Raw genomic sequence first — 57,671 nt, forward strand, 5'->3', positions numbered from 1 at the left:
CCGACGCCGGGCCAGGCCCCGCCGGTCGCGGCACCCCGCCCGGCGCAGGCTCCCGCCCAGCAGTCCCCGGTCCGACAGCCCCCGACGCCGCAGCCCCCGACGCCGCAGTCCCCGACGCCGCAGCCCCCGACGCCGCAGCCCCCGACGCCGCAGCCCCCGGTCCGGCAGACGCCGACCCCTCAGTCCCCGAGCCCGCAGTCCCCGACCCCGCAGTCCCCGACCCCGCAGTCCCCGACCCCGCAGCCGGGGCCCGCGGGCCCGGACGGCGACGGCACGGTGCCCGACCGCGACGTCGAGCGGGTCGCCGCCCGCCAGGGGTGGCCGACCTGGCGTCGGCTGCTGCGCCGCGGCGTCGCGCTGGTCGCCGCCGACGACACCCCCACGCGGCTGGCCGAGGCGGCCCGCGTCGTCCAGACCCCGGTGTCGACCGGACGCCGGGTGCTCGTGCTCGGCTCCGTGGGCGGCTCCGGGGCGACCACGACCGCCGTCGTCCTGGCCCGGGTGCTGGCGCACGCCCGCAGCGACGGTGCCGCCGTGGTCGCGGCGCCGGGTGACCGCGACGCCCTGTCCCTGGCGCTCGGGGCCCGAGGGTCGTGCACCACCTCCTCGGCGCTCACGGCGCTCGCCGCGAACGTCGACCGGGTCGAGGACGTCCTCGCGACCACCGACGTCCCCCACCTGCGCGCCGTCACCCGGGCCGGGGTCGACCCCCGGGCCGTGGCCGCCCTGGCCGACCGGCTGGGCCGTCGCCACGCGTTCACGGTGGTGGACGGCGGGATGGCGCTGTACCACCCCGCCGCCCGGCTGGCGCACGCCGTCGTGCTCACCGTGGTCCCGTCGGTGGCCGGCGTCCACGCCGCCTCCGCCGTCCTCGACGACCTGGTCAAGGCCGGCGTGAGCACGCACCGGTTGCTGCCGGTCGTGGTCGACACCGGCCGGGACACCGGTCTCGACGCCTCCCGGGCGGCGTTCCTGCTCGCCGGCCGGGCGCAGGCGCCGGTCACCGTGGCGGCGGACCGTCACCTCGCCGGCGGCGCCCGTCTCGACCTGGAGGCGCTCGCCGACCCCGCGAGCGTGTCGGCCTGGGAGCTCGCCGCCCGGGTGGTGGAGCTGGCGGTGGCGGCGCGATGACCGTCCGCCTGGTGCACCGGCCGGCCCGCACCACGCCGAGCGCGCCGAGCCTGGACCAGCAGTCCATCGAGCGCCCCCCGACCCTGGCGGACGGCGACTCGGGCATGCGCAGCCTGCTCATGCTCGTGCCGCTCCTCGGCGCCGGCGCGTCGATGACGCTGATGATGGTCTTCCGCGGCTCGAGCCTCGCGGCGATCGGGGCCCTGATGATGGTCGCGACCATCATCGCGAGCGCCGTCATGGCGATCAGCCAGCGCGGCCGGGCCGCCCGGCAGCGGATGCAGCAGCGCAACCGCTACCTCGCCTACCTCGAGCGACGCCGGGCCGAGCTGCACACCGTCGCGGCGCAACGGGCCGCCGCGGCCAGCGCGGCCGACCCCGAGGCGGCGGCCCTGCTCTCCCTGGCCCGGATGCCCCAGCGGCTGTGGGAGCGCCGCCGCGACCACGAGGACTTCCTCCGCCTGCGGCTCGGGCTGGGTGCGGACCCCGCCCACGAGTTCCGCCGCGAGGGCGACGAGGACCCGCTGCGAGGCGCGGACGACTTCATGCTCGCCGAGATGGAGGCGGTGGAGCGCCGCTTCGGGACGGCCCACGACGTCCCGGTGAGGCTCCGCCTGGACGCCGTCGGCAACGTCAGCGTCGTCGGCGACCGCGACTTCGTGGAGGCGGTGGCCCGGGTGCTGGTGGCGCAGGCCGCCACCACGAGCGCCCCGGAGGACCTCCACCTCGCCGTGATGGCCCCCCGCGAGCGGGCGGACGCGTGGCGCTGGCTGCTGTGGCTGCCGCACCTCGCCGACCAGGACCAGACCTCCACCACCGGTCCCGTACGACGGGTCGCGGCGACCGTCACCGAGCTCGGCCGGGTCCTGCGCGCCGACCTGCAGCGCCGCCTCACCGCCGCTGCGGAGCAGCGCCGCAACGTCGGCCGCGGCGACGGCTCCCGGCGCTTCGCCCGGCTCCTGGTCGTCATGGACTCCTGGGGCGACAGCGCGGCGCCGCTGCCCGTCGGGGACCGGGAGATCCGCCTGCCGTGGCTCGGCGCGACCGTCCTGCACCTGGTGGCCGACCGGCTCCACGAGCCCGACGACGTCGCCGTCCGGATCACCCAGCGACCCGGCCGGCCCGCGCTGGTCGAGGAGTACGAGCGGCGCGACGCCGAGCCCCGCACCCGGGAGGCCGCACCCGACGTCCTGGGCCCGGGCGCCGCGGAGACCCTCGCGCGTGCGCTCGCCGGCCTGCGGCTGTCCCCCGACTCCCTCGAGAACGACGCCGGCCAGCAGTCGATGGCGACCACCGAGCTGCTCGGCCTCGGCCGCGACCTGGCCTCGATCGACCTCGACGCCGCCTGGGCGCCGCGCCCGCGCACGTCGTTCCTGCGCGTCCCGATCGGTACCGACGACGTCGGGCAGCCGGTGATGCTGGACCTCAAGGAGTCCGCCCAGTTCGGGATGGGCCCCCACGGTCTCTGCGTCGGGGCGACCGGCTCCGGCAAGTCCGAGCTGCTGCGCACCCTCGTCCTCGGGCTGCTCGCCTCCCACGGCCCGGACGACGTCAGCATGGTGCTCGTCGACTACAAGGGCGGTGCCACGTTCGCGCCGTTCGCCGACGCCCCGCAGGTCTCGGGCGTCATCACGAACCTCAACGACGACGCGAACCTCGTCGAGCGCGTCTACACCAGCCTCGCCGGGGAGGTGCAGCGTCGCCAGCAGGTGCTGAAGGACGCCGGCAACCTCGCCGACGTCACGACGTACCGGCGCGAGCGCGCCGAGGCCGCACGCCGCGGCCAGACCATGGAGCCCCTGCCCCACCTGCTGGTCATCATCGACGAGTTCGGCGAGCTCATCACCGCCAAGCCCGAGTTCATCGAGCTCTTCCTGTCCATCGGTCGCATCGGCCGCTCGATCGGCGTCCACCTGCTGCTGTCGAGCCAGCGGATCGAGGGCGGCAAGCTCCGCGGCCTGGACACCTACCTGTCGTACCGCCTCGGTCTGCGCACCCTGTCGGAGGCGGAGAGCCGCACGGTGCTCGACACCACGGACGCGTTCTCGCTGCCGCCGCTGCCGGGCTACGGGTTCCTCAAGGTCGACACCACGACGTACACCCGCTTCCGCGCCGGGTACGTCTCCGGCCCGCTGCCCGACCCCGAGGAGGAGGTCCGCAGCACCGCCGACGAGGCCGCCGAGATCCTGCCGCTGCCGCGCTACGCCTCCGACCACCACGCGACAGGCGACGCGGACCCGGGCGGGTCGACGCCCACCACCCACGACGACGGGACCGACGCGGACGACGCGGACGACGAGGCGTCGGGCCCGACGGTGCTCGGGGTCGTCACCGCCCAGATGGCGACGCGGCCCCGGCCCGCCCGGTCGATCTGGCTGCCGCCGCTGCCGGACGTCGTCACCCTCGACCAGGCCGTCGAGCCTCCCCAGGCGCTGGGCGACGGCCTGAGGATCCGCCGCTCCGGCCCGCTGCGGGTGCCGATGGGGCTGCTGGACGACCCCGCGAGGCAGTGGCAGGGCGTGTGGGAGCTGGACCTCGACAAGGCGGGCGGCAACGTCCTGGTCATCGGTGGGCCCCGCTCGGGTCGCACCACCGCGCTGCGGACGCTGGCGGCCTCGCTGGCCCTCACCCACTCCCCCGAGGAGGTCGTCGTCTACGCGCTCGACCTCCTGGGGTCGAACCTGCTCTCGCTGGACGGGCTGCCCCATGTCGGCGGCGTCGCGGTGCGCATGGACCGCGAGGTGGTGCGCCGCACCGTCGAGGAGGTGACGGCCTTCCTCACCGAGCGGGAGGCGATGCTGCAGCGCCACGGTCTCGACTCGATGGAGGCGGCCCGCCGACTCGCCCGCAGCGGTCGCGCGCCGGACCTGGCGCAGGCGCAGCTGGCGGACGTCGTCCTGCTCGTCGACGGCTGGGGCCAGGTGGGTGAGGAGTTCGAGGAGCTGGAGCAGCTGCTCGGCGGGCTCGTCCGACGCGGGGGTGGCTACGGCCTGCACGTCGTGGCGACCTCCTCGCGCTGGAACGAGGTCCGCCTGAACATGCAGACCTTCTTCGGCACCAAGATCGAGCTGCGCCTCGGGGACCCCGCGGAGTCAGCGGTCGGCAAGAAGCTGTCCGCGACCCTGACCGCCGACCGGCCGGGACGCTGCCTGCTCGCCGACGAGCGGTTCGCGCAGCTGGCGCTGCCCCGGATCGACGGGCGCGCCGACCGTGGCGACGTCGCGTCGGGTCTCACCGACCTCGCCGAGCGGGTCTCGGCGGCCACCCGCTCCCGGGCACCACGCGTGCGCCTGCTGCCGGCCGTGGTCACCCCCGAGGCGGCCGACGCCCCCCGCCGTCCCGGGCAGGTCGCGGTCGGCCTGGAGGAGACCGACCTGCAGCCGCTGCTGCTCGACCTCGACGGCGCCGACGCCAACCTGGTCGTCATCGGTGACTCCGGCACGGGGCGGACGTCGCTGCTGCGACACCTCGCCGCGTCCCTCGTCGAGCAGTACACGCCGGAGGAGCTGGTAATCGCGGTGGTCGACCCACGCCGAACGATGCACGGCTGGGTCCCCGACGACTACCTCGGCGGCTACGCCGGCAGCACGGCGATCGCGGAGCGTCTGGTCGCCGCGATCGTCCCGGAGCTGCAGAAGCGCGTGCCGCAGGACGTCAGCGCGCAGGCGAGCACCGCGCGGCCGATGCCGCGGATCGTCGTCCTCGTGGACGACTACGACGCCCTGACCGCCGGCGGCACCAACCCGCTGGACGCCCTGCGGCCCTTCGTGGCGATGAGCCGGGAGCTCACCCTGCACGTCGTCCTCGCCCGCCGTACGGCGGGGGCGTCGCGCGGGGTCTACGAGCCGTTCTTCATGGCGGTCAAGGAGTCGGGCGCGACCGGCCTGATGTTCTCGGGCGACCGGTCGGAGGGCCAGCTCCTGGGCTCGCTGCGCCCCCGGCCCCTGCCGGTCGGCCGGGCGCTGGTGGTGCGGACCGGGGAGCCGGTCCGGACGGTGCAGACGGTGCTGCGCGAGGCCCCCTCCGACGAGGTCGAGGGTCGCGGCTTCGCCTGAGCGGCGGGTGCCCGTCAGGTGGGCGCCGTCAGGCGGCGCGCATCCACTCGGGGGTCTTGTCGAGGTCGCGCGGGAACTGCTGCAGGTGGTCGCGGACGTCCTCGGGCCCCATGGCCGGGCCCCCGGTCTCGGGGTCGCGCGGCTGCTCGTCGTAGTTGAAGCGGGCGTCGCCCTTGCCGTCGGCGGTCACGGTGAACATGCCGGTGATCCAGGTGCCCGTGCCGGGGGCGAACATCGTGCGCTGCAGGGCGATGACGACCTCGGCCACCTCCGGCGGCAGCAGGCCGGCGGCGCCGCCCACCCCCCGCGCCGACCGTTCCTGGAGGACGAAGGGCACGTCCTCGCGCGCCGGGCGCACCTGGACCGCGCGATCGGTCCACTCCTCGGCCGACTCCAGCGAGCCGACCCAGCGCAGGATCTGCACGATGAGCTGCTGCTGGACTTCCATCGGGCTCTGCTCGGTCACGGTGCCGTCCCCGTCCGTCGCGGTGGTGGGTGCGGCCCGATCATCCCAGCCGCCGACGCCGGGCCGGACTCAGCCCCAGTCGTCGCGGACGCGGACCATCTCCGGCGGGAAGACGCCCGTGCGGCGCTCCTCCTGCTCGGCGAACGCGATGGCCAGCCGGTTCGTCGCCTCGAGGTCGTCAGCGGGCAGCGGCTGCGGGACCGCGTGCTCCGCACCCGCCGGCCGGTCCACCCCGACCGACTCCGGCGTCTGCGGCTCGCCGGTCGGGACGTGGTCCTGGTCCCAGCGCGGCTCGTCCGCCACCAGATCCCAGGCACCCACCTGTGCGAGCTCCACCTTCATCCAGCCCTGCACGGCCGACGACGGACGTGGGAAGCGCTCCAGCTCCGACAGGTAGGCCCCTGCCAGGCGGAAACGGACCTTCCACGGCGGTGGCGGTCGGTCGTAGTCGAGGTCCACCGAGACGTCACCCCCCTCCACCGTGAGCGTCGCGACGTACCACCGACGACCGTCGTCGCGACCCAGTGCCCGGTGGGCTCGGAGCGCGTCGCGCAGCTCGCCAGCAGCCCCGCGGCGGGGTGACCTGACGTCCTCTCCGTCCCGCGTGGTGGTCACGCCCGCCGTCCGCCCGATCTCGACGTACCGGATCCCCACCCGGGCGCCACCCACCACCCCGGCGACCTCCAGGGCGGCGGCCCGGGCGGCGCTGATGTGCTCCTCCCCCCGGGACGGGTCAGGCATCAGGGCTGACGAGCACGACGTCCAGCAGAACTACCGGCCGGGCGGAGCCCCCGGCCCGCGGCGTGGCCATGTCAGGCCCAGGCCTCGCGGAAGGTGGTCATCTCCGGGGGAAAGATGCCTGTCCGGTGCTGCTCCTCCTCGGCGAAGGCGATCGCGAGGCGGTTCATCGCCTCCAGGTCGTCGTGTGGCACGGGTTGGGCGATCGCGTGCTCGGCGCCCGGCGGCGACGGGACGCCGGCCGAATCCGGCGTCTGCGGTGTCCCGACGGGCTCGAAGTCCTGGGTGTAGGTCGGTCGGTCCGCCGCCAGGTCCCACGCTCCCACCTGGGCGAGCTCGACCTTCATCCAGCCAGGCACCACCGAGGGTGGCCGCGGAAAGCGTTCCAGCTCCGACATGTAGGCACCGACGGTGCGCAGAGTGAGGAACCACGGAGGTGGTGGGCGGTCGTAGTCGAAGACCACGCTGGCCTCGCCCGAGTCGACCCGGACAGTGGCCATGCACCATCGGCGTCCGTCCGCCGAGCCCAGTGACCTGTGCTGCTCGAGGGCGTCGATCAGGTCGTCACCGGCGTCGCTGTCCAGAGGTCCCGCCTCCTCGCCGTCGATGACGAGCGCATCGGTCCCCGTCCGTCCGACCTCCAGGAACTGATAGACGACCCGAGCGCCCTCGACGTCATCACCCACGGCGAGTGCCGCGGCGATCACGTCAGCCTCGCAGCGATCGAGGTCGGTACCCTCATGCATTCGGGATCCTGATCCGCGGAAGGGCCTTGCCGTCGATCGACGGCTGGTAGGTGAAGGACTTCGGGACGCTGAGGGCCCTTCGCTCCGCGGCGCTCATGCCCGAGAAGTCGGCCGGCTCGTCCACGTACCTGACGCGGACGTCCCACGTCACCGTCGAGTCGCCCTTCATCGCGGCGGTCAGCTGCCTCTCCAGCTTCGACACCGTCCACTGACCCGCCGCGTGCCGCTTCGCCGAGCCCTGGTTGATCTCCCTCAGCATCTGCACCAGGTTGATCTCCTCGGGGCGGCCGCCTGCCATCCGCGGCCACAGGTGCCCTGCGTCGAAGATCGACCCACCGCCCGTGACGTTCCGGTTCGCGGGCGCGGAGTGTCGGCGGTCCGACTCCGGGACCCAGCGCAGGTCGTCCACGTGCACGTGGGTGGTGCGACCCGCGGCGTCGGTCTGGAAGAACCCGTTGTTGTCGACGAGGTACGTCGTGTTCGGCAGCGGGTCACGCAGCTCGGGGATGAGCTGCGACTTCTGCAGAGGCGTCTTCCCGTCGCGTCCCACGGTGCGTTCCATGGGCTCCACGAAACGGACCATCCCGTTCTCGTCGGTGTAGAACACACCCCGGCCACGGACGACGATCTCGGTGTTCGGGGGCAGGTCGCCTGGGCCGAGCCCGTCGCCGAACCTCTCACGCGGACCCGGCATGAGCGGGTCACCGCGGTCGACGTGCAGCGGCGGCCCCTGGGTCTCGGGCGGGCGGCCCAGCATGCCGCTGCGGCGATCGCCCTCATAGTCGGGTCGCGTCGGCGGGGCCACGTCGTCACCGGGAGCCCGGCCGGGCGGCCAGGCCTCGCCCTCGGGCGCACGGTCCGCCGGGGCCTCCGCGTCCGGGGTCCGGTCCGGGGTCTCCGCCTCCGGGGTCCGGTCCGGGGTCCGGTCCGGGGTCACCGCGTCCGGGGTCCGGTCCGGGGTCACCGCGTCCGGGGTCCGGTCCGGGGTCACCGCGTCCGGGGTCCGGTCCGGGGTCTCGGCGTCCGGGGTCCGGTCCGGGGTCTCGGCGTCCGGCGTCCGGTCCGGGGTCTCGCCGTCCGGCGTCCGGACCGGGGCCTCGCCGTCCGGCGTCCGGACCGGGGCCTCGCCGTCCGGCGTCCGGACCGGGGCCTCGCCGTCCGGCGTCCGGACCGGGGCCTCGCCGTCCGGCGTGCGGACCGGGGCCTCGCCGTCCGGCGTGCGGACCGGGGCCTCGCCGTCCGGCGTGCGGACCGGGGCCTCGCCGTCCGGCGTGCGGACCGGGGCCTCGCCGTCCGGCGTCCGGACCGGGGCCTCGCCGTCCGGCGTCCGGACCGGGGCCTCGCCGTCCGGCATCCGGACCGGAGCCTCGCCGTCCGGCGTCCCGACCGGCGCCTCGCCGTCCGGCATCCGGACCGGAGCCTCGCCGTCCGGCGTCCCGACCGGCGCCTCGCCGTCCGGCGTCCGGACCGGAGCCTCGCCGTCCGGGGTCCGGACTGGCGCCTCGCCGTCCGGGGTCCGGACCGGCGCCTCCGCGTCCGGGGTGCGGACCGGCGCCTCCGGCGTGCTCGGCGTGGAGGATGACGGGGTGTCGACGTCGGGGGTGCCTCGACCGCCGGGCACGTCGACGTCGGGGACGGTCGCGTCGGGCAGGTCCGTGCCCGGCCCGTTGCCGTCCAGGGGGTTGCGGAACGACGTGCGCACGCTCTCGCCCAGGTTGCGCAGGCCGTTGATGGGGGTGTCGAGGGTCCTACGGACCGCGTTGCCGAGGTCGATGACCCGCGTGGCGGCGGAGGGCGCCGTCCGCGTCAGGATCGATCCCGCGGCGCTCTTCAGACCGCTCTTCACCGCGGTGGCGGAGCCGCCGCTGACCACGGCGGCGATGATGTCGGGGGCGAACCCGCCAGCGGTGTTCCAGCCGGAGGTCCCCCAGGTGCCGTAGCCGATGGTCGACTTGCCCATCTCGAGCAGGCGGTTGCCGGCGTTGCTGTACGCCTCGCGCCCGCCCTCGGTCGCGGCCACGGCCGGGATGAGCGGCAGCGGGACCGCGAGCACGGCGAGGTCCTTCGCCATCGCGCCCAGGCCGCTCCACGCCGCGGAGGTCTCGCCGTCCTCGGCACCGACGCCGATCAGGACACCACCGAACTCCACGAGGTCGGTGACGGAGCGGACGGCGCCCCGGCCGAACATGTAGGCCTTGGTGGTCCAGTCGCCCTCGGTCCACTCGTCGGGCGTGCCCCACGGGACCTCGCCGGACAGCTGGAGCTGGTCGTAGGACTCCGAGTTCAGGCCGTAGACGTACTCGTACCCGACGTCGGCCCGGTCGGCGGCCAGCCACTCGGGGCCGCCCCAGATCGCGTTCAGCGCGTTCGCGCAGGTGCGCTGGGCGGCGTCGACGGCCTCCGCGAAGGCGCTGATGCGGCCCGAGAGGTCCTCCTCCTTGCCCAGGAGGTCGCGGCTCTCGCCGAGCAGCCAGTCCTCGTGGCCGAGGAAGCCGCCGCCGTTCTCGTCCTTCTCCGCCTTCTCCGCCTGGAAGGACTCGATGTCGGCGATGAGCGTCGCTCGCTCGGTCTTCAGGCGGTCGAGCTCGTCGCCGTAGTCGGAGAGGGCGGTCTGCGCCTGGATGCCCTTGTCGAGGAGGTCGTCGGCCTGCGTGACCGGCTCGTCCATGGCCTGGAGCACCAGGCCCTGCTCCGGCGCCTGGTACGGCGCGGCGAGACCGGCCCAGTCGGCCTTGATGTCGCCCGCGCGCTCCGAGACGAGCTGCAGCTTGCCGACGAGGGTCGCGGCCCCGACCCGGACCTGCCAGCCCTCGTCGATCTCCGGGATGCCCCCGATGTCGAGCCCCATGCTCCTACTCCCCCTGTCCCGTGCCCGCAGGCGCGCGTCCGCCCGAGCCGCCCGGCATCTCCGCCGGGTACTGGACCGTCGCCGCGTTGCTCTGCGCCGTCGCCGCCATCTCGAGGTCACCGGCCACGTACGCGTTGATGGCGTCCGAGGTCCCCCGGACCGCGCTGTTCGTGTGGCCGAGGGCCGTCTCCACGTGGGGGGCGACGACCTCGGTGGCGTACTCCGAGAGCGCCTGGACCACCAGCTGGCTGTTCGGCAGCGCGGCGCCCAGGTCGCTCATGGCGGTCTCGACCGCCGTCAGGTCGGTCTCGTACCCCTCGGCCTCGGTTGCCGCCGTCCGGACGACGCCGAACGCGGCGTTGGGGTCGATGTCCCAGTTCGTCATCGTTCTCGTTCTCCTCGAGGGCGCGCCGCAGCACGCGACCAACGGGTCGCGACGCGGGCTCTCGCCCCGGCGTCAGCCGATGTTCTGGACGGAGGTCCGCGCGCGCGTCTGGGCGCCGATGGCGGTCTCGTCGTTCCTGCCGAGGGTCTCGCGGATCAGCGAGATGATCCCGCGGACCTCGGTCGAGGCGCTCTTCCAGCGCTGCTCGACGGCGTGGTACTCGTCCGAGACACCGTCGGCCTGGAAGTCGGACATCGCGGTGGCGACCTGCTGGTCGCGCTGGCCCATCAGCGACTCGAGCCGCCCGATGATCCCCTGGATGTCGCCCTGCACGCTCGCTGAGACGTCGGTGTCGAAGCCGATGCGTCCGTTCGTCATTGGTCCGTCCTCCCGAGATCAGGCGCGCGTGCTGCTGAAGCGCGCGCCGTCGAAGTTCGCCGAGCCCATGGCCTGGGTCGCGTTGTCGCCGGCCTCCATGTCGCCGGTGACGAAAGCGGTGTTCATGCCGTCCTGCCCGCCCACGATGCTGGCGAGGGCGCGGTTCAGGTCGTCCGCGATCTCGTCCGAGCGCATCTTGAACTCGTCGAAGCGGGCCTTGCCCGCGCCGCTGAACTTGCCCTCCAGGGGCGCCGCGGCGTCCACGAGCTGGCGCACCAGGGCGCCGAGGTCCTGCTGCGACCCGTCGGTCTGCTTGGTCAGTGTGGCGAGGGTGTCGCCACCCATGTCGAACTTCATCTGCGTCCCTTCCGGCGCGAGGCCCCGATGACCTCTCGCCTGCGTGACTCCTCGTGTCTCCTACGCGACCCTGCCCGCATCGGTTGCACTGAAACCCATCGAACCTGTCGACTTCCGCCGGGGTCAACCCGACGAGGACACGATTCGGCACCGAGCGCCGCAACCCGTGTGACGCCTGCGCACACCTGTGCACGTGCGATGCTCGGGTGGTGAGTGAGGACTGGCTCGTGCGCGGGCGCCGACCCCTCGAGCTGACGGACATCATCGCGGGCGTCGAGCGTGTCGCCCCCGAGATCACGCTGCGCGCGGACGCCGGCGGGCGCGCCGTCGTGCTCACCGACGACGACGACCGACCGGTGGCGTGGGTGTGCCAGTCGCGGGAGGTCCGGCTCCCCCTCGGCACCGACCGGGCGCTCCCCGACGGGGCCCGGGCCGGCGACCGGGCCGTGTGGACCGAGGTGGTCGGGCCGTCCGACCGCACCGCTCCGCCGTTCCGCAGCGCACCCGCCCTCCTGGGCGCGGTCGCCCGGTCGCTGGCCGAGGTCACGGAGGGGACGGCGGACCGCTGGTCGTCCGGTGCCCTGCCCCCGGACGGGACGGGTGGCGCGGCCGACGCCGGCCTCGACCGGACCGCGGCCGCTGCCCGGACCGCCGCCCGCGGGCCCCGCCCGGACCCGGCCGGCCGCGAGGAGCGCGACGTCCCCGTCGACGTGGTCACCGACCAGCTGGCCATCCTCGTGCAGTCCCGCCCGGTGCTGTCCGTGACGCCCTGGATCGCGCTCGCCCAGGAGTGGGCGGCCCAGCGGGACCTGCTGCTCGTCGTCCTCACGCCGACGACCACGGCCGTCACGCCCCAGCTGCAGCAGCACCTCGACGCCACCGGTGCGGTGTGGATCGTCGACGGGCCGCACGGCATGTACCTCGGGAGCACCGGTCAGCGCCTCTCGTGGAGCGCGGACGGGTTCGACGTCCTGCCGGAGGTCGACCCGGCCTCCGACCCCGTCGCCGAGGACCGGTGGACGCTGGTCCTGCAGGCGGAGACCACGCACCCCTTCGCCGCGAGCACGGTGGTCGGGGAGTTCACCCGGGCGGTCTGTGCGGCCGCCGGCCACGCCCCGCCGACCCGGATGGGGCTCTTCGAGCCGCCCGAGTCGGACTTCGACCCCGCGACGCTCACGGCGTACGCGAAGAAGGTCTCCCCCGGACCCGCTCGCCTGCTGCTCGAGGGGCCGACCCTCGACGGGGCCGTGGAGCTGGTGCCGCAGCCGATCGGCGTGGTCGAGCGCGTCACGCTCCTGGCGGACGTCGAGACGTCCGCCGGGCCGATGGACGACGAGGCGGTGCGGTCGTTCGTCCGTGGAGTCCTCGCCGCCGGCGGCCAGGTCGCGCTCGCGGGCTACCGGCGGACGACGGGGGCACGGCTGGTCCCGGCGCGGGTGACGGGCCCGACCTTCCCCCGGGTCGTGACGCTCGCGCGGTCGCGGTTCCCGACCCTCGGCGACGAGGAGGCACTGCGGCTCGGCGGGTCGACCGCCAGGCTGGTCGCGGACCCCGTCGCGGCCCTCGTCGTGCCGATCGACCTGCGCCCCGACGAGCCCGTACCCCTCGAGGACAACCCGGCCGTGTGGTGGGCCCGCTTCGTCGAGGCCGTCGGCCACCACGACGGTCACCGCCACGCGGCCCGCCGTGCGCGACGGGACTGACGCCCGGGGCTCTACAGAGGATCGCCCATCGGCGGCGCCTGGCGTCCGTAGCCGAAGCAGAGCCCGGCCACGATCGCGCCGAGGGCGTCGGCGTACTCCTCGCTGCGGGCCTCGTCCGCCTCGTCGCCCTCGAGCCCGTCGGCCGCCAGCTCCTCCTCGATCTCCTCGGCGAGCGGGGGCAGTCGGGCCTCGACCTCGGCCGTGACGTGCTCCCAGAAGTCCGTCACGTCGTCGGCGAGCCGACGCTCGCGGCCCTCCTCGTTGAACGAGACCACGGGCCCGGGCTCGCGGGAGCCCCCCTCGAGCCGGACGCAGACGCCCTCGCGTCCCTCCCACCACACGGTCTGGAAGCGGGTCCGGTGCGCCATCGAGGGCGCCGCGGCACCCTCGGTCCACCAGCCCCACGGCGAGGACCCGAGCTCGACGCCCGGGAAGGCCGCGGCCGCCGGGCGGAGCGGGTCGGGCACGGGGACGCCGGCGTCCACGTCGACCGGGTCCGCCAGCCGGATGCCGGCCGGGTAGCGGGCGGCGAGGTCGCGCCACCGACGGTCCAGCGCGGCGAACCGCTCGGGGTCCGGCGGGGTGCTCGCCACCGACCTACTCCCCCACCCAGAACCCACGGCCCCCGAACCAGTCGCCGTACGACGGCCCGCCCGACGTGCCGCCCGGGCGGCCGGCCCGGCGCGAGCCCAGGTACGACCCGACCACGGCGGCGCCGAGGTCGTCGAGCTCCGGGGCGACGGTGCGTCCGTCGACACGGGCGGCCATCTGGTCGATGAACCGCGCCAGGCCGGGGTCCTCCCCCAGCCGGAAGAACGTGGTCTGCGCCCCGAGGCGCCGGGCGTTGTCGAGCTCGCGCACCGCGAGCGAGACCGTGCGCGGGTGCGGCGGGTAGTCGAAGAACACCTCGCCGTCGGCCTCCAGGTGCGCGGTCGGCTCGCCGTCGGTGACGATCAGCAGCACCGGCTGGGCGCCGGGGTGCTTGCGGAAGTGGCGGTTCGCCAGCAGCAGGCCGTGGTGCAGGTTCGTGCCCTTGTCCCAGCGAGCGTCGAGGCCGGTGAGCTCCTCGATGTCCATCGTCTCGGCGTGGCGGCCGAACGCGATGAGCTCGAGCGCGTCGCCGCGGAACCGCGACCGGATCAGCGTGTGCAGCGCCAGCGCGGTGCGCTTCATCGGCACCCAGCGGCCGTCCATCGCCATGGAGAACGACGTGTCCACCAGCACGGCGACGCAGGCCTGGGTGCGGGCCTCGGTCTCCTGCACCTCGACGTCGTCCACGACCAGCATCGGACCCGATCCCCGGCCCATGCCCTCGCCGTCCGCGGCGCGACGCTGCATCCCGTTGAGCAGGGAGCGCGGGAGGTCCCACGGCTCGGTGTCGCCGAACTCCCACTGCCGCGTCGCGCCGGAGCGCTCACCCGCCGCGCCCGCCGTCCGGGTGTCCCGGGCGCCGGAGCGGCCGGAGATGCGCTGGGCGACGTCCTTGAGCAGCGCCTTGCCCAGCTGCCGCATGGCCTTGGGGGTGAGCTTGAGCTGGCCGTCGGAGCCGCGGCGCAGGGTGCCGCCGTCGCGCAACGCCTGCTCGAGCTTCTGCAGGGTGCGGGCATCGACGGCGGCCTCGGGGCCGAGCTGGCGGGCCATCGCGTCGAGGTCGAGGTCGGAGGTACGCGCGCCGGGCCGGGACTGCGCGAGCTGGTCGGAGAGCCGGTCGAGCTCGGCGAGGTCCTGGAAGACGCCGGTGCCGTCGCCGAGGCCGAGGCCCTCCTCGCCCTGCATCCGCTCGCCGCCCTCCCAGTCCTCGCCGGGGCGCATCGAGCGCAGGTTGCCGTCGAGCCGGGACAGGGCGTCGTTCAGCGCGGGCGAGCCGAACGCCTGCTGCGAGAGCTCCATCAGCTGCTGGCGCTGCTCGGGGCTCATCGAGTTCATCATCCGCTGCGCGGCGGCGGCGCGCTGCGCCATCGCGTCGAGCAGCTCGTCCAAGTCCTGGGGGTTCTCGGGGAAGTGCTGGCCGTGCTTGGCCATGAACTCCTCGAAGTCCTCGGCGGTGTCCTCGCCGCGCTGCCGCTTCTCCAGCAGCTCGTTGAGGTCGTCCAGCATGTCCGCGATCGCCTGGCGGTCCTCGTCGGTCGCGTTCTCGAGGGCCTGCTTCATGCCCTGGAACCGCTGCTCGAGCATCTCGCGGCCGAGCAGGTCCTTGATCTGCTCGTAGGCCTCGCGGGCCTCGCTGCTGGCCCAGTCGTACGACGACAGCTCGCTCACCGCGGCGGCGGTATCGGTGGGCAGGTTCTCCATCGTCATCTCGCGCAGCGCGCGGTCGTCGTCGTCCATGAGGGCGTCGCGGGCGAGCTGCTTGCGCTCCTCGAGGACGGCCTTGTCGAGCAGCTCGCGGATCTCGCGGAGCGTGCCGTCGAGGTCGTGGCGGTCGAGCAGCTCGCGGCGGCGCTGGGCGACGCGGCGGGCGAGGTCGTCGAGGCCCTGCTGGTCGGGCGAGCCGCGGCGCAGGAACTCCCGCATCGCCCGCTCGGGGCTGTAGCCGGCCATGACGTCCTCGCCGATGGCGTCGAGCGCCTCGGACAGGTCGACCGGGGCGGCGAGCGGGTCGCCGCCGTCGTAGCGCTTGAAGCGGGTGCGGTCCTTCACGGCCGACCCCGCAGCCCGGGCTCAGCCATACACCGTCTCCGAGCCGTCGGAGTCCTTGCCGACCTTCCGCGCGAGGTAGAGGCCCTCCAGGGCCAGCTCGATCGCGCCGGCGCGCTCGCCGTCGTCGGTCGCGCCGACGGCGTCGCACACCTTGTCGTACAGGTCGGACTCGCCGAGCACGGGCAGCCCGGCGAGGAAGTCGCGGGCGGTGACCTGCTCGCCCGTGGTGACCATGGCGCCGGACTCGATCGCGTCGACCAGCAGCGCGAAGTCGAGGCCGCGGAAGCGGGCGCGGACCACCTCGGCGACCGCGGTCCGCAGCAGGTGGGTGAGGACCTCGGACTCGCGGCCCTCCTCGCCGGTCTCGAACTCGATCTTGCCGCCGAGGACGTCGACGGCGGTCTCGAGGTCGACCACGCGGGCGACGGCCCGCTCCTCGCCCTGCCGGGTGGCGCGGTGCAGCGCGGCGGCGGCGATGGTCTCGGCCCCGGCGATCGCGAAGCGCGCCGAGACGCCGGAGCGCTGGTCCACCGAGGACGACGCCCGCAGGTTGCGGGTGAAGCGCGCGAGGATCTCGAGCAGGTGGTCCGGCACGTGCGCGACGAGCTCCGCCTCCTGCCGGACGACGGCGACCTCGGCGGTGAGCTCGGTCGGGTAGTGGGTGCGGATCTCGGCGCCGAAGCGGTCCTTCAGCGGGGTGATGATGCGGCCGCGGTTGGTGTAGTCCTCCGGGTTCGCGCTCGCCACGACGAGGACGTCGAGGGGCAGCCGGAGCACGTAGCCGCGGATCTGGATGTCGCGCTCCTCCATCACGTTCAGCATGGCGACCTGGATGCGCTCGGCGAGGTCGGGCAGCTCGTTGATGGCGACGATGCCGCGGTGGCTGCGCGGGATGAGGCCGAAGTGGATGGTCTCGGGGTCGCCCAGCGAGCGGCCCTCGGCGACCTTCATCGGGTCCACGTCGCCGATCAGGTCGGCGACCGAGGTGTCCGGGGTGGCCAGCTTCTCGGCGTACCGCTCGTCGCGGTGGCGCCAGGCGACCGCGAGCTCGTCGCCCTCCTCGGCCACGCGGCGGCGGGACTCGACACTGATCGGGTCGTAGGGGTGCTCGCCGAGGTCGGAGCCGGCGATGACCGGCGTCCACTCGTCGAGCAGGCCCACCAGGGTGCGCAGGAGGCGGGTCTTGCCCTGGCCCCGCTCGCCGAGCAGCACGATGTCGTGGCCGGCGATCAGCGCGCGCTCGAGCTGCGGGATGACGGTGTCCTCGAGGCCGTGCAGCCCGGGCCACGGGTCGCGGCCCTCCGAGAGGGCGGCGAGCAGGTTGTCGCGGATCTCCGTCCGCAGCGCCTTCTGCTCGTGCCCGGAGGCGCGCAGCTGGCCCAGCGTGGCGGGCAGGTCGGCGGGACGGTGGTCGGTCGTGGACGCTCCGAGGCTCACGTCGTCCACCGTAGGTCGGGGGCCAAGGCACCGCCAGGAGCTCGCGCACCGCCTCGGGGCGGGACCCACGGCCGCCACCACGGGTGCCGGTGACGACCGCCTCCTCGGCTCGGCGGCCCGTGACGTGGCCCGGGCCGCCTCCCGCCGCCCCGTCCGGCCGGGCCGCGTGTCCGATGGCGCCGACATCGGCACCGGCGGCGCGGACCACCTCGACGGCGGTGAGGGCACCAACGAGCTGGGTGGTCCCCGGCGTCGCCCTCACCGCCAGGGGCTCAGGTGAGGTCGAGGTGCATGACGTGCAGCCCGACGTACGAGCCGTCGGGCAGACGGAACGCGCCGGGCACGGTGCCGACGACCTCGAACCCCAGCGACCGCCACAGGGAGACCGCCACGGTGTTCGTCTCCACGACGGCGTTGAACTGGATGCCGCGGTAGCCCTGGGCGCGGTGCCAGGCCACGACCTCCTCGCCGAGGCGTCGTCCGACCCCGCGGCCGCGGGCGTGCTCGGCGACCATGAAGCTCGCCGTGCCGACGTGGGCGCCGGGGCCGGGGCGGTTCGGGCCCATCTTCGCGGTCCCGAGCACGGCGGCGTCGGGCCCGTCGTCGGTGAGGACGACGGTCCGGCCCGGCGGCCGCTCCAGCCACAGGTCGCGGGCCTGGCTCGAGGTGAGGTCCCTGGCGTAGGCGTAGGTCTCCCCCGCCCGGACGACGGGCTCGACGACCGGCCAGATCCCCGCCCAGTCCGACGACGTCGTGTCGCGCAGGATCACGCCGCGCGGAGCGCCGGGTCGGCGTCGACGACCTCACGGTCGCCGGGGGCGTCGTCGGGCAGCTCGTCGTCCGGCTGGTCGTGGATGTTCGGCATGTGCGCCGCCGCGGCGGCCGCGAGCAGCATCGCACCTGCGAGCACGAGGAAGCCGATGGTGTAGCCCTCCTCCGACGGCAGGCCGGTGGCGGTCACGTGGCCGACGACGACCCCGGTCATCACCGCGGAGCCGAGGGAGCCGCCGATGGTGCGGATGTTGGCGTTCATGCCGCTGGCGACGCCGGTCTGGTGCGCCGGGACCGACGCGATCACGACGCCGGCGAGGCTGGAGAACACGAGCCCGGAGCCGAGGCCCTGCAGCGTCGTCCAGGCGTAGATCTGCCACGCCTGGTCGTGCAGGAGGGCCAGCAGGCCGAACGCGACCGCCGTCATCAGCGCGCCGCCCGTGACGACCACCCGGGCGCCGAGGCCGCGGACGAGACGTGCGGTCAGGAAGCCGACGGCGAAGCTCGCCATCGCCGACGGCAGGAGGAACCACCCGGACTCGGCGATGGTGGCGTCGAAGCCGTAGCCGGCCTCCGAGGGGGTCTGCAGGAACTGGGGCAGGAACCCGAACGACGCGAACAGGCCGAAGCCGACGCAGGCGGAGACGACGTTGGTGGTCCAGACGCCGCGACGGCGCATCATCGCCATGTCGATCAGCGGGGTGCGGACGCGGTGCTCCAGCCAGATCCAGACGGCCATCAGTGCGACCCCGCCGACCATCAGCCCGATCACGACGGGCGAGGTCCAGCCCCAGGTGTTGCCCTGGCTGACGCCGAGCAGCACGGCGACGAGCCAGCCCGCCAGCAGGACGGCGGGCGCCAGCGGCAGGCGCGCCGGGCCGGTGGCGCGGCTGCGCGGGATCCACACCAGCGCGGCCGTGGCGGCCAGGGCGGTCACGATCATCGGCAGCCAGAACAGCCAGTGGAAGCCGAGGCTGTCCACGATCGGACCCGCGATGACGATGCCGATGCCGAACCCGACGGCGGCGAGCGAGGCCACGATCGACAGGGCGCCGTTGACCTTCGCCCGGGGGAACTCGTCGCGGATGATCCCGAACGACAGGGGCAGCACGCCGCCGCCCGCGCCCTGGACGACGCGCGCCGCGATGAGCCAGCCGATGCTCGGCGCGAGCGCCGCGAGCAGGGAGCCCACCGACAGCGCCGCCAGGGTGACCACGAGCATCCGCTGCTTGCCGACGACGTCGCCGAGCCGGCCCAGCAGCGGTGTCGCGACCGAGGCCGCCAGCAGGTAGGAGGTCAGCACCCAGGAGACGGTCGCCTGGTCGGTGTCGTAGCTGACCGCGAGCTGGCCGAGCACCGGGATGACCATCGACTGCAGCAGCGTGAACGACGCCACCGCCACCAACAGCACCGCGAACGTGATCCGGTAGTCGCCGCGCGCCCTGATGATCCTGCTCCCTCTGCTCGTCCCGCGCCCGATCGTTTGCTCAGGCAATGATCAACCCCAAGGCGGTCGGGGTCCCGTCTATTCCCGTCCTAGGCTGACGGACGTGCCCGGCATCCTCGGCATCGGCGCGGACGACGCCTGCCCCTGCGACTCCGGCCTGCCGTACGGCGGGTGCTGCGGCCCGCTGCACCGCGGTCGCGTCGCCGAGACGGCCGAGGCCCTGATGCGGTCGCGCTACTCGGCGTACGCGCTGGGCGAGACCGACCACCTGTGGCGGACCTGGCACCCGCGCACCCGGCCCGAGCGGGTCACGGAGCGGGACGCCCTGGTGTGGCGCGGCCTGGTCGTCGAGGAGGTCGTCGACGGCGGGACCGACGACGAGGAGGGCGTCGTGCAGTTCACCGCGACGTACGACGGGCCGGCGGGGCGCGCGGTGCTGCACGAGCGCAGCCGGTTCGCCCGGCGGGGTGGTCGCTGGGTCTACGTGGACGGCGTGGAGCCCGGCCCGTCCTGAGCCCGGTCGAGCCGGTCGGCGTCGCGGGCCGCCCGGTGCCCGGCGCGGGCGCGGAAGGCGGCGGTGCTGTTCTCGTGCGGGAACGGCGCGTCGGGCACGGGGAGGTCCAGGGCCCGGCACAGCGGCTCCCACCCGTCACCGGGCTGCCACTCGACGAGGCGGTCGGCCCCGACCGCGGCGCGCACGTCGGCCAGCCGGCGCTCGTAGCCCGCCATCACGTCGGCCGGGTCGTCGGGGTCGGTGAAGTCGCCGTCGAACATCGCCCGGAACAGCGGGACCATCGGGTCGCGCGGGTCGCCGTCCGCGAGCTGCCGGTACCGGCCCAGCACCGTGGCCTCCATGCTGCGGTACCAGGTCGCGGCGTCCCCGCGGTGCGAGAGCAGGACGGGGGCGTCGGGGTAGGCCGCGGCGAGGTCGCGCCAGCAGGACGAGAACGGGGTGTCGACGCCGGCGGCGTACCCGGCGAGGAAGCGGTGCCAGTCCGGCGGGTCGCCCCGCATCGCCGCGACCCACGTCGGGGCGTGCTCGGGACGGTCGAAGGCCTCCCGCATGTGGTAGACCGGCGCGTCGAGCAGCAGGGTGAGGGCGTCGCGCAGCGAGCTCGTGCCGGTGCGGGGCAGGCCGGCCCCGACGAGCCGCAGGGTCATCCCGCGGGCTTGGCGGCGGGCGGGTCCTGCGACGGGTCCGGCACGGCCTCGAGGCGCGGCTGGACCGGCAGGCGCTCGGTCTCGACGTCGTCGTCGAAGACCACCTCCACCCGCTCGAAGCCCTTGTGCCGCTGGGCCCGGGCGTAGCCGGCGTACGCGCGACGGTCGGCCTCGGTGAGCTCCACGGCGTCCGTGAAGGGGGTCAGCAGCGCCCGGGGGTAGAGCCGGCGGGCGAGGACGACGTTGACCTCCATGCCGAGGATCGCGATGACGGCGGCGATGTAGATGATCCCGAGCAGACCGAGGACCAGGCCGAACGTCTGGTTCATCGAGGTGGTCTCCCCGAGCACCCGGGTGGCGTAGACCGTGCCGACGTACTGCAGGCCCTGCCACAGGACCGCCACGACGAAGGCGCCGGGCGCGGCGCTGGCGAGGGTGTGCTGGCGGGCGGCGGCGAGCCGGAACAGCAGCGTCAGCCCCATCCCGATGACCACCACGGTGGCGACGCGGATGACGACGCGGACGGTGTCGCCGAAGACCCCCGCCTCCGTCGAGGTGCCGACGGCGGAGACGACGGTGAGCGCGAGCACGGCGAGCCCGGCGGTCACGAGCAGGACCAGGCTCTTGAAGCGGAGCAGGAACGGGTTGGGGCGGCTGTTCCGCGGCACCGACCACGCGACGTTCATGGCGTTCTGGATGGCCTGACCCAGGCCGGAGGCGCCGTACAGGGCGGTCAGCACACCGACGACGATGGCGGTCAGGGAGCCCTGCAGGCCCTCGGGGCGGCCCAGCTGCTCCCCCACGATCGGGAAGTTGCTCAGCGCCGAGTCCAGGATCGCGGCCTGCAGGTCGGGGTTGCCCTGCAGGAGGTAGCCGAGGATCGAGCTCGCCAGCAGCAGGAGCGGGAAGATCGCGAGGAACGCGTAGAAGGTGATGATCGCGGCCAGGTAGTTGCCCTGGTCGTCGAAGTACTTGTAGATCGTCGCCAGGGGCATCGAGACCGGCTTGAAGCGTCGCTGGAACCGGTCCAGGACGTCCGCCACCGAGGCCACGCGGTCAACGGTAGTGCCGCCGGACCCGCGGCGGGGCATCCTCGACCCGCCCGGCGGGGGCCGTCAAGCCCTCCCCGGTGCCTCCTCAGCCCCAGAGCCCCAGGACCTGGCCCCCGATGCGGACGGCGAAGGCCGCCACCACGACCACGAAGAACGCCCGCACGAACGACGCGCCGCGGGCCACGGCGACCCGGGCGCCGACGTACGCGCCGAGGACGTTGCCGACGCCCATCGCGAGCCCGACCCCCCACAGCACCGCGCCCTGCGGCACGAAGACCACGAGGCTGGCGAGGTTGGTCGCGAGGTTCGCGAGTCGGGCGTTGGCGGAGGCGTCGAGGAAGCTGTAGCCGAGGGTCACCAGCCCGACGACGAGGAACGAGCCGGTGCCCGGGCCGAGGATCCCGTCGTAGAAGCCGACCCCGGCACCGACGACCATGGCGAGCACGGTGTGGCGCCGCGCCGAGTGGCGCAGCGCGGTCTCGGCGCCGACGTCCGGGCGCAGCAGCACCCACGCGCCGACCAGGACCAGGACGACGAGCACGATCGGGTCGAAGGCCCCGCGCGGGATCAGGTACGCCGTCAGCGAGCCCGCGACGGCGCCCGCGAACGCCACCGCCATCATCGGCGCGAACACCTTCGGGTCGGGCCTGACCCGGCGGTAGTAGGTCGCCGAGCTGACGCTGACGCCCATCGCGGAGGCGAGCTTGTTCGTCGCCAGGATCTCGACAGTGGCCGCGCCGGGCAGGGCCACGAGCAGGGCGGGGAGCTGGATCAGGCCCCCGCCGCCGACGACGGCGTCGACGAAGCCGGCGGTCGCGGCCGCGAGCACCAGGAGCGCCAGCACCGTCAGGGAGATCTCCGGTCCGGCGAGCAGGCTCACGCCCGCCACCGTCTCACCCGGCGCCCGGGGGCGATGATGGGGGCGTGCGGATCTGCTCGCTGCTGCCCTCGACCACCGAGATCTGCTTCGCGCTGGGCGCGGGCGACGACGTGGTCGGCGTGACGTTCGAGTGCGACCACCCGCCCGAGGCGCGGTCGCGGCGGGTGGTGTCGACGTCCGCGATGCCCGAGGGGCTGGACCCGGCGGGGATCGACGCCTGGGTCGCGGACGCCGCCCGCCGCGGGGTCGACCTCTACCGGCTCGACGCCGGCGCCCTCGCCGACCTCGACGCGGAGCTCGTGCTGACGCAGGACCTGTGCGCGGTCTGCGCCATCGACGTCGACACCGTCGCGGGCGCGCTGGGCCACCTCGGCAGCACCGCCGACGTCCTCACCGTCGACCCGCACACCCTCGACGAGGTGTGGGACTCGGTCCTGCGCATCGGCGAGGCCGTCGGGCGCCCCGAGGCGGCCGCGTCCCTCGTCGCGGACCTCCGGGGCCGGCTGGACGCCGTGGCGGCGCGCGTGGCCGGGCGTCCCCGACCGCGGGTCGCGGTCCTCGAGTGGCCCGACCCGCCGTACGCGCCGGGGCACTGGGTGCCCGAGATGGTCACCGCCGCGGGCGGCGAGAACGTGCTCGGCGAGCCCGGCGCCCGCTCGGTGCGGACGACGTGGGAGGCCCTCGCCGCCACCCAGCCCGACGTCGTGGTCGTCGCGGCCTGCGGTTACGACCTGCCCGCCACCACCGCCATGGCCGAGCGGATCCGCGCCGAGGGCCTGCTGCCGGACCACGTCCGCCTCCACCCCGTCGACGCCGACGCCCACTGGGTCCGCCCCGGGCCCCGCCTTGTCGACGGGGTCGAGGAGCTCGCCGCCGCCCTCCATCCCTGACGTCGAGTCGGCACGTCTGCGCACCCCCAGGACGTCGAGTCGGCAGATCTGCGCACCCCTGCACACCGGGTCGTGCGATGGCGCGTCCGGCCCCGGCCGGCCCCGGTGATCTCGTCGTCGTGCCGGAGGATCCCAGCGCCTGGCGCGCTGAGATCCTCCGCGCTGGCCCGGAGCACGACCCGACGTCGTACGACCGAGGGTCCACGCGCGCCGGGCGCGTCCGACCGGCCCTGCGCAGACGTGCCGACTCGACCCCGTACGGCTGCGCAGACGTGCCGACTCGACGTCCGAGGGGTCAGGAGGCGCCGAGCTGGTCGAGGAGGTCCTGGCGGGTGAGGACGCCGACGGGGCTGCCGTCGGCGAGCACCAGCAGGGCGTCGGCGGACTCCAGGGCGAGGACGGCGTCCTCGGACGGCGCGCTGACGCTGATGGTCGGCAGGGGCGCCGACATGTGGTCCTCGACCCGGTCGGTGAGGCGTGCGGTGCCGGCGAAGAGGGCGTCGAGGAGGTCCCGGTCGGAGACGGACCCGGCGACCTCGGCGGCCACCACCGGCGGCTCGGCGCGGACAACGGGCATCTGGGAGACGCCGTACTCGCGCAGGATGCCGACCGCCTCGGCGATCGTCTCCGCCGGGTGGGTGTGGACGAGGTCCGGCAGCCGGCCGTCCTTGCGGCGCAGCACGTCCTCGACGGTGCGGCCCGCGTGGGCGTCGTCCCCGGTGGCGAACCCGAAGCGGCTCAGCCACTCCTCGGAGAACACCTTGCCGAGGTAGCCCTTGCCCGAGTCCGGCAGCAGGACGACGACCACGGCGTCGCTGCGACCCTCGGCGGCGAGCTCGTGGGCGAGCTGCACCGCGGCGTACGCCGCCATCCCGCAGGACCCGCCGACGAGCAGCGCCTCCTCACGGGCCATGCGGCGGGTGAAGGCGAAGGAGTCCGCGTCGGAGACGGCGATGATCCGGTCGGCGACGGTGCGGTCGTAGGTGTCGGGCCAGAAGTCCTCGCCCACGCCCTCGACGAGGTAGGGGCGCCCGGTGCCGCCGGAGTAGACGGAGCCGACCGGGTCGGCGCCGATGACCTGCACGTCGGGGTTCTGCTCCTTGAGGTAGCGGCCGACGCCGGAGATGGTGCCGCCGGTGCCGACGCCCGCGACGAAGTGGGTGATGCGGCCCTCCGTCTGGCGCCAGATCTCCGGGCCGGTGGTCTCGTAGTGGGAGCGCGGGTTGTGGGGGTTCGAGTACTGGTCCGGCTTCCAGGCGCCCGGCTGCGCGGCGAGGCGGTCGGAGACGTTGTAGTAGGAGTCCGGGTGCTCCGGCGCGACGGCGGTCGGGCAGACCACGACCTCCGCGCCGTACGCCCGCAGGACGTTGCGCTTGTCCTCGCTGACCTTGTCGGGGCAGACGAAGACGCAGTGGTAGCCGCGCTCCTGGGCCACCATCGCGAGGCCCACGCCGGTGTTGCCGGACGTCGGCTCGACGATCGTCCCGCCCGGCTGGAGCAGTCCCTCGGCCTCGGCGGCGTCGACCATGCGGGTCGCGATGCGGTCCTTCACCGACCCGCCGGGGTTGAGGTACTCGACCTTCGCGAGCACCAGCGGCAGCTCGGCCGACGCCGTACGACGCTCCGCGGAGGGGCCGGGGCCGGACAGGACGCGGCGCAGCCGCACGAGCGGCGTGTCGCCGATCAGGTCGAGGACGGAGTCGACGTACTGCATGCCTCAACCCTAGGGCGTGGGGCCGGGCCCACAGCCGTTCACTAGAGTCCGGGGCGTGGGGAAAGCCGCAGCCGCTCGCAAGCTCGCGTCGGCCGCTGCCCTCGGCGGGGGCGGCATGACCGTCGCCGGCGCCGGGCTGTACGGCCTGCTGCGGGCCGAGGCGAAGGTCGCGCGCAGGATCATCGGGGTCCGCAGCGACGAGCCCGTCCCCGACGCGACCGGCTGGTACGGCCGCACCCGGCCGGGCCCGGCGTACCGGGTCGCCCTGATCGGCGACTCGAGCGCCGCCGGGTACGGCGTCAGCGCGGTCGAGGACACCCCGGGCGCGGCGTTCGCCTCGGGTCTCTCGCAGCGCGCCGACCGCCGGGTCTACCTGCGCAGCTTCGCCGTCGTCGGGGCGCAGACCAGCGAGATCGCCCCGCAGGTCGACGCCGCGCTGCTCATCGAGCCCGACGCCGCGATCATCCTGGTGGGCGCGAACGACGTCACCCACACCGTGATGCCGAAGGAGTCGGTGCGTCACCTCTCCGAGCAGGTGCGGCGGCTGCGCGACGCCGGCGTGGAGGTCGTGGTCGGCACGTGCCCCGACCTCGGGACCCTCAAGCCGATCGCTCCCCCGCTCAAGCAGGTCGCCCGCACGTGGTCGCGCCGGCTCGCGGCCGCGCAGACCATCGCGGTCGTGGAGGCCGGGGGACGCACCGTCTCGATCGGCTCGATCCTGGGCCCGGAGTTCGAGGCGGCGCCGGCGGTGCTGTTCGGGCCGGACCAGTTCCACCCCTCGGCGGACGGCTACCGGTCGCTGGTCGCGGTGATGCTGCCGTCGGTGCTGGCGGCGCTCGGTCTCGAGCCGGACGACGAGGAGCACCTGGAGGCCCTGCGCGGCGAGGCCGTCATGCCGGTCGCCCGCGCGGCGGTGGCCGCCGTCCGTCAGCCCGGCACCGAGCTGGGCGGCACGGAGGTCCGCGGCGACCGGCTCGGTGTCCGCGGCCGGTGGGTGGAGATGCGGCACCGCCGGCGCCGTCCGGCCGGCGAGGCCGAGAGCCCGGAGCTGCACGAGGCGGCGCAGGCCCCCGAGGGGGCCTGAGCGTCCCGTCCGCCCGCCGGACGTGCCGGGACGCGACGAGGCCCCGGCCGTCGTACGACCGGGGCCTCGTGCGTGAGGTGCTGCGGGGTCAGTCCTGGTTCAGGATGGCCAGCAGGCGGAGCAGGTTGGTGTAGATCCAGACCAGGCTCACGGTCATCGCGAACGCGGCGCGCCACGACTCCCGCTCGTCGAGCCCGGCGCGGATCCCCTGCTCGACGAAGTCGAAGTCGAGGATCAGCATGAACACGCCGAGCACGAGGCCGGCGATGGCGGTCAGCATGCCCAGGCCGCCCATGCCGAACAGGCCGGTCTGGACGCCGAAGAGGCTGAGGACGAACGAGATCAGGCTCAGGCCGACCATGCCGAAGACAGCGGCGACCACGAACTTGCGGAACTTGTCGCCCACCTGGATGTTCAGCACCTTGTACGCGGCGAGCGTGCCGGCGAAGGCCGCGAAGGTGCCGAAGATGGCCGGGACGATGATGCCGTCGGCGAAGGCGCCGAAGACCATCGTGAAGCCGCCGAGGGCCACACCCTGGACCGCCGCGAAGGCGAGCACGAGGGCGGGGCTGATGACCCGCTTGAACGAGTTGACCATCGACAGGCCGAACGCCACGAGGCTGCCGACCACGGCGACCGCGCCGGCGGTGGCGAGGGCCGAGGGCTCCTCGGTGACGGGCGGCAGGGCGATGTAGGTCGCCAGGGCGACGACGATGGTGAGACCGACCGACATCGCCGTCTTCTGGACGACCGAGTCGATGGTCATGGGCGACGACTTGTAGGGCGCCTGCTGCGGCGCGCCGCCCTGGGCGACGCCCCACCCGGAGGGGTCGGAGTAGCCCATGCCAGGCTGCTGGTAGCCGCCGTAGGGGGCACCGGCGTTGCGCTGCCCGTTGAACTCGGGGGAACGGTTGAACACCGGGTTGTTGCTTCTCATCAGTCTCTCCTCGAGGCTGGTTTGGTGGCCGCCTGCGGTGGCGGCTCGCCGAGGACCCAGGATATCCGGTCCTCACAGGAAACAACGAGGTTGCGGCCCGGATCGTTCCCGTCCCGGGCGCCGGGAGCCGTGACCCGGGCGACACCCCCGGTCGACAGCTCTCCCCGCCGTCGGGGAGGTGGGCCGGCACCTCTTCCTGGGGACGACGTGCCCCCGCTGGGACTCGAACCCAGAACTGATCGCTTTTAAGGCGACTCCCTCTGCCGGTTGGGGCACGGGGGCGTGGGCTGCACGCTAGCCATCGCGCAGCGCGCTCGACGCCCCACGGCCGGGAGGACGCGCCGACCCGGCGTCAGATCCAGCCCTGCTCCCGCGCGGTGCGGGCGGCCTCGGCGCGGGTGGCGGTCCCGGTCTTGCCGATCGCGGACGACAGGTGGTTGCGGACGGTGCCCGGCGACAGGTGGACGGCGGCGGCGATCCGGGCGACGGTGGCGCCGGTCAGGGCCTCGCGCAGGACGTCGGCCTCGCGCGCGGTGAGCGGGCTGGTGCCGCCGGACAGCGACTCCGCCGCGAGCGTCGGGTCGACGACGCGCAGGCCCGCGTGCACCCGTCGTACGGCGTCCGCCAGCTCCGCGGACGGGGTGTCCTTCACGACGAACCCCGAGGCGCCGGCCTCCATCGCGCGACGCAGGTAGCCGGGACGCCCGAAGGTGGTGACGACGAGGGTCCGCACACCGGGGAGCTCGCGCGCCACCGCCGCCGCGGCCTCCAAGCCGTCGGCGCCGGGCATCTCGATGTCGAGCAGGCACACGTCGGCCCCGGCCTCCCGGGCGGCGGCCACGACCTCGTCGCCGCGCCCCACCTGCGCCACGACCTCGAGGTCGTTCTCGAGGTCGAGCAGGGCGGCGAGGGCGCCGCGGACGAGCGCCTGGTCGTCGGCGAGCAGCAGGCGGATCACGGCCACGACACCTCCAGCCGGGTGCCGGGCGCGGTGTCGGTCACGGTGAGGACTCCGCCGGCCGCCGCGACCCGCTCGGCGAGGCCGCGCAGACCGTTGCCCTGCACCGTGCCCGCCACGCCCCGGCCGTCGTCGCGGACGACGAGCGAGTGCTGGCCCAGCTCGACGACGCAGCGGGTGGCCCCGGAGTGGCGCACGACGTTCGTGACGGCCTCCCGCAGCACCCACGCCAGCACGAGACGCCGGCGGGGGTCGACGACCGACACGTCGGCGGGCACCTCCGCGTCGATCCCGGCCGCCCCGAAGGCCCGGTCGGCGCCGGCCAGCTCCTCCCCCAGCCGCGCGACCCGCAGCCCGGCCACGGTGGCGCGGACCTCGGCGAGGGCCTCCCGACCCAGCGACTGGACGTCGGCCAGCTCGGCGACCGCCCGAGCGCGGGTCTCGGGGGTGTCCTTCTCCAGCAGCCTCTGCGCCAGCTCGGCCTTGGTCGTGATGACGGTGAGGCTGTGACCGAGGACGTCGTGGACGTCGCGGGCCACCCGTTCGCGCTCCGTGGCGACCGCCGTCTCCTCCTGGAGCACGCGCCGGGTCTCGCGCTGCTGCTCCATGCCGCGCAGGACCAGGCTGACGACCGTCATCAGGGCGACCAGCCCGAAGAGGAACGCGGCGGCCAGGTCGGCCGTCACCCACCAGGTGAGCCCGGCGAGCGCCGGGACCACGATCACGGAGACCGTCGCGACCCGCTGCGAGCCGAGCAGGCAGCACAGGACGACGACGAAGACGAGCATCCCCATCGCGGTCGAGCCGAGCTGCGTCGAGACCGCCGCCCACAGCGCCAGCAGCACCACCGCGAAGGCCGGCGTACGACGCTGGGCGGCGTCGGGGCGGCTGTGCTCGCCGACCCAGGCGGCGACGTACACCCCGGCGAAGGCGGCCAGCCCCGTCAGCAGCAGCGCCCGCACCCAGCCGGGCGCGTCGAGCTGGGCGGCGTCCACGACCGGGAAGACGAGGAAGGTCAGCCAGACGCTGGCGTACAGGATCCCCCAGCGCTCGGACGGCTCCGGTGCGGCGGGCGCGGCGAGGCTCACCGGCGCGCTCCTGGGCCCGTCACTGTCGCCCGCGACCGCGGCGCACCAGCCACGTCGCCACCAGCCCGAGGACCAGCGCCCACGCCCCCAGGTTGACCAGGGGCAGCCAGAGCGGGTCGGTCGCCGCGGTGCCGCCCGCGTTGTCCGGCAGCACGCCCTCGGTGATCGGGTAGCGCACCAGCGCAACGTAGCCGTAGAGCGGGGTGAACCGCGCCACGTCGAGGAGCGTCCCCGACAGCGGGATGAAGATGTTGCCCAGGAACCCGAGGACGACGACGATCCCGCCGATCGCGTTGACGGCGCCCTCGGTCCGGAAGGCCAGGCCCACGACCAGGCCGAACAGCGCGAAGACCCACGCCCCCGCGAGGACGGCGAGCAGGCTCAGCAGCCACGCCCGCGCGGTGCCCTCGGCGCCGGTGAGCACGCCCAGCACCGCGATGACCGAGACCGGGACGGCCGCGACCAGGACGGCGAGCGTCGCCTTGACCGCGACGTAGCCGGTGTCGCGCAGGGGCGTGAGCCCGAGCTGGCGGCCCCAGCCCTGCATCCGCTCGATCGCGGCCGCGCCCCCGACGCCGGTCGTCGCGGTCACCGCGCCGTACGCCGCCATCGAGACCATGATGTAGAGGGCGACGTTGCCGTTGCCCGCCGACTGCGAGCCGAAGTCCTGCGCGACGCCGAAGATCAGGTAGAAGAACGCCGGCAGGATCGCGACGAAGAACAGGGTGACGCGGTCGCGCACGAAGCGCTTGACCTCGAGGGCGAGGTAGGTCGTGTTCATCGGGGCCCCTCCTCGGGCTGGTTCTCGGGCTGGGTGAGGCTGGCGAAGGCGTCGTCGAGCGAGCCGGCGACGACCTCGAGGCCGGTCGCCGCCAGGTCGACGAGCAGCGCGCGGGCGACGGCGTCGGAGTCGGGGGCACTCACGTGGAGGCGGCCGCCCGACACCTGCACGTCGTGCACGCCGGGCAGCGCGGACGCCGCCGTGACGAGCCGGTCCCGCACGGCGGCGTCCGCGGGGGCGTCGACGCTGACGCTGCGTCCGGCGACGCGGGCGCGGATCTCGTCCGTCGTGCCGTCGGCGAGCACCCGGCCCGCGCCGATGACGACGATGCGGTCGGCGAAGGTGTCCGCCTCGGTGAGGTAGTGGGTGGCGAACACGACCGTGCGGCCGGTCGCCGCCTCGGCGTGCATGGCGTCCCAGAACTCACGGCGGGCCGTGACGTCCATGCCCGCGGTGGGCTCGTCGAGGACGAGCAGGTCCGGGTCGGGGATGAGGGCCAGCGCGAAGCGCAGCCGCTGCTGCTCGCCGCCGGAGCACTTCGACACCAGCCGCCCGCCCAGGTGCGCGATGCCGGCCCGCTCGAGGACGGCGTCGACGTCGCCGGCGCCGACGACGGACCGGGGGTACGTCGAGGCGACCAGCCGCACGGTCTCCGCGACGGTGAGGTCACGCAGCAGGCCGCCGGTCTGCAGCACCGCGGCCACCCGGCCGGCGGTCACGGCCTCACGGGGGCGCCGTCCGAACACGCGGGCGGTGCCGCCGGTCGGCTCGGTGAGGCCCAGGACCATGTCGAGGGTCGTCGTCTTCCCGGCGCCGTTGGGGCCGAGGACGGCGACGACCTCCCCGGTGTCGATGGTCAGGTCGACGCCGCGGACCGCGTGGACGTCGCCGTCACGGGTGCGGAAGGTCTTCTCCAGGCCGACCAGCTCGATGGCTGCCCCCGAGGCCGGGGTGGGTGCCGGTGTCGGTGCCGGGGTCGCGTTCGTGGACATGGCACGACTCTGGCGCCCCGCGCGTCTCGCGCGAAGCAACGGGCGTCACGACCTGCCCCTGACATCCGTCACGGGTGCGCGCTCCTGGTCGTCGCAGGGCTCGCTCCCGGAGTCCCGGCGGTGTCCCGAGCGGCGGGCGGCCTCGCCCCTCGATCCCCGTGGACGGGCTACAGGTCCGCGGCCTCGCGGGCGCGGGTGAGGACGGCGTCGAGCATGGGCTCGGTCAGCCGACCGGTGAAGGTGTTCTGCTGGCTGGGGTGGAAGCACCCGAGGAGCAGGACGTCGGGGCGGCCGGCCCCCGCCCGCGGCACGGGCAGCAGCGCCTCGGCGGCGTGGCCGAAGCGGGGCTTGGGGGTCGGGACGACGTGGCCGAGGTCGCGCAGGGTGCGCAGCGCGACGTCCCAGCCGAACGACCCGAGCGTGACGACCACCCGGACGTCGGGCATCAGCCGCAGCTCCGCGGTCATCCACGGCGCGCAGGTGTCGCGCTCGGCCGGGGTGGGCTTGTTGGCGGGCGGCGCGCAGCGCACGCCCATCGTCATCCGCGTGTGCAGCAGCTGCTGGCCGTCCCCGGCGTGCAGGCTCGTCGCCTGCGTCGCGAGCCCGGCGCGGTGCAGCGCCGCGTGGAGCCAGTCCGCGGAGCGGTCGCCGGTGAAGATCCGGCCGGTCCGGTTGCCGCCCTGCGCGGCGGGGGCCAGCCCGACCACGACGATCCGGGCGTCGAGCGGGCCCATGCCCGCGAGCGGGCGGCCGAAGTACGGCTCGTCGGCGTACGACGCCCGCTTGGTGACGGCGACCTCCTCGCGCCAGGCGACCAGACGGGGACAGGCGCGGCACACGGTGGCCGCGGCGTCGAGGGCCGCCAGCCCGTCGGCGCCGCCGGTCCTCACGGCCGCGGCGGCGACGCGACGGACCCCGGCGGCCGTGGTGGCCACCGGGGTCGTGTCGTCGGCCTGGTCACCGGGCCAGCCGGTGCCCGGCGGCACGGGCGAGGCGAACCGCTCCCCGGTCAGGGGGTGCGGCAGGCCGTCGTCCGCGTGGGGCCGGGTGCTCAGGAGGTGGGCGGCGGGCCGGCCGGCGGCTGCTGCTGCTGGGCCTCCTCGGCGGCGTCCTGCGCGGCGTCGGCGGCGGCGTCAGCCGCGTCGGCCGTCTTGTCGGCGGCCTTGTCGGCGGCGTCCGCGGCCACGTCGGCGGCGCGCCCGACGGCACCCTCGACCTTGTCGGACAGGCCGCTGTCGCTGGAGCGGGTGGCCTCCGCGGCGTCCTCGGCGGCACCCCTCGCGGCGCCGGCGGCCTGGGCGGCGGCGTCCTTGACCTTCTCGGCCACGACCGGCGCCTGCTCCTTGACCGTCTCGGTCACCTGCTCGGTGGCCCGCTGCACCTGCGGGTTGCTGCGCACCTTGCCGGCGGCGGCGAGGATCTCCTCGTACCGGTCACGACCGGCCTTCGCTCCCAGCACGTACCCCGCGCCGAACGCGGCGAGCATCGTCAGCTTGCTCATCAGAGGTCCTTCCCTCGTCGTCGTCTACCGAACCCTAGTGGGGGGCCGGTGGGTGGGTGCGGGTCACGCCCGGCGCAGCACCTCGGCGGCGATCCCGTCGAGGATGTCGCCGACCGAGGCGATGAGCCGCGGTGACCCGGTGCGCGCCAGTACCCGTTCGAGCACGACTCCCCCGGCGGGGAGGACATCGGCCCGACCGGGGTCGATCCAGCCGGTCGCGACACGCTCCGCGGTCGTCATCGCCGCCACCCTGGCCACGAGCGCGACGAGGTCACCGGCGTCGCACACCGCCTGGTCGACGGCCTCGAGGTCGCGGGCGCCGTGCAGCCCCGCGGCGAGGGTCAGGACGGTGCCGGCCACGCCGACGACCGTGCGCGCGGCGCCCGGGTCGACCCCGTGCGCCCGGGCCGCGTCGAGGGCGGCGTCCACGTCGCGGGCGCAGGCGGCGAGCTCGCCGGCGGTCGGCGGGTCGGTGCGGAGGTGTCGCTCGGCGAGGCGGACGGCGCCGACGTCGGCGCTGTGGCCGACCGCCTCCGCCGGCCGCGCGGGGTCACCGAGCACGAGCTCGGTCGAGCCGCCGCCGATGTCGACGACGAGCACCGGGCCGGGGGTCCCGGGCGGGAGGCCGGCGACGGCGCCGGCGAACGTCAGCGCCGCCTCGGTCGGCCCGTCGAGGACGTCGGGCTCGACCCCGAGCCGGTCGCGGACGCCGACGGCGAGGGCCGCACGGTCGTCGTCGCCCGCGGCGTCGCGGACGGCGGAGGTGGCGCAGAACCGCACCCGCTCGACGCCGGCGTCGGCGACCAGGGTGGCGTACTCGTCGAGGGCGGCGAACAGGCGGCCCAGCGCGGCGGGAGCCAGCCGGCCGGTGGCGTCGACGCCCTCGCCGAGGCGCACGATCCGGCCCACCCGCAGGACGACGCCGTCCTCGTCACGGACGAGCAGGCGGACGGTGTTCGTGCCGCAGTCGACGGCGGCGACCCTCACGCCACCCTCACCCGGCGGCGCCCGGCGGCTCGTCCTCCGCGGCGACGCAGGGGCCCTGGGCCCACCACTGTCCCACCCGCTCGAGGGTCTCGTCGCCGAACGGGTTGACGCCCGGGCCCTGCGCCAGCGACTGCGCCGCCAGCGCGTGCAGGCACTTCACCCGGGTGGGCATGCCACCGGCCGACACCCCGGCGATCTCCGGCACGGCGCCGAGGTCGGCCTCGATCGCGCCGCGCGCCTCGAGGTACCGCTCGTGCGCGGCGGCGTACCTCGCGGCGAGCTCGGGGTCGTCACCCAGCCGGTCCTGCATCCCGGCCATCTGCCCGGTCCCCTCCAGGGTCCCGATGAGCGACGCGAGGCGCGGGCAGGTGAGGTAGTAGGTGGTGGGGAACGGCGTGCCGTCGGGCAGCCGCGGCTCGGTGGTGAGGACGTCGGGCAGCCCGCACCCGCACCGGTGCCCCACGGCGTGGACGCCGCGGGCCGGGCGGCCGAGCTGGCGTCGGACGGCGGCCAGGTCCTGCTCGCTCGCGGGCTCGCCACCGGGCGGGGTCGCGGGGGTCGGCGGGGCGGTCACCGGCCGGACCCGGAGCCCGGGCCGATCTGCTCGGCGGGCTCCTTCTCGGGCACCTGCTGGGGGCGGCCGGCGATCTCGACGGACTCCCAGGCGGTCTTCCACCAGGCCGTCGGGCGCTCCGGCTCGGGCTCCGTCTCGGGCAGGCCGTTGCCGGCGCCCAGCGGCTCGCCGTCCTCGTCCAGCACCTGGAACCCGGTCTCGCCGGGCATCAGGTAGCCGAAGCGGGCCCGCGCCTGGGAGGCCAGGTAGACCGGGTCCTCCCAGCGTCGCTGCTCCCGCTCGAGCGCGGTGATGGCGTCCTGCCGCTCGGCGATCTCGGCCTTCACGTCCGCGATGTGCTCACGCTGCACGAGGTAGGCACGCAGGGACGAGGCGTAGGAGACGACGAGCACGGCGAGGACCAGCGCGAGGATCGCGCCGCGGCTGGTGACCCGGGGTCGTTCCCTCCGGGGCGTACGCGCCGCCCCGCCGGGCCCCGCGGGGCCCGGTCGCTTCGCCGTCGTCGCCATGCTCGTGGTCGCCCGTCGGGCCCCGCTCAGCGCCCCGCGCGGGGGAAGGCGCCGGCGCCGGCGTACCGGGCGGCGTCGCCGAGCTCGGACTCGATCCGCAGGAGCTGGTTGTACTTCGCGACGCGGTCGGAGCGGGCCGGGGCGCCGGACTTGATCTGGCCGCAGTTGGTGGCGACGGCGAGGTCGGCGATGGTGACGTCCTCGGTCTCGCCGGAGCGGTGGCTCATCATGCAGCGGTAGCCGGAGCGGTGCGCGAGGTCGACGGCGTCGAGGGTCTCGGTCAGCGAGCCGATCTGGTTGACCTTGACCAGCAGCGCGTTGGCCTGGCCGCCCTCGATGCCGCGGCGCAGGCGCTCGGGGTTGGTGACGAAGAGGTCGTCGCCGACGATCTGCACCTTGTCGCCGAGCAGGTCGGTGATGGCCTTCCAGCCGTCCCAGTCGTCCTCGTCCAGCGGGTCCTCGATCGACACGATCGGGTAGGCGCCGGCGAGCTCCGCGTAGTAGTCGGTCATCTGCGCGGCGGAACGCTTCTTGCCCTCGAAGGTGTACTTGCCCTTCTCGCAGAACTCGGTCGCGGCCACGTCGAGCGCGAGCGCGACGTCGGTGCCCAGCTTCAGGCCGGCGGCCTTGACCGCGTCGGCGATGAGGTCGAGCGCGGCACGGTTCGACTTCAGGTCGGGCGCGAAGCCGCCCTCGTCGCCGACGCCGGTGGCGAGGCCCTTCTTCTTCAGCACCGACTTCAGGGCGTGGTAGACCTCGGCGCCCTGCTGGACGGCCTCGGAGAACGACGCCGCGCCGATCGGCGCGATCATGAACTCCTGGATGTCGACGTTGGTGTCGGCGTGGGCGCCGCCGTTGAGGATGTTCATCATCGGCACCGGCAGGACGTGGGCGTTGGGCCCGCCGACGTAGCGGTAGAGCGGCAGGCCGGCGGACTCCGCGGCGGCCTTCGCGACCGCGAGGGAGACGCCGAGCACCGCGTTCGCGCCGTACGTCGCCTTGTTGGGCGTCGCGTCGAGCTGGATCATCACCTGGTCGACGAGCCGCTGGTCGTCGGCCTCAAGGCCCTCGACCGCGGCGGCCAGGGTGTCGTTGACGCCGTCGACGGCCTTGCGGACGCCCTTGCCGAGGTAGCGGTCACCGCCGTCGCGCAGCTCCACCGCCTCGAAGGCACCGGTCGACGCGCCGCTCGGGACGGCGGCGCGGCCGAAGGCGCCGTCCTCCAGCTGGACCTCCACCTCGACGGTGGGGTTGCCGCGGGAGTCGAGGATCTCGCGGGCTCCGACGGCTTCGATGGCTGCCACTGGTGCTCCTGGGGTCGACGTGGGTCGGGGCCTCGCGGCCCCCGACGGGCGCTCGTCAGCCTAACGGCGTCCGGGGCCCCGGTGCCGCCTCCCGCGCCCGTGCGGACGAACCGGGGCGGCCCGGTGCGCGTGGTGCGCTCCGGACCGCCCCGGTCCTGGGTCGTGCTGGGTCGTGCGGGTGGTGCTAGTTGCGGGTGACCCGGAGGATCCGCAGCGGGCTGTTCGCCCGGGTGGTGGTCTCCGACGGCAGGACGACCGCACGGATGCGGTGCTTGCCGGCCGGCTGCTTCGGCAGGCCGACGACGAACGAGCCGTCGCGGCGCACCGTGCGGGTCGCGATGACCTCGCCCGCCTTGCGGATCTGCAGGGTGAGCTCGGTCGGCTCGGCGTCCCCGAGGTCGAGCTCGACCAGCGCCCGCGGCTTCTGGCCGACGGTGATCGGGTTCCGCTCGAGCGTCATGCCCAGGTCCGGCGTGGTCGGCTCGGGCTCGGGCTCCGGGTCGGTCGGGGGCTGCACGCCCTCGACGCCGCCGGCGGCCCACAGCAGCCCGTGACCCAGCTGGCTGTACGCGCCGCGGGTGTAGGTGCGGTACGTCGGCAGGGTGCCGAAGACCATGGCGTTGGAGCCGCCACGGGTGCTGCCGGAGATGACCGACGGCTTGCCGCCGGCCGCCGAGGCGTCCAGGGCCGGGTTGCCCGAGAAGTCGGTGTCGTCCCAGTGACCGGCCACGAGGGGGTTGCCCTCGCCGTACCGGGCCTCGACCTCGGTGTTGACCCCCAGGTTGGTGAACCAGGTCGCCGGGGCGACGAAGCCGTACGGCTGCGCGACCGGCTCGAGGAGGCTGCCCTCGGGGGTGTCGACGTCGACGATGCCGGTGCCCTCGACGTTGCCGGCGACCGCGGTGGCGGTGAGCAGGCCGAAAGCGGTGGCGAACGACGTGGCGCCCGCACCCCGCCCGGCCATGCCGCGGCCCTCGCGCAGGAACGCGCGGACCTGGTCGGCCCCCGCGGTCTGGGCGGAGGTGAAGGAGAGCCCGCCGCCGAGGTAGAGCACGTCGACGTCGGACAGGTCGATCGAGCCGTCGGTGAGCCCGGCGGACGTCAGCAGCACGAGGTCGTCGAAGCCCATCTGGCCGAGGGCCAGGCGGTCGTCGGCGGTGCCCGTGAACCCGACGGTCAGGTCGTCGAGGCCCTTGGCGCCCTCGCTGGCGAGCAGGTCGCCGACCTCGGACCGGTCGACGGCCTCGAAGGCGACGTCGTGCGCCTCCACGGCGGCCGCCGCGGCGTCGTACGACGCCTGGTCGTCGCCCAGCACGACGCTGCCCGACGGCAGCCAGGTGACCGGGACGCCGGCCTCGAGCACGTCGTTCAGCGCGCGCAGCTCGGCGCCGCCCAGGAGGTCGAGGCGGAGGAACTCGCCGGTCGGCGGGGCGGAGCCCACCGGGGCGGAGGCGTCGACCCGCTCGACCGCGACGGGGAGGTCCGCGTCGGTGGTGGAGCCCACCGGACGGGTCGTGGCGCCCCAGATCAGGCCGGGGGCCCACGCCGAGACGTCGTACATCGACTCGACGCGGTCGGAGATGTCGCTGCCCGCGTCGAGCAGCGAGTTCGCCAGGCCGCGCATCGGCTGGTGCATGTCGACGACGTACGAGCCGGCCGGGTAGGTCGTGCCCTCCACGTCGAAGTCGGCGGTGGCCCGCGAGACCTCGATGTCGTGGGCGAGCAGGAAGTCGACGAGAGCCGCCGCGTCGGACTCGGAGCGCTGCGTCTCGCCGGTGCCGATCACGTAGGCGCGCGGCAGGTCGGCGGCGTACGCCTCACCGCCGTCGGCGTCCCACTCGGACTGCCACTGCGTCGGGCCGGGGACCGTGGTCGGGTCCAGGATCGGTTCGATCGGCTCGCCCGCCTCGCCGCGGCGGAACGTCTCGATCTGGTTGGCGAGCAGCTCGTCGCCGTTCGCGACCGAGTAGTCGACGGTGACGTCCATGACGACCGCGCCGACGGCCTTGTTGATCTCGGTGCGCTGCGGCGGGGTGTACTGCACCGGGGCGGTGCCGCGGCCGAGCGGGAGCTCGACGGTGCTGGTCACCGCGCCCTGGAACGCCATGTACTGCGCCGTGAAGATCGGCGGCCAGTCGTCCCAGCCCGACGGGATGTCGCGGTAGGGGATGAGGATGCCGCCGTCGGGCGTCAGCGGGTTGCCCTCGATGTCGGCCGCGACGACGGCCTCCTCGATCTCCAGCGCCGACTCGTAGGCGTGCGGGATGAACAGGTCGTAGTCGTAGTTCTCGCCGTGCGGCGGGCCGGTCGGCTCGACCTGGAGGTTGCCGGTGTAGCCGTGGAGGTCGGAGAAGAACAGCGGCTGGATGTCGTCCGCGAGGTCACGGATGATCGTCGTCTCGGGCGTGGTGTTGGTGATGAAGTCGCGGTTCGGGTCGAGGCCGAGCGCGGTCTGCCGGACGCCGTTCACGCGGCCGTCGGGGTTGTTGGTCACCGTGAAGTAGAGACGGTGGCCCCGCAGCAGGTCGAGCGCCGCGGTGTCGCCCGACTCGTAGGCCGCCACGACCTCGTCGATGTAGTCGAGCGTCATGTCGGCGCCCTCCCACTCGTTGCCGTGGATGTTGCCGTTGAACCAGATCGGCTTCTTGTAGCCGGCGGCCAGCGCGGTGTCCGTGGCGGCCGCGGCGGCGTCGTCCTTGATGGCCTCGCGCCACGCGGTCTGCTGCGCGGTCTGCGCCTCGGTCTCCGGCGCGGTCATCGTGACCAGGTAGATGTCGCGGCCCTGGGTCGACTGGCCGACCACCTGGGTCGACACGGAGTCCGTGCGGCGCATGACGCGCTGCAGGCGCGGCGCGATCTCGTCGTACGGGAAGGCCCCGCGGGCGATCGACGCGTCGGTCGGGTTGTCCGGGTAGACCTGGAGCTGCGGCTGGAACGGGTAGCTCGTCGGCGGCGCCGGCACGGCGGACTCGGCCTGGAGCTGTCGGGCGGTGGCCTCGGGGGAGGTCCGGACGGCGCGCGCGGGGGCGGCCGGCGCGGCGGACCGGGCGTCGGGGGCGCGCACGCCCTCGTCGTCCGGGGCCGCACTGGCGCTGGTCGCGCCGGTGATGAGGGTGCCGGTGAGCAGCAGCGCGAGGCTGCCGCCCGCCAGCGGTCCGAGTCGACTCACTGGGGGTGGTCCTTTCGAGTGGGGGTGTGAGGATCCTGTCGGACCCTGTGCTTCCTGTGGTCGCGGTTCGGTAACGCTTGCGTCGGCAGAGGACCCGCCCCGTCGGTGGGCGAGGATGGGGGCGTGAGCGAACCCCGGCGCCGTCTCCCCCACGGCGTTTACGACGACGGCGTCGACCCCGACGTCCGCTTCTCGCTGGCCAACGAGCGCACCTACCTCGCGTGGGTCCGCACGGGTCTCGCCCTGGTCGCCGGCGCGGTCGCCGTCCACTCCCCCGTGCTCGACCTCGGCCCCGTCGTCGGCACGCTGCTGTCGGCGTGGCTGCTCCTGCTCGCGGCCACCTGCGTCGGCCAGGGCTGGTGGCGGTGGCAGCGCACCGAGAGGGCGTTGCGTCGCACCGGCCACCTGCCCGGCTTCGGCGGCGGGCTCGCGTTCGGCCTGGGTGTCGGCACCCTGGTCCTCGGCGTCACCGTCGCCACCCTCCTCGCCCTCCTCTAGGTCGAGCCGGCACGACCGAGCCTGCGAGGCCGTGACGAGGCGCAGGTCGAGCGAGCGCACGACCGAGCCTGCGAGGTCGCGTTCGCGGGTCGAGACCCGGTGAGCCGGGCGACGCCGGAGCCACGGCTCGCCGGTCTCGACGAGCTCGACTGGCGCTGGCGGTGATCGAGACCGAGAACGGGTGCGCAGACGTGCCGACTCGACCCCGATCCGGTGCGCAGACGTGCCGACTCGACCCCGATCCGGTGCGCAGACGTGCCGACCCGGCGGTCAGCGGGTCCAGCGGGGCAGGAGGGCCCGGGGCGAGCGGGCGCGCCAGGCGCCCAGCCAGACCCCGGCGCCGTACGCGAGGTCGTCGAGCCGGTGGGCGGCGGCGTAGCGGAGGGGGTCGAGCGCGGCGCGGGTACGGCGGTGGTCGGCGAGGGCCTCGGCGACCGCGGCGAGGACGACGACCCGGCGGGCGCGGCGCGACACGGCGCAGGCGGCGAGGGCGAGGGGCCAGTGGTGACGGGTGATCGAGCCGGCGGTCTGGTGGGCGGTGGCGCGGACGCCGGAGCCGACGAGGCGGGCGGCGACGAGGTGCGGCGAGTCCGCGGCGGGCACCTTCGCCGCGACCCGGTGCGTGGTCACCGCGAGGACGGCGGCCGCGGCGAGGGGCGACCACCGTCGCTGCGCGAGGACGGCGACCGTCAGCGCGACGCTCCAGGGCGCCACGACCGCGGGGGCGACCGCGTCGCCGTGGCGGGCGGCGAGCATGGCGGCCCCCGTGCCGTAGTAGGCCTTGCGCCGCAGCCACGCCCCGGTCGCGGTGCGGTGGCGGTGGGCGACCTCGACGGCGGGGTCGTACCGCGCGCGCCACCCGTCGGCGACCGCGCGCCAGACGAGGTCGACGTCCTCGGCCACCCGCAGGTCCGCGTCGAAGCCGTCCCGGACCGCCGCGGTCCGCGCGACCAGGCACGCGCTCGGTAGGTAGGACACCGCCGACCCGGGTCGGACGCCGGCGGGCAGGTCGCCCAGGTCGAGCGACGAGCGCGCACGCTCGTAGCCCGCGACCCACCCCTCCCGGCCGGGCCGCGCGGCGGGGGCAGCGGTGATGCGCGGCGCCGCGAGCCCGACCCGCGGGTCGTCCAGGTGGGCCAGGAGCCGACGCAGCCAGAGGTCCCCCTCGGGCCGCACGTCCGCGTCGCAGAAGCAGACCGCGGGGGTCCGGACCCCGGCCAGGCCGGTGTTGCGCGCGACCGCCGGCCCCCGGTTCTCGCGGTGGCGCAGCAGGATGGCGCCCGGGCGGGCCGCGACGACCCGGCGGACCGCGAGGGCGTCCGGCGAGGCGTCGTCCACGACCACGACGGGCACCTCGGGCGGCAGGGCCGCGAGCAGTGCGGCGACCCCGTCGGCGTCGTCGTAGGCCGGCACCACCACCGTGACCGCGTCGCCCAGCGAGACCGGGCCCCGGGAGGGGACGGGGTCGGCCATCCCGGCGTCCAGCAGCGAGCGGGCGAGCGAGGCGTCGACGTCGTCCGCCACCACGAGCCCCGTGCCGTCGGGCCCGCCCAGCCGCGCCACGGCCGTGCGGGAGAGGCGCAGCACGCTGCCGGCCGTGCCGCCGACGAGCAGCAGGCCGTCCCCGGACGCCGCGCGGCGCGTGCGCCGGGACAGAGTGATCGCGAACCCGTCGGGGAGGCGACCGGCAGGAGCGTCGACGGCGGCACTGGTCACGGCGCGGGTTCCCGCGTCTGCGCCGGACGACGGGCCCGGAGGCGGCCGTCGTCGTCCACGTCGACGTCCTCGAGCTCGGCGACGACCCTGCTCACGAGCGCCTCGACGATCTCGCGTCCCTCGGCCGCCGACGACCCGGTCGGGTCGCCCAGGACGCCGTTCGGCGAGACCGCCCGGACCCCCTTCGCGACGAGCTCGGCCATCAGCTCGGACGCCGGGGTGGTGACGCCCGGCTCGGCGAGCCCCGGCTGCACCGACCACGGCGCGAGGTGGCGCAGGATCGAGGTCTCGGTGCGGCCGGCGTGCGCGTCGCCGCCGGGGACGCCGCAGCTCGTCCAGGCGACCGGCCGGCCCTCGTGGCGCAGCAGGGCGACCGCGCGCCTGAGGGTCGGCACGTTCCCGCCGTGGCCGTTCACGAGCACGACCCCCTGCGCCCACCGGCACGCGGACCGGCCGAGCTCGACGAGCAGCAGGTAGAGCGCCTCGTGGCCGATGGACACCGTGCCCGGGAAGTCCTCGTGCTCGCCCGAGGCGCCGTACGACACCGTCGGGGCGACCGTGATGCGCCGCCCCGCCGCGACCAGCCGCTCGGCGGCCAGGCGGGCGACGGCCGCGGCGACCATCGTGTCCGTGCCGAGCGGCAGGTGGGGGCCGTGCTGCTCGGTGGAGCCGACGGGCACCAGCACCAGCGTCCCGCCGTCGTCGTCCAGCAGCGGCCACCGCCGCTGGGCGAGGGCGTGGTGGACGTGGCGCGGGGGCCCGCCGGGCTCGCTCACATGCCCGCCAGCGGACTCTCGTCGCAGGCGGACGTCGGCTTCCGCCGCATCAGGGTCAGCGGCACGATCCCGCTCGGGGCGTTGCGGACCGTCCCGGTGTGCGAGTGGTCCTGCGACTGCCCCGGCAGCGTCGTCCGGTCGACCGCGGCCAGCGCCTCGGCGCTGTTGCCCTTCACGCACTCCGGGTCGGGGCCGTCCAGCGGCAGTCCGGTGAAGAACTTCGCCGCCATGCACCCGCCCCGGCAGGCGTCGTACGCCGAGCACTGCGTGCAGGCCCCGCCGGTCTGCGGGCTGCGCAGGTCGGCGAACAGCTCCGAGTGCTTCCACACCCCGTCGAAGCCGTCGACGTGCTGTCCCCGCGGGTCGGCGTGGCCCTCGCGCACGTTCCCGGCGAGGAACCGGTCGTGGATCGCGAACGGGCACGCGTAGACGTCCCCGACCGGGTCCACCAGGCACACCACCCGGCCGGCGCCGCACAGGTTGAGACCGGGCAGTCCGCCGGTGCCGTCCTGCTCGGCGTACGCCGCGAGGTGGAAGAAGGAGTCCCCGGTCAGGACGCCCTCCCCGTGGGCGACGAGCCAGTCGTACAGCTCGCGCTGCTGCTCGGGCAGCGGGTGCAGCTCGTCCCAGACGTCCGCCCCGCGGCCGGACGGCCGGAGGCGGGTCAGCCGCAGCTGGGCGCCGTAGCGGTCGGCGATGGCCTTGAACTCGTCGAGCTGGGAGATGTTGTGGCGGGTGCAGACGACCGACAGCTTGAAGTCCTTCATGCCCGCGGCCTGCATGTTCGCCATCGCGGTTATCGCGGCGTCGTAGGTGCCGACGCCGCGCACGGCGTCGTTCACCTCGGGCGTCGCGCCGTCCAGGGAGATCTGGACGTCGACGTAGTCGGTCGCCGCCAGCCGGGCGGCCCGCTCGGGGGTGATGCGGAAGCCGTTCGTCGAGAACTTCACGCCCACGTGGTGGTCGACGGCGTAGTCGAGGAGCTCCCAGAAGTCCGGGCGCACCGTCGGCTCGCCGCCACCGATGTTGACGTAGAAGATCTGCATCCGCTCGAAGGTGTCGATGAGCGCCTTGCACTCCTCGGTGGTCAGCTCGCGCGGGTCGCGGCGACCGGAGCTCGACAGGCAGTGCAGGCACGACAGGTTGCAGGCGTAGGTCAGCTCCCACGTCAGGCAGATCGGCGCGTCCAGGCCGAGCTCGAACTGGTCGACCAGGCGGTTCTGCTTCGGCGTCGGCCGCTGGGGCAGCACCGGCTCGAGGTCACCCGGGTCGGACGGGGCGACGGAGGGGCGTTCGGGGGCAAGCGTCATGCGGCGCGCTCCTTGATGATGCCCGTGCGGGCGAGGGTCTCCAGCGCCCCGAGGTACGCCGTCCGCTCGCGCTCGGCCACGCCGGCGGCGACGAGGGCGTCGGTCACCGACGGCGCGTCGGCCAGCCCGCGGACGACGGTGACGAGGGTCGGGGTCTTGAGGAAGCTGAGCTGGCGGGTGTGGAAGTCGTAGGCGAGGGCCCCGAACGGCTCGGGACGCAGCGCGACCGAGCCCGACAGGCCCCAGGTCCCCTCCGGCCTCACGAGCGGGCTCGCGAGCGGGGTCGGGGAAGGTGCCGCCACGCTGCTGGACGGCTCGTGGGGGGCGACGGTCCCGGTCGGCTGCGTCCCGGAGGTCATGTCAGTAGACCCCGCACATGCCGTCGATGGAGACCTCCTCGACCAGCGCGTCGCTGGTGAGCTCGGCCTCGACTGCGCTGTCGGCTGAAGTGGTGTCCGGCTCCATCCGCGTCCTCCTCGGGTGCGCGGGACCCCGGTGGCCCCGTCGTCGTCCACGCTAGGAACGCGGCGGGGGACCCAGCACCCCCCGCGGCGACGGCACGACCTGCCTGATCGGGCAGGTGCGTGCCCGTTCGGCGGCAGTGTCTTCCGATCCCCACCTACTCCCGAGGGCAGTGACGTACCTAACGTCCACGGCCAGCACCACCCACCAGCCGGCCGCCCTCGCAAGGAGTACCGATGCAAGTAGACGAGCTGCTCAAGCCGTTCCCGATCAAGGAGTTCCACCCCTTCCCCCGCGCGCTCATGGGTCCCGGCGCGCACGAGATGATCGGCCCCGAGGCCCTCAAGCTGGGCTTCAAGAAGACGCTGATCATGACCTCGGGCCTCCGCGGCACGGACATCGTCCACAAGATCGCGGAGTCGATGAAGTACCACGGCCTCGAGGTCGTCATCTACGACAAGGTCGAGTCCAACCCCAAGGACTACAACGTCATGGACGCCGTGGGCCTCTACCAGGAGAACGCCTGCGACTCCTTCGTCTCCATCGGCGGCGGCTCGTCCCACGACGCCTGCAAGGGCGCCCGCGTCTCCGTCGCCCACGACGGCCGCAACGTCAACGAGTTCGAGGGCTTCAACATGTCCGAGAACCCGAAGAACCCGCCGCACATCGCGGTGTCCACGACGGCCGGCACCGGCTCCGAGACCTCGTGGGCGTACGTCATCACCGACACCACGACCGACCCGAGCAAGCCCCACAAGTACGTCGCCTTCGACGACGCCTCGGTGACGACGCTGGCGATCGACGACCCGGTCCTCTACTACGACTGCCCGATCGACTACACCGCGCAGTGCGGCTTCGACGTCCTCGCGCACGCCTCCGAGCCCTACGTCTCCCGCCTGAACTTCGAGCCCAGCCTCGGCAACGCCATCCGGGCCATCAAGCTCACCGCGGAGAACCTCCGCGAGGCGGTGTGGAACGGCCAGGACCTCAAGGGCCGTGAGGGCATGATGTACGCCCAGTACATCGCCGCCCAGGCCTTCAACTCCGGCGGCCTCGGCATCATCCACTCGATCAGCCACGCGGTGTCGGCGTTCTACGACACCCACCACGGCCTCAACAACGCGATCGCGCTCCCCCGCGTCTGGGCGTTCAACATGCCCGCGCAGTACAAGCGCTTCGCCGAGATCGCGGTGGCGATGGGCGTGGACGTCGGCGGCATGACCACCGTCCAGGCCGCGGACGCCGCGCTCGCCGCGTCGATCCGCCTGCTGCGCGACGTCGGGATCACCGAGAAGTTCACCGACGTCACCCAGGACTCCTACTCGAAGAACCGCCTCGGCCAGGGCCCGACCAAGTTCTACGAGAACGAGAAGGTCATCACCGGTGACGACGAGGACGTCGACCGCATCACGAACCACGTCCTCGGTGACGCCTGCACCCCGGGCAACGCCAAGGAGTGCACCTTCGAGACGGTCCGCCCGGTCGTCGACCACTGCATGAACGGCGACCTGGACGACCTGCTCGTCTGAGTCACCGGCGCCACTACGTCACCCGCACGTCCCGGTCCCGACAGGCTCGACCACCGGTGGTCGAGCCTCTCGGGACCCCTCCGGACCCACCCGATCCAACCCCCAGGAGACGCGTTGACCACGAGCCAGGACCAGCCGGCCACCACGGACCGGGGCAGCGACTTCGCGTCCGTGGACGACGTCCGCGAGCGGTTCGCCGCCGCCGGCTACCTCACCGACGAGCGCCTGGCGACCACCGTCTTCCTGCAGACCCGTCTCGACAAGCCGGTCCTCCTCGAGGGGCCCGCCGGCGTCGGGAAGACCCAGCTCGCGCAGAGCCTGGCCGCGGTCACGGGCCGCAAGCTCCTGCGGCTGCAGTGCTACGAGGGCCAGGACGAGACCAAGGCCCTCTACGAGTGGGACTACGGCAAGCAGCTGCTCTACACGCAGATGCTGCGCGAGAAGATCGGCCAGATCGTCGACGACACCTCCACCATCGCCGAGGCCGTCGAGCGCATCGCCGACCAGGACAGCGTCTTCTTCTCCGAGCGCTTCCTCGCCCCGCGCCCGCTGCTCGAGGCCATCGCGTCGCCCGAGCCCGTCGTCCTGCTCATCGACGAGGTCGACCGCGCCGACGAGGCGCTGGAGGCCGTCCTGCTCGAGCTGCTCGCGGAGTACCAGATCTCCATCCCCGAGATCGGCACCGTCGTCGCCGAGCACGCGCCGTACGTCGTCCTCACGTCGAACAACACCCGCGACCTCTCGGCGGCCCTCAAGCGCCGCTGCCTGCACCTGTTCCTCGACTACCCCGACGCGCAGCGCGAGCTGGACATCATCGCCAGCAAGGACACCGGCCTCGCCGAGTCGCTCGCCACCCGCCTCGTCGAAGTGGTCCGCCAGCTCCGCGAGCTCGACCTGCGCAAGGCGCCGTCGATCTCCGAGACGATCGACTGGGCGCGCACCCTCGCCGTCCTGGGGGTCTCGGAGCTGTCCGCCGACGTGCTGAGCTCGACCCTCAACGTCGTCGTGAAGTACGAGCGCGACCTCGCCCGCGCGCTGCGCGAGGTCCCGGCGCTGAGCGACCCGAACGCCGAGGTCCCCGACTCCGGCCACGGCCACGGCCACGGGCACGGCGAGGGCCACGGGCACGGCCACGAGGAGCCGAAGCGGCCCGCACCCGCCCCGGTCCCGCGCACCCCCGTCGAGGACGACGACGACCTCGGCGGCCCGTCCGGCAGGGAGAAGCGGGCCGCGAAGGACCAGCCCGGGCGCCACGACGAGGCCTACTACGGCTCGACGTCCAAGCCCGGCTCGTCGTCCGGCTCGCGCTCGGTGAGCAGCGGCCAGGGCGCCCGCTCGTTCCAGGGCACGCGCAAGCGGCCGGTCTGAGCGGGCGGGACGAGACGACGTGGAGGGCGCGCTGCACCGGTTCATCCGGTGGCTGCGGGTGCACGGCGTCCGCGTGAGCACCGCGGAGGCCATCGACGCCATGCACGCGACGTCCGCCCCGGGCGTGCTCGACGACCGCGAGGTGCTGAAGTCGGCGCTCGCGGTGACCCTGGTGAAGGACCGCCGCGACCTCGCCACCTTCGAGAGGGTCTTCGACCGCTTCTTCGGCCTGGTGCAGATCGCCGCCGAGGACGTCGGCCACGGCCACGGGCACGGCCACGACGACCTGGACGACGACGGCGAGCTCGAGAAGTTCTCGCTGTCGGAGGACCCGGGTGGCACCCCGGAGGAGGGTCACAACCACGACAAGCCGAAGGACATCAAGGAGTTCTTCAACCCCGAGGACATGGCGCAGCAGTTCAACCTGCACCAGGAGGCGAACCGCCTCGACATGGCCTCGATGACCGACGAGATCGTCTTCTCCGACGACACGAACGACTCCATGGGCGAGGCCGCCCGGGTCCAGATGTCGACCCAGCGGATGCACAACCCCGGCAACCCCGGCGAGCTGGCCGGCACCCCCGGGCTCGAGCTCGAGACCGAGCTGACCGTCGCCGAGGAGATGACCCTGCTCGCCTGGCTCGACGCGGGTGAGGACGACGCCGACGACGACGCCGACCCGGAGCACGCGGCCTCCCTGGCCGCGCTGCGGGAGGCGCTGGCGCCGTTCCTCGCCTCCCTGCCGGAGAAGCTGAAGGACCACCTCGAGAAGCTGATGGCCGCCGACCTCGAGATCGAGGAGCGGGAGATCGAGGCGGCCCAGGCCGAGACGATCGACGAGTCCGAGCGGGCCGCCCTGGAGGAGTCGCTGCGCCGCCTGCTGCGCTCCCTGCACGGGGCGCCGCGACCGCGGCGCAAGGCCTCCGCCCGGGGAACGGTCGACGGGCGCCGCACGATGCGGTCCAACATGCGCTACGACGGCGTCCCGTTCCGGCCGGTCACCGTGGCCAAGGTCGAGGACCGCCCGCGCCTGCTCGTGCTGTGCGACGTCTCGCTGTCGGTGCGCTCCACGGCGCGGTTCACCATGCACATGGTCCACGGCCTGCAGTCGGTGGCCGCCTCGGTGCGGACGTTCGCGTTCGTCGCCGACGTCGTCGAGACCACCGACCTCTTCGCCGAGCACCGCACCGAGGAGGCGCTCTCGCTGGTGCTGTCCGGCCTGCCGGCGGGCGGCGTCCTCGACGTCGACGCGGACTCCGACTACGGCACGGTCTTCGAGAACTTCCTGGAGCAGTTCGGGGGCGCCGTGACCCGGCGGACGACCCTGGTCGTGCTCGGTGACGGCCGCAGCAACGGCAAGGACCCCGGCCTGTCGGCCTTCGAGGAGCTCACCCGCCGCGCGCGGGAGACCGTGTGGCTGACCCCCGAGCCCCGCTACTCGTGGGGCCTGGGACGGTGCGACCTGCCGGCGTACGCCGACCACTGCTCGCGCATCCAGGTCGTCCGCAACCTCTCCGGGCTCGAGCGGGCCACCGAGCGACCCGTGGCGGGGCCGCGATGACGGTCCTCGTCCCCACCCACCCCGGCGCGCCGCTCGACCCGTTCGCGCCCCTGGTCGACGGCGTCTACCGCGACGCCGCGGTCGAGGTGTCCGCGCAGGCCGAGCCGCGGGGGGCCGCCGGCCCGGGCGTCGTCCGGACCACCCACTTCGAGCTGCGCCCGGGGCCCGGACGCATCCGCCTGACCCACGTGCTGGGCGCCGCCGAGGTGGACGACGACCTCGCGGGCCTGCTCGCCGACGAGCTGTTCGCCCCCGGCTGGCTGCGCGGGTCGGAGACGTTCGAGCGGGTCTTCACGGGGGTCGTCCGCAGCGTGGACGAGGACCCGGTGACCGCCTGGACCGCGTTCTACCGCAACACGATGGCGAAGGCCGCCGCGCCGGCCCCCGGGCCGGTCCCGGACGGTGCCCACGGCACGATCGCGGGCTACGCACCGGTCTGGGACCACGCCCTGCCGTACGCCGCCGGCTCCGCCTCGGTGCTCGAGCTCGGGTCGTGCTTCGGCTTCTTCGCGCTGCGGCTCGCGGCCGAGGGGCTCGCCGTGACCGCCAGCGACGTCTCCCCCGGCACGGTCGAGCTGCTGGCGAGCATCGCGCCGGCGCTCGGGCTCCCCCTGCAGGCGCTCGTCGCCGACGCCGCGCACGTGGGCGTCCCCGACTCCTCCTACGACACCGTGATCGCGCTGCACCTGCTCGAGCACCTCGACCCCGACCACGGCGACCGCGTCCTCGCGGAGGCGCTGCGGGTCGCCCGCCGGCGCGTCGTCGTCGCGGTCCCGCTCGAGGACGTCGCCGACGACACGTGGGGCCACGTCCGCACCGTCTCCCTCGCCGACCTCGACGCCTGGGGCGCCGCCACCGGTCTGCCCTACGACGTCCACGAGCACCACGGCGGGTGGCTGGTCGTCGACCTGTAGGCCGACCCGCCCCTCGTCCGGTCGCTGCTCGGGTCAGATGACCCCGAGCTTCGACGCCTCGTACACCGCCTCGGCCCGCCGAGAGACGCCGAGCTTGCGCAGGATGTTGCCGACGTGGAACTTGGCCGTGGTCTCGGAGATGTAGAGCCGCTCGCCGATGGCGCGGTTCGACAGACCCCGGGCGAGCAGGGCCAGGACCTCCCGCTCACGCTCGGTCAGGTGCTGGTGCTCCTCCGGCTCCGGGGCGTTCAGGCCGCGGACCATGGCCGCGGCGCTGCGGGCGTCGAACGCCGAGCCGCCGCGCGAGACGTCGCGGATGGCGCGGACCAGCCCCGAGGTGTCGACGTCCTTGACGACGTAGCCCTTGGCGCCGGCCCGCACCGCGGACAGCACGAGCTTCTCGTCGAGGAACGTGGTCAGCACGAGCACCGCGAGGTCGGGGTGCTCGGCGACGAGCTGCGCGCACAGCGCGAGACCCTCGGAGTCCGAGGTCGTCGACAGCTTCAGGTCGAGCAGGACGACGTCGGGGTCGACGCGGGACACGACGGTCGCGGCCTCGGCGGCGGTCGACGCCTCGGCGAGCACGCGCAGGTCGCGCTCCCGCTCGAGGATCGAGCGCAGGCCCTGCCGGACGATCGCGTGGTCGTCGACGAGCATGATGCCGATCTCGTCGGTGGCGGCCTTCTCGGCCGCGGCGTACGGCGCGGTGCTGGGGGTGAGCGTCGCCATGTCAGGTGCCTCCACGTGAGGGGGCGGGGGTCCGCCCGTCGGTCACCAGGCCGCTGATGAGGCCCGGTCGTCCTGCGTCGCACAACGGGAGCGGCACCCGCATCTCCACCCGGACGCCCCCCATGCGCGCCCGGCGGAACGCGAGGTTGCCACCGAGCCCCGCGAGTCGTGCCTCCATGTTGGCGAGGCCGCGGTGCCGGCCGTCGACGTCGTGGCCGCGCTGCTCCCGCAGGAGGCGGCTGAGCCTGGTGGGGTCTCCCGCGCCGTCGTCCGCGACCGACACCAGGAGGCTGGTCGGGCGGTAGCGGACCCGCACCATGGAGCGGGTCGCGCCGGCGTGGTGGGCGACGTTGAAGAGGGCCTCCCCCACCGCCCGGGCGATCTCGTGGACGGCGTCCACCCCGAGCTCGCCCCGCTCGTCCTTGCCCTCCACCCGGACCCGGACGTCGAGCCTGGGCCGGTGGTGCTCGGCGACCTCGTGCAGCAGCTCCGGCAGGGTCGACACCCGGTCGCTGTGCGGCTGGTGGAGCGCGTAGATGGCGCGGCGGAGCTGGTCGACGGCCTCGGCGGTCAGGGCCTTGGCCCGCTCGAGCTGGGCGCCGATCTCGTGGGCGCCCGCCTGCTCCGCGTCGCCGCGGGCCACCTCGACGACCATCCCCGCGGAGAGCACGAACTGCGTGACGGAGTCGTGCAGCTCGCGCGCGATGCGGTGCCGCTCGGCGTCCACGAGCTCGCGCTGGTCCGCCAGCAGCAGCCGGTCCTCCGCGTGGCGGAGCTCGGCGGTGCGCTGCGCGAGGTCGCGCGCCTGGGCCTGCGCCTCGTCGTACAGCCGCTGCGCGCGGCGGTGGATGACGAGCCCGGCGTGGTACTGCTCCGAGGTGTGCAGCGACACCGCCGCCTGGTTCGCGAGGATCCGCAGGACGGCGAGGTCGCCGGCCTCGGGGTCCTGCGGGAGGTCGTGGCGGGCGACGAGGCTGCCGATGCAGCGGCCCTCCAGCGTCATCGGCACCCGGACCCACCGGGGGTCGTCCACCTCCGCACCGTCGAGGCCCGCACGGACCGCGCTGACCTCGGCGCGGACCGCGTCCGGCAGCGCCGCGTCGTCGTCGGCGAACTCGCCGGCGCCGTCCGGACCCCCGTCGTACCCGGCGAGGGCGAGGAACCGGGGGCGCGCGCCGGGCAGGTGCCCGTCGGCGACCGCGAGCATCGTCCAGTCGGCCTCGAGGTGCTCGGCGGCGGCGCGGACGACCTCCTCCAGCAGCCCGCGCGGGCCCTCGTGGGTGCGGACGAGGGCCCGGGAGATCGAGTCCATCGCCCGGACGGCGCGCTGGGTGCGCTCGTCGGAGCGCACGTAGGCGCGGTAGTAGGACCTCTTGCCGGACCGGACCCCGGTGAGGACGCTGAGGTCCGCGGTCGTCGCCACTGCGGCCGCTCCTAGAGCGCGTCGCGGAACAGGCCGAGGATGTCGTCCTCGGTCGCCTCGCGCGGGTTGGTGGACAGGCAGGCGTCGTCGAGGGTCGTGCGGGCCAGCACGGGCAGGTCCTCGGCGCTGACCCCGAGCTGGGCCAGCCCCGTCGGGACGCCGACGTCGTCGGCGAGGCGACGGACGTGCTCGGCGAGGAGGTCCGCGGCCTCCTGGCCGTCGACGCCGTCGACGTCGAGGCCGGCCGCGCCGGCGAGGTCGACGAACCGGTCGGGCGTGGCGCGGGCGTTGTAGCGGATGACGTGCGGCAGCAGGACGCCGTTGACCACGCCGTGCGGGGCGTCGAGCAGCCCGCCGACCTGGTGGCTCATCGCGTGGGTGGCGCCGAGGATCGCGTTGGTGAACGCCAGCCCCGCCTGGAGGCTGGCCTGGGCCATCCTCCCGCGCGGCACGAGGTCGCGCGGGTCGGTCATGGTGCTGCGCAGGTTGCGGCACACCAGCCCGACGGCGCCGAGGGCGTAGCCGTCGGCGAGGGGGTTGTGGGCCAGCGAGACGAAGGACTCGATGCCGTGCGTCAACGCGTCGAGACCGGTGGCGGCGTTGAGGTCCTCCGGCATCGTCACCAGCAGGCGCGGGTCGGTCACCGAGATGTCCGGCACGAGGGCGCGGCCCATGATCGTGATCTTCACCGACCGGTCGGTGTCGGTGACGATGCAGAACTGGCTGACGTCGGCACCCGTCCCCGAGGTGCTGGGGATCATCAGCAGCGGGGGGATCGGGAAGCTGACGCGGTCGACGCCCGCGAAGTCGAGGATGTCGCCCGCCCCGCCGGTGAGGATCGCGACGCCCTTCGCCGCGTCGATCACCGACCCGCCGCCGAGACCGACGATGACGTCGCAGTCGGCGGCCACGTAGGCGTCGTACGCCGCGCGGATCTCGTGGTCCTTCGGGTTCGGCGTGATCGCCGACCAGACGGTGGGCCGCATGCGGGCGTCGCGGAGGTGCCCGACGAGCTCGTCGGTCCAGCCCGCCTCCGTCACGCCCGCGTCGGTGACGACGAACGGGCGTCGCGCGCCGAGGCGCGCCGCCGCGAAGCCGGCCTCACCGAGCGAGTCGTGGCCGAAGACGATCTCGGGCGCGTGGAACTTCACGAGCCCGCCCGGCTCGTCCCGCCGGGGGTGGGCGTGGCTCGGGTGCTCGGCGGGCGCCGACTGCAGCAGGGTCACCGGGTCCTCCGTCCCCTCGACCGCGCCGCGTCAGCGGCCGGTGGCGGGGCTGATCGTGGTGCGGACCGGGCTGATCCGGTCGCAGGGGAAGCCGCCGCGCTCGGCGTGCTCGGCGATCAGGGCGGGGTCGGCGGCGTCGTAGACGCAGTAGAGCTTGTCGTCGCTGACGTACGACTCGACCCACTCGACGTCGTTCATGCCGGCCAGCACCTCGTTGGACTTGGCGCTGAGGTCGCGGAGATCCTGGTCGCTCAGGTCGCCGGCGCCGGGCAGGTCGCGCTCGATCACGTAACGGTTCATGGCTGTCCTCCGTCTCGTCGCGGCCCGGAGCGTGTGGCCGGGCCGCTGTGACCACCCTCACGGGAGGGGCGTGCGTCCACACCCTCCGTCGGAAGGGGTTGTGACAAGGTTGGCCGCCCGACCGACTGGGTACCTGCGGCGCTCGCTCAGCCGAAGCCGCCGTCGGCGGCGACGACGGAGCCGTTCAGCACGCGCCCCGCGGGCGAGCAGCAGAACCGCACGGCCGCCGCCACCTCGGCGGGGTCCAGCGCCTCGCGGAGCAGCTGGTGGGCGGCGAGGTCGGCGGGACTCACGCCGTACAGGTCGGCCGTGGCGCGCAGCATCGGGGTGTCGGTGGCCCCCGGGGATACGGCGACCGCGGTGACCCCGGTGCCGACGAGGTCGGCGGCGAGACCGCGGACGAGGCCGACGACGGCGTGCTTGACCATCGTGTACGCGGACAGTGCGTACAGGCCCCGGCCGCCGGCGGCGCTGGCGACCGCCACGAAGCGGCACCCGCCCGGGTCGGGGTTGGCCAGCAGCGCCGGGACGGCGGCCCGCGCGACGTGCCACACGCCCTTCGCGCCGACGTCCCACTGGGTGTCGAGCTCGTCGGTGGGGGTCTCCCACAGGGGCGCGCCGCCCGCGATGACCGCGGCCGCGGCGACGACGACGTCCAACCGGCCCCAGGTCTCCACGCAGCGCGCGACGGCGTCCGTGGCGACGGCGGGGTCCCGGACGTCGCCGACCTGCGTCAGCACGGCGTCACCGTGGCGGTCGGCGAGCGCCTCGAGCGCCTCCGGCGCGGCCAGGGGGTGGTCGATCCCCGGGAGGTCGTGGCCCTCCCCCACGGCGAGGTCGAGCGCGAGCACCCGGCACCCGTCCGCGACCAGGCCCTCGACCACCCGCGACCCGATGCCGCCCGCCGCGCCCGTCACCAGCGCCACCCGCTCGGTCATCGGTCCCCCGCTGCGTCCCGGCTCCTCATCCTCGGCACGCTACCGCCGCGGTGGCCGCCGCGGCTGTGGATGGTTCATGGCTCGGCGCTGCCTGTCGGGGGTTTCACCAGCCGGCTGGTGATGTCGGGACCTGGCCCCCGAAGTTTCGTGAGCCAGGTCGGCACGTCACCAGCCGGCTGGTGAAACCCGAGGAATCTGGGGCTCGTGGGACTAGTCGGACCCGCCGGCGGCGGCGAGGCCCCGGGCCAGCTCGCGGAGGGCCTGCTCGGGGTCGACGCCGGCGGCGCGGGCGCGGGCGACGACGCGCAGGAGCTCGGCGCCGACCCCGGCGTCGTCCGCCGAGGACGCCGAGGACGCCGTGGAGCGGGCCAGCACGTCGTCCACCGGCTCGCCCGCCCGGACGAGCCGGTCGAGGACCTTGTCGGCGAGCAGCAGCGCGGGGAGCGTGGGGGCGATGCCGTCGAGGACGCCGTCGCGGGGCTTCTCGGTCGCCTTGACCGACTCCCACAGCTCGTTCACCGCGGCGGGGTCGGTGGGGCGGCCGGCGGCGTCACCGTCGGGGCCGAACACGTGCGGGTTGCGCCGACGCATCTTGGCCACGATGCCGGCAGCGACGTCCTCGAGGTCGAAGGCGCCCGACTCCTCGGCGATGGCGGCGTGGAAGTAGACCTGCAGCAGCAGGTCGCCGAGCTCCTCGCGCAGGTCGTCGGGGGTGCCGGTCTCGATGGCGTCGAGGGTCTCGTGGGTCTCCTCGAGCAGGTAGCGGGCCAGCGAGCGGTGGGTCTGCGCCGACTTCCAGCCGCACTCGGCGCGCAGCTGCGCCATGACGGCCCGGAACTCCAGCAGCGCGGAGCCCACGTCCGGTTCCGCGGGGCCGACGGGCCCGTCAGGCACCACAGACTTGGTCGGGCGGCAGGCTCGCGGCGTACTCCGCGGCGGCGGCCGGGTCGGTGACGTCACCGGCGGCGACGGCGAGGTCGCTGACCGCGACCGAGCTGCCGCCGGTGGTGGCGACCTCGGCGCCGTCGTAGCTGAAGCCGTAGCGCGGGTCGACCTCGATGTCGGCGTCCGAGACGAACTGCGTGAAGGCGTCGACCCCGGCCTGCTGGGCCTCCTCGGGGGCGGCCTCGGGCTCGGCGACCTCCTCACCGATGGCGGTGATGACCGACTCGGTGTAGTCCTGCACCGTCACCAGGTCGACGAAGTCGCGCAGCTCGTCCTTGTCCGACAGCGGCACCCGCGCCCGGGTGGCCTCGACGGTCTGCAGGTAGGTCTCGTCGGGCTCGACGCCGAACGCCTCGGCGGCCTGCTCGGTGACCTCGCGGTTCAGGACGGTGCTGGCCACGCTGGCCTTGAGCTGCGCCAGCGGGATCGTCTGCCCCTGCGCGGCGAGCTGGTCCGCCTGGACGTCGCAGACCAGGCTGGTCAGGTCCTCGATCCGCTGGTTGGAGACGGTGTCGTCACCGACGGCCAGGGCCACGCCCGGGCGCAGGGAGCACCCGGACAGCGTCAACACGCCGACGCTGCCGAGGAGGGCGGCCGTCCGGACAGCACGGGACCTCACGAGACTGACTCCTTCTGCTTCTGCTGGCTGTTCTGCCCGGTCTCGGACGACGGCGGGTCGACCACCGTGTCGAGCACCGAGCGGGCCCATTCAAGCAGGGCCGGGCCCGACAGGGGCGACCCGGCGACCGGCTTGGTCTGCGGGCGGGGCACCAGCAGGACGTCGTTCGTCGTCTTGAGCAGCGACTTCGGGTAGAGCCGCTGCAGGCGCACGGCACGCGACTCCGGCAGCGACACCGGCGCGAACCGGACGTACTTGCCCTGGACACCGGCCTCCGTGATGCCGGCCTGCCGGGCCCGCGCGCGGAAGCGTGCGACGAACAGCAGGGACGCCACCTCCATCGGCGGCTCGCCGTACCGGTCGTCGAGCTCGTCGCGGATCGCGTCGACGTCCTCGTCGGTGCGGACCTCCGCCAGCCGCTTGTACATCTCCAGGCGCAGGCGCTCGGACGAGATGTAGTCGTGGGGCAGGTGGGCGTCGACGGGCAGCTCGATGCGGACCTCGCCGAGGTCGTCGGCGTCCTGGCCGCCGCCCTTGAAGTCCTGCACGGCCTCGCCGACCAGCCGGACGTAGAGGTCGAAGCCGACGTCCGCGATGTGGCCCGACTGCTCGCCGCCCAGCAGGTTGCCGGCGCCGCGGATCTCGAGGTCCTTCATCGCGATCGCCATGCCGCCGCCGAGGTCGGAGTGCTGCGCCAGGGTGGCGAGCCGCTCGTGGGCGGTCTCCGTCAGCGGCTTCTCGGCCGGGTAGAGGAAGTAGGCGTACGCCCGCTCGCGGGAGCGACCGACGCGGCCGCGCAGCTGGTGCAGCTGCGAGAGGCCGAGGGTGTCGGCGCGCTCGATGAGCATCGTGTTGGCGTTCGAGACGTCCAGGCCCGACTCGACGATGGTCGTGCAGACCAGGACGTCGAAGCGCTTCTCCCAGAAGTCGACCATCACCTGCTCGAGCTGGTGCTCGCCCATCTGGCCGTGCGCGGTCGCGACCCGGGCCTCCGGCACCAGCTCGCGGATGCGGGCGGCGGCCTTCTCGATCGAGCTGACGCGGTTGTGGATGTAGAACACCTGGCCGTCGCGCAGCAGCTCGCGGCGGATCGCGGCGGTCACCTGGCGGTCCTCGTAGGCCCCGACGTACGTCAGGACGGGGTGGCGCTCCTCCGGCGGTGTGGTGATGGTCGACATCTCCCGGATCCCGGTGACCGCCATCTCGAGCGTCCGCGGGATCGGCGTCGCGCTCATCGACAGGACGTCGACGGCGGTGCGCAGCCGCTTCATCTGCTCCTTGTGCTCGACGCCGAAGCGCTGCTCCTCGTCGACGATGATCAGGCCGAGATCTTTGAGCTTGATGTCGGGGTTCAGGAGCCGGTGGGTGCCGACGACGATGTCGACCGAGCCGTCGGCGAGACCCTCGATGACGGCGGCGGCCTCGGCGTCGGTCTGGAAGCGCGACAGCCCCTTGATGGTCACCGGGAAGCCCGCCATGCGCTCGGCGAACGTCGAGTAGTGCTGGCTGACCAGCAGCGTGGTCGGCACGAGCACGACGACCTGCTTGCCGTCCTGCACCGCCTTGAACGCCGCGCGGACGGCGATCTCGGTCTTGCCGTAGCCGACGTCGCCGCAGATCAGGCGGTCCATCGGGACGGTGCGGCGCATGTCGCCCTTGACCTCCTCGACCGTGGTCAGCTGGTCGGGGGTCTCGGTGTGCGGGAAGGCGTCCTCGAGCTCGCGCTGCCACGGGGTGTCGGGGCCGAACGCGTAGCCCTCGGTGGCCTGCCGGGCGGCGTACAGCTTGATGAGCTCCGCGGCGATCTCGCGGACGGCGCGGCGGGCACGGTTCTTGCGCTTGGTCCAGTCGCCGCCGCCGAGGCGGTCGAGGCTCGGCTGCTCGCCGCCGACGTACCGGGTGACCTGGTCGAGGGCGTCGGCCGGCACGTAGAGGCGGTCCGGCGGGCCGCCGCGCTTGGAGGGTCCGTACTCCAGCACGAGGTACTCGCGGGTCGCGCCGTGGACCTCGCGCTGCTTCATCTCGACGAAGCGGCCGACGCCGTGCTGCTCGTGGACGACGTAGTCGCCGCCCTTCAGCTCCAGCGGGTCGATCTGCTTCTTGCGGCGCGCCGGCATCTTGCGCATGTCGCGCGTGGAGGAGCGCTGGCCGGTGAGGTCCTCGCCGGTCAGCAGGACCAGCCGGGCCTCGTCGTCGGTGAAGCCCTCGACGAGGCTGCCGCAGGTCACCGTGACGACGGCGGGGTCGAGCTGCTCCGCGGTGTCGAGGGTGTCGACGAGGCGCGCGGGGACGTCGTTCTCGCCGAGCAGCTCGACCATGCGCTGCGCGGGCCCGTGGCCCGGGTGGACCACGACGACCCGGTGCCCGACGCCCAGGCGCTCGCGGACGTCGTCGACGGCCCTGGCCATGTCACCGCGGTAGGACTCGACGGGCTGCGCGGGCAGCACGCGCGTCGGCACGCCCAGCTCGACGGCCGACCCGACGGCCGCGTCGGCGCCGGCGTCCGCGAGCTCGTCGCTGTCGGCGAGCCCGAACGGGCTGACCGTCCACCAGGCGCGGCCCGAGGCCACGACGTGCTCGCGGACGTCCCCCAGCGGTCGGTACGACGCCGCGCCGAGGTCGACGGGCGCCTGCCCGCCGCCGGCGGCGACGGCCCAGCTGGCGTCGAGGAACT

Annotated in this window: 52 protein-coding genes and 1 tRNA gene (1 of these 53 running past the window's edge); 11 read left to right on the top strand and 42 right to left on the bottom strand. The window is 74.4% G+C overall.

Annotated features, from left to right (window positions below):
• On the top strand, nt 1-1,131 hold a 1,131-nt coding region (locus tag MJ876_RS04665), incomplete at its 5' end, for a hypothetical protein (RefSeq protein ID WP_240234911.1).
• Nucleotides 1,128-5,186 carry a type VII secretion protein EccCa gene (eccCa, locus tag MJ876_RS04670; RefSeq protein WP_240234912.1) on the top strand — a complete coding sequence of 1,353 codons (4,059 nt, stop codon included), beginning with the start codon at nt 1,128-1,130 and terminating at the stop codon, nt 5,184-5,186. The genes MJ876_RS04665 and eccCa, both read left to right, overlap by 4 nt.
• A 28-nt stretch (nt 5,187-5,214) precedes the next feature.
• Here eccCa and MJ876_RS04675 read toward each other — a convergent pair whose 3' ends face one another.
• The 7 genes from MJ876_RS04675 to MJ876_RS04705 all read right to left on the bottom strand — a co-directional run bounded on the left by MJ876_RS04675 (nt 5,215) and on the right by MJ876_RS04705 (nt 11,104).
• The gene (locus MJ876_RS04675; protein ID WP_240234913.1) at nt 5,215-5,634 is read right to left on the bottom strand and encodes a hypothetical protein; all 420 of its coding nucleotides are present in this window, start codon (nt 5,632-5,634) and stop codon (nt 5,215-5,217) included.
• A gap of 87 nt (nt 5,635-5,721) precedes the next feature.
• Nucleotides 5,722-6,393: a hypothetical protein gene (locus MJ876_RS04680; protein WP_240234914.1), complete on the bottom strand. Its 672-nt coding sequence runs from the start codon at nt 6,391-6,393 to the stop codon at nt 5,722-5,724.
• Nucleotides 6,394-6,464: 71 nt separating this feature from the next.
• Nucleotides 6,465-7,136 (bottom strand): hypothetical protein, encoded by a 672-nt coding sequence (locus MJ876_RS04685; RefSeq protein WP_240234915.1) that lies wholly within the window; start codon nt 7,134-7,136, stop codon nt 6,465-6,467.
• Nucleotides 7,129-9,984: a DNA/RNA non-specific endonuclease gene (locus MJ876_RS04690; RefSeq protein WP_240234916.1), complete on the bottom strand. Its 2,856-nt coding sequence runs from the start codon at nt 9,982-9,984 to the stop codon at nt 7,129-7,131. The genes MJ876_RS04685 and MJ876_RS04690 overlap by 8 nt, the downstream gene beginning before the upstream one ends.
• A gap of 4 nt (nt 9,985-9,988) precedes the next feature.
• Nucleotides 9,989-10,369: a DUF6507 family protein gene (locus tag MJ876_RS04695; protein ID WP_240234917.1), complete on the bottom strand. Its 381-nt coding sequence runs from the start codon at nt 10,367-10,369 to the stop codon at nt 9,989-9,991.
• A gap of 72 nt (nt 10,370-10,441) precedes the next feature.
• Entirely contained in the window at nt 10,442-10,747 is a 306-nt protein-coding gene (locus MJ876_RS04700; protein ID WP_240234918.1) for a pore-forming ESAT-6 family protein, read from the bottom strand.
• An 18-nt stretch (nt 10,748-10,765) separates the two neighbouring features.
• Nucleotides 10,766-11,104 (bottom strand): hypothetical protein, encoded by a 339-nt coding sequence (locus MJ876_RS04705; protein ID WP_240234919.1) that lies wholly within the window; start codon nt 11,102-11,104, stop codon nt 10,766-10,768.
• 209 nt (nt 11,105-11,313) lie between these two features.
• On the opposite strand from MJ876_RS04705, the gene MJ876_RS04710 reads away from it, so the two are divergent.
• Complete coding sequence (locus MJ876_RS04710; protein WP_240234920.1) at nt 11,314-12,807, top strand: DUF6177 family protein; 1,494 nt, start codon at nt 11,314-11,316, stop codon at nt 12,805-12,807.
• A gap of 11 nt (nt 12,808-12,818) precedes the next feature.
• On the opposite strand, the gene MJ876_RS04715 is transcribed toward MJ876_RS04710, so the two are convergent.
• The 5 genes from MJ876_RS04715 to MJ876_RS04735 all read right to left on the bottom strand — a co-directional run bounded on the left by MJ876_RS04715 (nt 12,819) and on the right by MJ876_RS04735 (nt 19,066).
• Nucleotides 12,819-13,400 carry a hypothetical protein gene (locus tag MJ876_RS04715; RefSeq protein WP_240234921.1) on the bottom strand — a complete coding sequence of 194 codons (582 nt, stop codon included), beginning with the start codon at nt 13,398-13,400 and terminating at the stop codon, nt 12,819-12,821.
• 4 nt (nt 13,401-13,404) lie between these two features.
• The gene (locus tag MJ876_RS04720) at nt 13,405-15,447 is read right to left on the bottom strand and encodes a VWA domain-containing protein (protein WP_240234922.1); all 2,043 of its coding nucleotides are present in this window, start codon (nt 15,445-15,447) and stop codon (nt 13,405-13,407) included.
• 21 nt (nt 15,448-15,468) lie between these two features.
• On the bottom strand, nt 15,469-16,884 hold the full coding sequence (locus MJ876_RS04725; RefSeq protein ID WP_240234923.1) for a magnesium chelatase: 1,416 nt from the start codon (nt 16,882-16,884) through the stop codon (nt 15,469-15,471).
• Between the two features lie 272 nt (nt 16,885-17,156).
• Entirely contained in the window at nt 17,157-17,654 is a 498-nt protein-coding gene (locus MJ876_RS04730; RefSeq protein WP_240234924.1) for a GNAT family N-acetyltransferase, read from the bottom strand.
• The gene (locus tag MJ876_RS04735) at nt 17,651-19,066 is read right to left on the bottom strand and encodes an MFS transporter (protein ID WP_240234925.1); all 1,416 of its coding nucleotides are present in this window, start codon (nt 19,064-19,066) and stop codon (nt 17,651-17,653) included. The genes MJ876_RS04730 and MJ876_RS04735 overlap by 4 nt, the downstream gene beginning before the upstream one ends.
• A 139-nt stretch (nt 19,067-19,205) precedes the next feature.
• On the opposite strand from MJ876_RS04735, the gene MJ876_RS04740 reads away from it, so the two are divergent.
• Nucleotides 19,206-19,616 (top strand): YchJ family metal-binding protein, encoded by a 411-nt coding sequence (locus MJ876_RS04740; protein WP_308192561.1) that lies wholly within the window; start codon nt 19,206-19,208, stop codon nt 19,614-19,616.
• On the opposite strand, the gene MJ876_RS04745 is transcribed toward MJ876_RS04740, so the two are convergent.
• The 3 genes from MJ876_RS04745 to MJ876_RS04755 all read right to left on the bottom strand — a co-directional run bounded on the left by MJ876_RS04745 (nt 19,583) and on the right by MJ876_RS04755 (nt 22,195).
• A complete protein-coding gene (locus tag MJ876_RS04745; RefSeq protein WP_240234926.1) occupies nt 19,583-20,263 on the bottom strand; it encodes a sulfotransferase family protein in 681 nt (226 codons plus the stop codon). The two genes, MJ876_RS04740 and MJ876_RS04745, sit on opposite strands and share 34 nt — an antisense overlap.
• Nucleotides 20,260-21,315, bottom strand: coding sequence for a YihY/virulence factor BrkB family protein (locus MJ876_RS04750; RefSeq protein WP_240234927.1), 1,056 nt, complete (start codon nt 21,313-21,315; stop codon nt 20,260-20,262). The genes MJ876_RS04745 and MJ876_RS04750 overlap by 4 nt, the downstream gene beginning before the upstream one ends.
• Before the next feature lie 85 nt (nt 21,316-21,400).
• Nucleotides 21,401-22,195 (bottom strand): TSUP family transporter, encoded by a 795-nt coding sequence (locus MJ876_RS04755; protein ID WP_240234928.1) that lies wholly within the window; start codon nt 22,193-22,195, stop codon nt 21,401-21,403.
• Nucleotides 22,196-22,239: 44 nt separating this feature from the next.
• Here MJ876_RS04755 and MJ876_RS04760 point away from each other — a divergent pair, with 44 nt between their 5' ends.
• A complete protein-coding gene (locus MJ876_RS04760; RefSeq protein WP_240234929.1) occupies nt 22,240-23,085 on the top strand; it encodes a cobalamin-binding protein in 846 nt (281 codons plus the stop codon).
• A gap of 295 nt (nt 23,086-23,380) precedes the next feature.
• Here MJ876_RS04760 and MJ876_RS04765 read toward each other — a convergent pair whose 3' ends face one another.
• Nucleotides 23,381-24,799, bottom strand: coding sequence for a cystathionine beta-synthase (locus MJ876_RS04765; protein WP_240234930.1), 1,419 nt, complete (start codon nt 24,797-24,799; stop codon nt 23,381-23,383).
• A 55-nt stretch (nt 24,800-24,854) separates the two neighbouring features.
• Between MJ876_RS04765 and MJ876_RS04770 the strand changes: the two genes are divergently transcribed.
• Nucleotides 24,855-25,883, top strand: coding sequence for an SGNH/GDSL hydrolase family protein (locus MJ876_RS04770; RefSeq protein WP_240234931.1), 1,029 nt, complete (start codon nt 24,855-24,857; stop codon nt 25,881-25,883).
• Nucleotides 25,884-25,971: 88 nt separating this feature from the next.
• On the opposite strand, the gene MJ876_RS04775 is transcribed toward MJ876_RS04770, so the two are convergent.
• The 13 genes from MJ876_RS04775 to MJ876_RS04835 all read right to left on the bottom strand — a co-directional run bounded on the left by MJ876_RS04775 (nt 25,972) and on the right by MJ876_RS04835 (nt 38,683).
• On the bottom strand, nt 25,972-26,820 hold the full coding sequence (locus MJ876_RS04775) for a Bax inhibitor-1/YccA family protein (RefSeq protein WP_240234932.1): 849 nt from the start codon (nt 26,818-26,820) through the stop codon (nt 25,972-25,974).
• Nucleotides 26,821-27,028: 208 nt separating this feature from the next.
• Nucleotides 27,029-27,102, bottom strand: a tRNA-Leu gene (locus MJ876_RS04780).
• A gap of 70 nt (nt 27,103-27,172) precedes the next feature.
• Nucleotides 27,173-27,778, bottom strand: coding sequence for a response regulator transcription factor (locus MJ876_RS04785; protein ID WP_308192572.1), 606 nt, complete (start codon nt 27,776-27,778; stop codon nt 27,173-27,175).
• Nucleotides 27,775-28,866: a sensor histidine kinase gene (locus tag MJ876_RS22115; protein WP_240234934.1), complete on the bottom strand. Its 1,092-nt coding sequence runs from the start codon at nt 28,864-28,866 to the stop codon at nt 27,775-27,777. The genes MJ876_RS04785 and MJ876_RS22115 overlap by 4 nt, the downstream gene beginning before the upstream one ends.
• Before the next feature lie 19 nt (nt 28,867-28,885).
• Nucleotides 28,886-29,647, bottom strand: a complete 762-nt coding sequence (locus MJ876_RS04795; protein ID WP_240234935.1) for an ABC transporter permease — start codon at nt 29,645-29,647, stop codon at nt 28,886-28,888.
• The gene (locus MJ876_RS04800) at nt 29,644-30,639 is read right to left on the bottom strand and encodes an ABC transporter ATP-binding protein (RefSeq protein ID WP_240234936.1); all 996 of its coding nucleotides are present in this window, start codon (nt 30,637-30,639) and stop codon (nt 29,644-29,646) included. The genes MJ876_RS04795 and MJ876_RS04800 overlap by 4 nt, the downstream gene beginning before the upstream one ends.
• 167 nt (nt 30,640-30,806) lie before the next feature.
• Nucleotides 30,807-31,664, bottom strand: coding sequence for a uracil-DNA glycosylase (locus MJ876_RS04805; protein WP_275694476.1), 858 nt, complete (start codon nt 31,662-31,664; stop codon nt 30,807-30,809).
• A 26-nt stretch (nt 31,665-31,690) separates the two neighbouring features.
• A complete protein-coding gene (locus tag MJ876_RS04810) occupies nt 31,691-32,140 on the bottom strand; it encodes a hypothetical protein (RefSeq protein WP_240234937.1) in 450 nt (149 codons plus the stop codon).
• A gap of 63 nt (nt 32,141-32,203) precedes the next feature.
• Nucleotides 32,204-33,127 carry an exopolyphosphatase gene (locus MJ876_RS04815; RefSeq protein ID WP_240234938.1) on the bottom strand — a complete coding sequence of 308 codons (924 nt, stop codon included), beginning with the start codon at nt 33,125-33,127 and terminating at the stop codon, nt 32,204-32,206.
• A 7-nt stretch (nt 33,128-33,134) separates the two neighbouring features.
• A complete protein-coding gene (locus MJ876_RS04820) occupies nt 33,135-33,701 on the bottom strand; it encodes a DUF501 domain-containing protein (RefSeq protein ID WP_374202457.1) in 567 nt (188 codons plus the stop codon).
• Nucleotides 33,698-34,210, bottom strand: a complete 513-nt coding sequence (locus MJ876_RS04825) for a septum formation initiator family protein (RefSeq protein ID WP_240234939.1) — start codon at nt 34,208-34,210, stop codon at nt 33,698-33,700. Before MJ876_RS04825 ends, MJ876_RS04820 begins: the two co-directional genes overlap by 4 nt.
• 26 nt (nt 34,211-34,236) lie before the next feature.
• The gene (gene eno, locus MJ876_RS04830; protein WP_240234940.1) at nt 34,237-35,514 is read right to left on the bottom strand and encodes a phosphopyruvate hydratase; all 1,278 of its coding nucleotides are present in this window, start codon (nt 35,512-35,514) and stop codon (nt 34,237-34,239) included.
• A 184-nt stretch (nt 35,515-35,698) separates the two neighbouring features.
• On the bottom strand, nt 35,699-38,683 hold the full coding sequence (locus MJ876_RS04835) for a M14 family zinc carboxypeptidase (protein WP_240234941.1): 2,985 nt from the start codon (nt 38,681-38,683) through the stop codon (nt 35,699-35,701).
• Between the two features lie 123 nt (nt 38,684-38,806).
• Between MJ876_RS04835 and MJ876_RS04840 the strand changes: the two genes are divergently transcribed.
• Nucleotides 38,807-39,181, top strand: coding sequence for a DUF202 domain-containing protein (locus tag MJ876_RS04840; RefSeq protein WP_240234942.1), 375 nt, complete (start codon nt 38,807-38,809; stop codon nt 39,179-39,181).
• Nucleotides 39,182-39,451: 270 nt separating this feature from the next.
• Here MJ876_RS04840 and mftF read toward each other — a convergent pair whose 3' ends face one another.
• The 5 genes from mftF to mftA are packed head-to-tail and all read right to left on the bottom strand — an operon-like array spanning nt 39,452 to nt 43,448.
• The gene (mftF, locus tag MJ876_RS04845; protein WP_240234943.1) at nt 39,452-40,897 is read right to left on the bottom strand and encodes a mycofactocin biosynthesis glycosyltransferase MftF; all 1,446 of its coding nucleotides are present in this window, start codon (nt 40,895-40,897) and stop codon (nt 39,452-39,454) included.
• The gene (mftE, locus tag MJ876_RS04850; protein ID WP_240234944.1) at nt 40,894-41,673 is read right to left on the bottom strand and encodes a mycofactocin biosynthesis peptidyl-dipeptidase MftE; all 780 of its coding nucleotides are present in this window, start codon (nt 41,671-41,673) and stop codon (nt 40,894-40,896) included. The genes mftF and mftE overlap by 4 nt, the downstream gene beginning before the upstream one ends.
• Nucleotides 41,670-42,983 carry a mycofactocin radical SAM maturase gene (gene mftC, locus MJ876_RS04855; protein WP_240234945.1) on the bottom strand — a complete coding sequence of 438 codons (1,314 nt, stop codon included), beginning with the start codon at nt 42,981-42,983 and terminating at the stop codon, nt 41,670-41,672. The genes mftE and mftC overlap by 4 nt, the downstream gene beginning before the upstream one ends.
• Nucleotides 42,980-43,342: a mycofactocin biosynthesis chaperone MftB gene (gene mftB, locus MJ876_RS04860; RefSeq protein ID WP_240234946.1), complete on the bottom strand. Its 363-nt coding sequence runs from the start codon at nt 43,340-43,342 to the stop codon at nt 42,980-42,982. The genes mftC and mftB overlap by 4 nt, the downstream gene beginning before the upstream one ends.
• Nucleotide 43,343: 1 nt before the next feature.
• Entirely contained in the window at nt 43,344-43,448 is a 105-nt protein-coding gene (gene mftA / locus MJ876_RS04865) for a mycofactocin precursor MftA (RefSeq protein WP_240234947.1), read from the bottom strand.
• Between the two features lie 233 nt (nt 43,449-43,681).
• Between mftA and mdo the strand changes: the two genes are divergently transcribed.
• The 4 genes from mdo (at nt 43,682) to mftM (ending at nt 48,817) form a co-directional block, all read left to right on the top strand.
• Complete coding sequence (gene mdo / locus MJ876_RS04870; RefSeq protein ID WP_240234948.1) at nt 43,682-44,974, top strand: NDMA-dependent methanol dehydrogenase; 1,293 nt, start codon at nt 43,682-43,684, stop codon at nt 44,972-44,974.
• Nucleotides 44,975-45,088: 114 nt separating this feature from the next.
• Nucleotides 45,089-46,342 carry a MoxR family ATPase gene (locus tag MJ876_RS04875; RefSeq protein WP_240234949.1) on the top strand — a complete coding sequence of 418 codons (1,254 nt, stop codon included), beginning with the start codon at nt 45,089-45,091 and terminating at the stop codon, nt 46,340-46,342.
• A gap of 19 nt (nt 46,343-46,361) precedes the next feature.
• Entirely contained in the window at nt 46,362-47,903 is a 1,542-nt protein-coding gene (locus tag MJ876_RS04880; RefSeq protein WP_240234950.1) for a VWA domain-containing protein, read from the top strand.
• A complete protein-coding gene (mftM, locus tag MJ876_RS04885; protein ID WP_240234951.1) occupies nt 47,900-48,817 on the top strand; it encodes a mycofactocin oligosaccharide methyltransferase MftM in 918 nt (305 codons plus the stop codon). The genes MJ876_RS04880 and mftM overlap by 4 nt, the downstream gene beginning before the upstream one ends.
• Nucleotides 48,818-48,850: 33 nt before the next feature.
• On the opposite strand, the gene MJ876_RS04890 is transcribed toward mftM, so the two are convergent.
• The 8 genes from MJ876_RS04890 to mfd form a co-directional block, all read right to left on the bottom strand.
• Nucleotides 48,851-49,546, bottom strand: coding sequence for a response regulator transcription factor (locus MJ876_RS04890; RefSeq protein WP_240234952.1), 696 nt, complete (start codon nt 49,544-49,546; stop codon nt 48,851-48,853).
• Nucleotide 49,547: 1 nt separating this feature from the next.
• Nucleotides 49,548-50,969 carry a sensor histidine kinase gene (locus MJ876_RS04895; RefSeq protein ID WP_240234953.1) on the bottom strand — a complete coding sequence of 474 codons (1,422 nt, stop codon included), beginning with the start codon at nt 50,967-50,969 and terminating at the stop codon, nt 49,548-49,550.
• 11 nt (nt 50,970-50,980) lie between these two features.
• On the bottom strand, nt 50,981-52,195 hold the full coding sequence (locus tag MJ876_RS04900; protein WP_240234954.1) for an iron-containing alcohol dehydrogenase: 1,215 nt from the start codon (nt 52,193-52,195) through the stop codon (nt 50,981-50,983).
• A gap of 30 nt (nt 52,196-52,225) precedes the next feature.
• Nucleotides 52,226-52,495 (bottom strand): DUF4242 domain-containing protein, encoded by a 270-nt coding sequence (locus tag MJ876_RS04905; protein WP_240234955.1) that lies wholly within the window; start codon nt 52,493-52,495, stop codon nt 52,226-52,228.
• Nucleotides 52,496-52,641: 146 nt separating this feature from the next.
• Entirely contained in the window at nt 52,642-53,433 is a 792-nt protein-coding gene (locus MJ876_RS04910) for a mycofactocin-coupled SDR family oxidoreductase (RefSeq protein WP_240234956.1), read from the bottom strand.
• Nucleotides 53,434-53,643: 210 nt separating this feature from the next.
• On the bottom strand, nt 53,644-54,327 hold the full coding sequence (locus MJ876_RS04915) for a MazG family protein (RefSeq protein ID WP_240234957.1): 684 nt from the start codon (nt 54,325-54,327) through the stop codon (nt 53,644-53,646).
• Entirely contained in the window at nt 54,320-54,997 is a 678-nt protein-coding gene (locus MJ876_RS04920; RefSeq protein WP_240234958.1) for a hypothetical protein, read from the bottom strand. Before MJ876_RS04920 ends, MJ876_RS04915 begins: the two co-directional genes overlap by 8 nt.
• On the bottom strand, nt 54,994-57,671 hold the 3' portion of the coding sequence (gene mfd / locus MJ876_RS04925; protein WP_240234959.1) for a transcription-repair coupling factor. The gene runs 943 nt beyond the window's last position; the window shows 2,678 of its 3,621 coding nt (coding positions 944-3,621); its start codon lies beyond the right edge, outside the window — the gene reads right to left on this strand; the stop codon is at nt 54,994-54,996. Before mfd ends, MJ876_RS04920 begins: the two co-directional genes overlap by 4 nt.

It is taken from the genome of Nocardioides sp. CFH 31398 (assembly GCF_022436705.1).
GTDB lineage: Bacteria > Actinomycetota > Actinomycetes > Propionibacteriales > Nocardioidaceae > Nocardioides.

Bases quoted from the DNA above. Each gene is read 5' to 3' on its own strand.
- mftA (WP_240234947.1), bottom strand. From the start codon at position 43,448: ATGGAGCCGGACACCACTTCAGCCGACAGCGCAGTCGAGGCCGAGCTC.
- MJ876_RS04775 (WP_240234932.1), bottom strand. From the start codon at position 26,820: ATGAGAAGCAACAACCCGGTGTTCAACCGTTCCCCCGAGTTCAACGGG.
- MJ876_RS04685 (WP_240234915.1), bottom strand. From the start codon at position 7,136: ATGCATGAGGGTACCGACCTCGATCGCTGCGAGGCTGACGTGATCGCC.
- MJ876_RS04680 (WP_240234914.1), bottom strand. From the start codon at position 6,393: ATGCCTGACCCGTCCCGGGGGGAGGAGCACATCAGCGCCGCCCGGGCC.
- MJ876_RS04700 (WP_240234918.1), bottom strand. From the start codon at position 10,747: ATGACGAACGGACGCATCGGCTTCGACACCGACGTCTCAGCGAGCGTG.
- MJ876_RS04910 (WP_240234956.1), bottom strand. From the start codon at position 53,433: ATGACCGAGCGGGTGGCGCTGGTGACGGGCGCGGCGGGCGGCATCGGG.
- MJ876_RS04825 (WP_240234939.1), bottom strand. From the start codon at position 34,210: ATGGCGACGACGGCGAAGCGACCGGGCCCCGCGGGGCCCGGCGGGGCG.
- mdo (WP_240234948.1), top strand. From the start codon at position 43,682: ATGCAAGTAGACGAGCTGCTCAAGCCGTTCCCGATCAAGGAGTTCCAC.
- mftB (WP_240234946.1), bottom strand. From the start codon at position 43,342: ATGACCTCCGGGACGCAGCCGACCGGGACCGTCGCCCCCCACGAGCCG.
- MJ876_RS04675 (WP_240234913.1), bottom strand. From the start codon at position 5,634: ATGGAAGTCCAGCAGCAGCTCATCGTGCAGATCCTGCGCTGGGTCGGC.
- mftC (WP_240234945.1), bottom strand. From the start codon at position 42,983: ATGACGCTTGCCCCCGAACGCCCCTCCGTCGCCCCGTCCGACCCGGGT.
- MJ876_RS04905 (WP_240234955.1), bottom strand. From the start codon at position 52,495: ATGAACCGTTACGTGATCGAGCGCGACCTGCCCGGCGCCGGCGACCTG.
- MJ876_RS04890 (WP_240234952.1), bottom strand. From the start codon at position 49,546: ATGGCGACGCTCACCCCCAGCACCGCGCCGTACGCCGCGGCCGAGAAG.
- MJ876_RS04745 (WP_240234926.1), bottom strand. From the start codon at position 20,263: ATGACCCTGCGGCTCGTCGGGGCCGGCCTGCCCCGCACCGGCACGAGC.
- MJ876_RS04695 (WP_240234917.1), bottom strand. From the start codon at position 10,369: ATGACGAACTGGGACATCGACCCCAACGCCGCGTTCGGCGTCGTCCGG.
- MJ876_RS04705 (WP_240234919.1), bottom strand. From the start codon at position 11,104: ATGAAGTTCGACATGGGTGGCGACACCCTCGCCACACTGACCAAGCAG.
- mftM (WP_240234951.1), top strand. From the start codon at position 47,900: ATGACGGTCCTCGTCCCCACCCACCCCGGCGCGCCGCTCGACCCGTTC.
- eccCa (WP_240234912.1), top strand. From the start codon at position 1,128: ATGACCGTCCGCCTGGTGCACCGGCCGGCCCGCACCACGCCGAGCGCG.
- MJ876_RS04800 (WP_240234936.1), bottom strand. From the start codon at position 30,639: ATGTCCACGAACGCGACCCCGGCACCGACACCGGCACCCACCCCGGCC.
- MJ876_RS04690 (WP_240234916.1), bottom strand. From the start codon at position 9,984: ATGGGGCTCGACATCGGGGGCATCCCGGAGATCGACGAGGGCTGGCAG.
- MJ876_RS04795 (WP_240234935.1), bottom strand. From the start codon at position 29,647: ATGAACACGACCTACCTCGCCCTCGAGGTCAAGCGCTTCGTGCGCGAC.
- MJ876_RS04810 (WP_240234937.1), bottom strand. From the start codon at position 32,140: ATGAGCAAGCTGACGATGCTCGCCGCGTTCGGCGCGGGGTACGTGCTG.
- MJ876_RS04765 (WP_240234930.1), bottom strand. From the start codon at position 24,799: ATGCAGTACGTCGACTCCGTCCTCGACCTGATCGGCGACACGCCGCTC.